Genomic DNA, 56,211 nt, shown 5'->3' with positions numbered 1-56,211 from the left:
CGTTCGGCGCATCCGCAAGGATCGCCTGATAGTCGAAGACGGAACGCTGTTTGATGAACATGCTTGGTCCTTTCAAAATGGGAAACAGGGCCGACACCCTAGGAGGGTTGGTCCGCCCGATGCTAAAAATGGGATAACAGGTGCAGAAAGCAGCAGAATCGACGATATTGAAATCGATGGTGGCCAAGTTAGCCCACCGTAGAGACAAACGGCGATTAAGCTGGATGGAGAACGAATCGACGTCAGTCAGGGAGGTTGTTGATGACGGCGAAACTGATGAGCCGTGATGAGATGCTCAGGATGTTGCGTGTTCACGACGGCGAGGTGCCAAGCCAATGCTCGATGCTCGAAGGACTCGAGTCGGCCCGGAGCACGCTTTCGTCCATGCCCACGCTTGAGGAACTGTCCCGCAGGGAGCAGAGCAGGCTTGGCGCCACCCGGCACTGAGCCCTGGTCGTCGGGTCCGTCGACGGGGTTGCTGGCGAACCCATTGCACCGTTCATTCGACGGTTATTCGACGATCATCATTTCAGCCATCATTTCAGCGCTGTGATAAGCGCCTGCATGGCCTGATTGCCTGGAAGCTCAGCCACGTCCGTGACCTGATCCACGACGCCGTTCACGCCGAACCGCGCGATGGAGTCGTCACCGGTGTAATCGACGGATCGGAATCCGTGACGTCTCCACGCGAGACGTTGCACGTCGGAGGAGGTGAGTAGATCAAGCAGTCTCTCCCCCTTCTCATCCAGCGCCATGAGCGTATGCGTGCTCCAGACGGTGGGCGTGGGATAGGCGATGACGATATCGTCCTTGACCTGCTTGAACGCATCCGGCTTGTTGACCGCAAGATCGAGTATCTGGCTTTCGTATCCCACGGTCATGGGTTTGGAACCGACCCCGAGAGTGAGGAACTGACTGAACGAATCCTCGCTGGAGGTCTCCATCCACCCCGATTTCTCGAAGATGGCCTTCACGCGTGGGCCGTCGCGTGTGACCGATTCGGTGGTGGCGGGTGCGCCGCCGTTCATGACGGTGGCGATGAGGGCCGCGTATTCGTTGCCGGAGTTCGATTGGACGGGATCGGTCGAGTCGATGCGGAACTGTCCGTAGCCGGCGGCGTACCCCACGTCCGTCCATGATCTGTTCGCCTCCATGGCCGTGACCGCCTTGGCCATGTCGATGCGATACACGCCGTCCTTCACGCTCATGAGCCCCGTGGACACCAGACCGTCGGCGACGGCCTTATGCGTGTAGATGACGATCGGCGAGTTGAACACGATATCGCTGCGCACGGCCTTCACTCCCTGCGCTTTGCCGTATTCGACGGCGATGCGGGAGGAGGGGAACAGGTAGTCGAGGTCCTTTTGATCGGCGTCCATCATCGCAAGACTTCCGGCTTTGCGATACGAGACGTCGAGCCCCTGCGCGGCGGCGATCCTGCCGAACTCGGGATCGTCGAACAGACCGATCTTCTCTCCTCCGAGATATCCGTCGACCGTGACGGTTCTGGTCGGTTGGGAGGTCGTGGAGGCGGGACGGGAGGCGTTCCATACGACCAGCCCGAACACGATGGCGACCGCCGCCAGCAGGGCGATCAGTCCGATGAGTTTTGCCGGGATTCGTTTCGTCTCCATGTGGCTTCCCTCCCCTATCCGTACGGGTTCATGCGATGATTCCAACGATACGCGAGATGCGGCGAGTCGATGTATCCGGTCGCGTATCGTGAAGCGCATGGATCGCGTGCGTATAATCTTCGATTTTCCCGATAGGGCCTCCGCGCGCGCATGGCTGTTCCGTCTGCGCGAGTTGGGATTGGAATCGCCGAAGGCGACCGTGGAGGACGAACAGCAGCTCAACGTCAAGCGCAATGGGCCCAAGCTTGCCCGCTGGCTGCTCACCCACGAGGGATGGCATCTCGTCGCGGACGCCGCGAACCGTTCGGCGGCGCGCAAGGCCGCATACAAGATCAATAACGGCATTCGCCGCGGATTCGAGACGGGGGCCTTCGAGGCCAGAGCGAGGCTGGATGAAAGCGGTTCATGGATCGTTGAGGCGCGCGTCCGCCCCCGTGCCGATGCGATCGGCGAATCGGGGGCGGACATGGATCCGTTGTTCTGATTCGTTCGTCACTCAGGGCTCTTCAATGCGCCGACCATGTCGATGCTGTCAAGGGAGCGGTTCGTGGCGAGTTCGACCAGCACGGTGAACAGCAACGCCAGCAGTGCGGCAACGGCATAGCAGTACCATGCCACGTTCGGCACGATGTTCATGCCCGGCAGGTCGAGCTGGCTCAGGAGGAATCCGAGCAGGCCGCGGCCGCATGGTAGACCGATCGCAATGCCGAAGCAGGCGAGCAGCAGCATCTCCTTGTTCACGTACCCGTGCACTTCTCGCTTGCGGAAGCCCAGCACCTTGATGGTGGCGAGCTCGCGCTCGCGCTCGGAGATGTTCGTGGAAGCGAGCGTGTAGAGCACCACCACCGCGAGGATTGCCGCCATGACCACGATGAACCCGATCATCACGAAGAAGATCATGAAGCTCTTGGTGAAGTCGCGCGTCTGCTTGGCGGTGCTCACCACTGTCAGGTACTCGTCCTGTCCGGCCAGGTCGTCGGCGAACGCGATCTGCGTGTCGTCGTCGCCCTTCACCTTGATGAGGTCGGCGTTGAGCGCGAGGTCCGTATCGTTGTTCACGTCGAACGCGGCACGGTAGGCGGCTTCGGACATGACCACGATGTTGCCGGTGTAGTACTGGGCCACGCCGGTGACCTTCACTTGGGCGGTATCCATCATCGCATCAGCGAGCTCAACCGTGGCGCCGGTGTCCAAACCGAAGGTCTTCGCGGCGTTTGCGGTGACGACCGCCGTGGCCTCGCTCCCCTCATCCAGCACGATGGTCCGGCCGTCCGTCGTATGCAGATCGAGGTAGCCATCGAGCGACTCGCCGTCCGGGATGACCATGAGCTGCACGGTCAGCTTGCTATCCTCGGCTGCTCCGCCATTACCGGAACCGCTGTTACCGGCGTCACCGTTACCGCCAACGGCATCGCCCGCGGACAGCGTCGCGCTTTCCAGATGAATCGGGACCGACGATTCCACCGCATCGTCTTCGTCCAGCGCCTTCTGCGCCTTGTCGTGGTCGGCGGCCTTGGTCACGGCCATTACGTCGTAGGTGGCGATCTCGCCGAACTGGCGGGGCATCATTGTCATCGCGGAGGAGGCCATGCCGAAACCGGCGGTCATGAGCGAGGTGCATCCGAGCACGCCGATGATGACCATGAGTGCACGGGACTTGTAGCGGAACAGGTTGCGCGCGGTCACCTTGCCGAGGAAACTCAAATGGTTCCAGACGAATCCGATGCGCTGCAGCACGATGGTCTTGCCGGCCTTCGGCGCCTTCGGGCGCAGCAGTTCGGCCGGCTGGAGCCGCAGCGAACCTGCGCACACGGCCATCGCACTGCCGGTGATGAGCACGAGGAACAGCAGAATGCCGCCGATGCCGATACGCCAGTCGATGATGAGTGGATAGGTCGGGATCACATAGAGGATGTGCAGCATGCGCTTGGTGAACACGAACGGCAGTCCGGCCAGGCCGATGAGGTCACCGACCACACCGCCCGCGAGCACCGCAGCGGATGAGTAGATGAGGTACTTGAGCATCGTCTCGCCGCGCGTGTAGCCGAGCGCCTTGTAGGTGCCGATGAGCTGGCGGTCCTCCTCCACCATGCGCGCCACCGCGGTCAGACTCACGAGGATCGCGATGACGAGGAACAGGATCGGGAATAGCTTGCCGAGACGCGAGATCATCTCGCTTTCGGTCTTGACGTCCTCGTAGCTGGTCAGAGCGCTGCGGTCGTGGATGATCCAGTTGGCGTCCGGCAGCGCGTCGAGCTCCGATTCCAACTGGGATTCGGCATCGGCGATCTTCTGCTCGGCGGTGGCCTTCATCGGGCTGCCATCAGGAAGGGCCTCGATGGTTCGCTTCTGTTCGTCCAATTTGCTTTCAACCGGTTCGCGCACGGCGTCTTTGATGGCATCTGTGCGGGCCTGTTCACGGGATGATTGGATCTTCTCGATGCTGTCCTGCGTCCGTTTGACCAGCGTCAGGTAATCGCCGTCATACGTGTTGAGGTTGGCGGCGCCGTCCACGCTGATGAGCGCGGACGTATACGGCGCATCCGTCGCGGCCGCGGCCTCGGACGAAACGAACAGCGGGTAGACGGTTTTGGCGCCGGAGATCAACGCCATCGGACCGGATGGGTTGACGATGTCGTTCGGATCGATGACGGTACCGACGATGGTGTAGTCGCCGGTCGCGAACGTGCCGGAATCGGATTCGCTCGACGCGTCGGACGAATCAGCAGACGACGAATCAGCAGACGATGCCCCGGAAATCAGCTGCGCCACGGACGTGGATTCGTCCAGCGTGAACGTGAGTGTATTCCCCAGCGCCTTGCCGCTGTCGGCCAGATACTGCTCGGTGACGGCGATCTCATGTGCGGCCTTGGGCAGACGGCCATCAGTCAGGTACGGCTGATCAAGGCCCTGGTCGTTCAGCTCGGTCACCGTGGCGGACGACTGCTTGCCGTTGATCTTGGTGTACGCGCTGGCCGACCGCTGGCCGGCGACCGAGCCCACGCCGTCCACGTCGGACAGGGCCTTGATGTCGTCATCGTCGAAGCCAAACGTGGAGACGATGCTCAGATCGTGCATGTCGGTTTTGTCAAAGAAACCGTCGAGACCGCCGCGCAAATCGTTGCTGATGGACGAAAGTGCGCCCATCATCATCACGCCGACCGCGACGATCACCGCAATCGCCGCGAATCGCTTGCCGTTGGAGGCGACGGCCCGCCAGGCGTCCTTGTAAAGCGCGGTGTGTTTCGCTCGCACGCGGCGCTTCGCGTGCTGTTGTGCATGTGCCATAGCGTTCACTCCTTTACCATTCGATGTCCGCGATGGGCGTCGGGTTGGCGTTCGTCATGATTTCGGTGACCTTGCCGGAGCGGAAGCGGATCAGGCGGTCGCCCATCGGCGCGAGGGCGGAATTGTGGGTCACTAACGCCACGGTGATGCCGCGGTCGCGGCAGGCGTCCTGCAGGAGCTGGAGGATCTGCTTGCCGGTGTTGTAGTCGAGTGCGCCGGTCGGTTCGTCGCACAAGAGGAGCTTCGGGTTCTTGGCGAGGGCGCGCGCGATGGCGACACGCTGCTGCTCGCCGCCGGAGAGCTGCGCCGGGAAGTTGTTCAGGCGCTCGCCGAGTCCGACTTTCTCCAAGGTCTCGCGGGCGTCGAGTGCGTCGGGGCAGATCTGCGAGGCGAGCTCCACGTTCTCAAGGGCCGTGAGATTGGGCACGAGGTTATAGAACTGGAACACGAATCCGACGCCGAAGCGGCGGTAATCGGTGAGTTCCGCCTCGCTGGCCTTGACGATGTCCTTGCCGTCGATGGTGACGGTGCCCGAAGTCGCACGGTCCATGCCGCCGAGGATGTTGAGCGTGGTGGACTTGCCGGCGCCGGATGCGCCGAGGATGATGGCGAGCTCGCCCTTCTCGATGTCGAAGGTCGCGTGGTTCAGTGCCAGCACTTCGGATTCGCCGCTGCCGTATTGGCGCACGACGTCATGGAATTGAAGGAATGACATGGTGGTTGCTTTCCTCTCGTTAATCACTCGACACTATGTCGTCGGATAACAAGATAATGAGATCACCAGCATTCATCAATCGACAATTCTGGTGGATTCATCGAGTGATTCTCGACAGGCGCGACGAGCGCCGTGAATCCGCCTCCACCAAGGAGCGGGACCATGGCCAAGAAGAATCCGGAACAGACCGGGCAGACCATTCGCAACATCAAGGAGGCGTTCTGGAAGCTCTATGAGGAGAAGCCCATCGAAAAGATCAGCGTCAAGCAGATCACCGATATGGCCGGCTATAACCGGGCCACGTTCTACCTGTACTTTTCGTCGGTGCGGGACGTGCGCGACCAGATCGAGGACGACCTGATCGCGCAGCGCGATGCGATGCTCACCGCATCGATGCGCGACGGCAAGCTTGCCATCACGCCCGAACTGACGGATGTGCCCATGACGCTGTTCCGCTATGGCAGGGTGCTGCTCGGCCCGCATGGAGACCCGAAGTTCGTGGAACGAGCGGAAAATAGCGTATGGCCGTACATCCAGCCGATCCTGTTCCCGGACACCCCGAACGTCGAAGACATCAAAGACCCGCAGGAACGCCGTCGGCTGGAACTGCTCAAACATTTCTATCTTTCGGGCATTCTCGGCATCTTCCGTGCGGCGCTCAACAATCCCGATCTCATCGCCCCCACCGAGGTCGGCCGGTTCATGTCCGAAGAGCTCCTCCCCCGCATCGTGCCGCGGGACGCGGACGCCCGCGAAAACCAAGCAGCCAAGCCCAACGAGCATGCCGCCCCGATAGGTGTGGACGGCGCCGGACGCGACTCAGGTTCGCGCGGATACGCCGCGCCGGGTCAAATACAGCACGTACCAGGCGACGGGCAGGGTGAGCAGGCCTCCGGCGATGAACACCCATGAGATCGGGATCACGTCGGCGAGCGGGGCGAAGACCAGCATGCCCAACGGCATGCCGAACGTGGCGAGCGTGGTATCGAGACCGAAGACGCGGCCGGTCATCGACTCGTCGGATTCGGACTGCATGATCGTGCGCATCGGACCGACGCAGATGGCCGACGACATGCCGTTGAGCACGTTGATGACGAGATAGGCGAGCAGGCTGGGAGCGGTGCCGAGCCCGATGACGGTGACGCCCACCATGGCGATGCCGAACACGACCATGCGCATCTGTGAGCGGCCGTCACGCAACACCTTCGCGCCAATCGTGGACATGAGCGCGCCACCGAGCAGCATGCCCGCGCTCCAGCCGAGCTCATTGGCGGCGAGCTTGTCGGACGCGGTGACGAGGTTCACGAATCCCAGATGCAGGTCGATGCCCTCGTATTCGCGGGTCATGAGCAGCAGCGTCAGATTCATCGGGGCGACGGCCACGAAGCAAGTGAGCGCGTCGCCTACGATCACGCCCTTGAGACGCGGGTTGCCCATCGTGTAGGCGAAGCCGGACTTCAGATCCGCGAACGTGCGTTTGAGCACGGCGAGTGGCAGCGGTCCGTCCGGCAACGGCTCCCCTGCCGCGTCGGCCACGTCGGCATCTACCTTTGATCCGTCCGCCGGACGTTTCGCCGGCACGCGGATCATCGCGACGAAGCCGACGCCAATGACCGCGGTCGTCACATCGACCAGCAGGATCGACCACAACGGCACCATGTTGATGAGCACGGCGGCGATCGCCGGCGCGACGATCATGTTCGCCGAATTGATGACGCCGTAGATCGAATTGACGCGCAGCAACTTGCCCGTAGGCGTCACATCGGGGATGAACGATTGGACCGCGGGCATCTGGATGCCGCCGCCCGCCGAGCGGATGAACAGGACCGCGAAAATCACCGAGAGGTTCGCCCATCCCAGCGCGAAGCTCACGGACAGGAACACGGTGACGGCCGCGATGACAAGGTCGGGCAGCATGATGAGGATCTTGCGGTTGTACCGGTCGGCCATGGGGCCGCCGAACATGGAGACGATGGCCTGCGGCACCACGCCGAACAAGGTGGCGAGCAGCATGGACGCGCCCGTGCGCGATTCGAGGACGATCCACCACCACAGGGCGTATTGGACGATGCTGGAGCCGAGCAGGGAGAACGCCTGACCGGCGAGCAGGAGCGCGACGCGGCGCATCCAGCCGTCCTCGAGCCGGTCATGTGCGATTGCCGTCGTTTCGACGGCACGGTTGTTCTGAGACATGGATGTGTTCTGTATCTTTCTTCATTGGACGCATACGCGGAAAACGCGGCATATCGCGCCGTTTGCCGTGATGACGATGCTTGCTGACGATTGCTGACGATGATCGGGCGGCCATTACGCGAATTTGGGTATGGCTCCGCCTTGGTCCGAACAGTCTCGGTTCGGAGACCTCAGTACTCGTACCTGCCCGGCAGACCGCCGGTCTGCGGGCACATGGCCATCAGTAGGGAACACATGACTGTAAACCGTAATGAGCGTCGCCGACAACGTGCCGCACGGACGCATACGTCATCCTGTTCGCCTACGACGTAGCGCCGTGCGTGCCAGTCCCATCATTTGCGACACTGATGGTTGACCATCAAATCGCCGAAGACAAGGAGCATGATATGAAGAAGACGCTGGTTCTGGTGTTCCACCCGGATCTGGGCGGACAGTCCCACGTGAACAAGGCGCTGGCCGAGGCCGCCGGCGAGCTAGAGAACGTGACCGTGCGCGACGAGTACGCGCTCTACCCGGACGGCAACATCGATGTGAAGGCCGAGCAGCAGGCCGTCGAGGCCGCCGACCGCGTCGTGTTCCAGTTCCCGCTCTACTGGTTCTCCTCCCCCGCGCTCCTCAAGGAATGGGAGGACAAGGTGCTCGAGCACGGCTGGGCGTACGGCTCCGAAGGCCACGCGCTCGAAGGCAAGGAATTCGCCGTCGCCGTGTCCACCGGATCGCCGGAGTCGAAGTACCAGCCGGACGGCGACAACCGCTTCACCATCGATCAGGTGCTCGTGCCGTTCGAGGGCACCGCCAACCACATCAACGCCACGTGGGTCAAGCCGTTCGTCACCTTCGCGTCCTTCGGCATCAGCGACGAGGCGCTGGCCAAGCAGGCCGAGGCGTACAAGGCGTTCCTGACCAAGTGAGCTGATCGAGAGACGCCGGTTCCCGGGACTCGACGATGTGATCCCGGGAGCCGGCTCAGCGCTTGCGGCAGAAGAGGACGGCCATGATGAAGCCGACGGCCGTCAGCGCGATCATGGCCCAGAACGCCACGCTCACGCCGGCGGGATTGTTGCCGCAGGCGACCATGATGGCCACGAACACGGCAGAGCCGAGCGCGCCGGCGATCGTCCTGAGCGATGTCAACAGGGCGCTCGCGTCGCTGGCATGCGCGCGATCCACGGAGGCGAGACCCCATGTGGCGGCCGGCATCATCACCATCGACACGGCGATCGAACGCACGGCGAACACGATGGTGAGCCACCAGATCGGCGTCGCGGAGGTGAGGAAGCCGAACGGAACCATCGTCACAGCGAGCAACGCCATCCCGCCGACCGCGAGCGGGCGGATGCCGAAGCGGTCGAACACGCGACCGGTGATCGGCGAGGACGCGGCCATCACCAAGGATCCCGGCAGCATCGACAAGGCCGAGACGGTCACGGATGCACCGTCCATCTGCTGCATGTAGATCGGCAAGATCGTGGAGCCGGCGATGAGCACAGCGTACAGGAACATGCTCAGCAGCACCGCCACGGTGAAGTCGCGCACAGCGAAGATGCGCAGCTCCAGCAGCGGATGATCGATGCGCAACTGCCGCACAGCGAACAGCGTAAGACAGGCCACTCCGAGCAGCAGTGCGACGCCGACCTCGAGGCTTGCGAACGGTCGCACGCCGAGGTTGCTGGAGCCGAGCTGAAGTCCGGCGAATCCGAATGCGGACAGGATGAACGAAAGCATGTCGAGGTGCGCGTCACGCGTGGTCTTGAGCACGTTGCGCATCAGCGGCAGCGCGATGACCAACACCACGACCGAGATCACGCCGGAGACCCAGAAGATCGACTGCCATCCCCAGTTGTCGACCATGATGCCGGCCAAGGTCGGGGCGATCACCGGGGCGGCGGATACGGCGAGACCGTAGAAGCCCATGGCCGTGCCGACGCCGGATTCGGCGTACAGGGCAAGGATGATGACCTGCGTCATCGACAGGGATATGCCCGAGCCGAGCGCCTGGATGATCCGGGCCACCATGAGCAGCGGGAAGCTCGTCGAGACGGCGGCGAGCAGCAGGCCGCCGGCGAACATGGCGATGCCCACGAGGAACAGGGGTTTGGTGGGGAATCGTTTCATCATGAACGCGGTGGCGGGGATGATCACGCCCATGGCGAGCGAGAAGCCGCTGGTGAGCCAGTTGCCGAGCACCGCGGAGATGTCGAGGCTGGTCATGATGGCGGGCAGTGCGGTGGTGAGCGCGGTCTGCGCGAATGCACCGGAGATGCATGCGGCGAGGAGCACCGCGAAGATCGCGGTGCGCTGACGGTCGGTGATGGTTGTCGCGGATGTCGATGAAACCGGTGTGGTTTCGTGGGCCGGGTTGATGGGCGTGGTGTCTGTGCGACGATTGTCGGTCATGATCGGGTGTGGGGTCTTCCGTATGGTTGTCGTGGGTTGTCGGTTATTCGCCTGATGCTTTCGATGACATGGTAGTGCCGGCCGGGTTGACGATGGCCTGTTCGGGCCAGCGTTTGCGCAGCGGCATCCATAGTCCGATGAGGATGGCCAGCATACCGAGCCCGATGCCGAACAGCCCGGAGGATTGGGCGGCGTTCGTGGTGTGCTGGGATTCAAGCAGCACGTCCTGGGTGACGACGAGCGAGAGCATCGCGTCGATGAACGTCACGAACTTCACGGATGAGTCGATCGGGTCGTGCGTGCGTCTGGCCACCATGACGCCACGTATGGCGATGCCGATCTTGGTGAAGGAGATCGTCGCCACGCTGATCGCAATGATCTCGTCGTATTGCCTTGGCGAGCCGACGAAGAACATGGTCAGCGAGAACGCGGCATAGGACAGGCCGATGAAGCACATGAGCGCTCCGGTGCGATGGTATACGCCCATCTCGCGGGCCAGGCGGCTCATGCGGTCGGTGATTTGATTGCATGAGGGCTTCTCCCTATGTTCCGAATCGCAGTTCAAGCGTATTCGGGACGCGGGGAGAAGCCCTCATGCCCATCTGTCACATGCCCATCCGTCAGCGATCCTCGTCTCCGGTCATGTCCTCCTTCAGGGCCTGCAGTAAGGCCGCATCGCGGCGCTCGATGATGCGTTTGCCGGTCTCGCCCTGCCATGAGAAGAAGCCTCGGCCGGTTTTCGCACCGAGGTCGCCGGCCTTGACCTTCTCGGTGAGCAGCGGGCTGGGCCCGGTGCCGTTGTCCATGTCGTCGAACAGATAGGTGCTGATGTTGTAGAACACGTCGAGCCCACCCAGATCGATGCTCGCGACCGGACCGACCAGATTCCAGCGACGGCCCAAACTGTACTTCATCACATCGTCGACGGTGGCGGCGTCGGCGATGCCCTCCTGGATGATGTGGAACTCCTCGCGCAGCACTGCCATCTGCAGTCGGTTGCCGATGAACCCCAGCGCTTCCCTGTTGAGTTGCGCCGGCTTCTTGCCGATGCGCTTCATGAGTTCGACCGTGGTGCCGAGCACTTGCGGGTCGGTACGCTCCCCCGGCACGACCTCGACGAGCGGCATCAGGTGGGCGGGGTTCCAGAAGTGCGCGACCACGAACCGTTCCGGTTTCGCGAGCACGGAAGCGATGGCGGTCGGGCTTAATCCGGACGTATTCGTGGCGAAGATCGCGTCCGCGGGCGCGAACCGTTCGATCTCCTGCCACGCCTCATGCTTGACGTCGAGGTTCTCGGCGATCGCCTCGATGACGAAATCGGCGCCGGCGACGCCCCGCTCGTAGCCGATGACCGGCATGATGCGCGCAAGCACGTCGTCCACGCTCTCGTCGTCCCACAGCAGATCCGCATTCGCAAGCGTTGTGGCGTCCGCGCGAATGTTCGTCATCGCGCGGTTCAAGGACGATTCGCTGCGTCCGATCAACCGCGTCGGATAACCGGCAAGTGCGAACTGCAATGCGATGGCGTGGCCCATTGTGCCCGTGCCTATGCTGGCGATGGTCGTGATGTCCTCAAGATTCACGGCCGTGCCGCCGTTGGCCGGTGCCGTATCAGCCGCCGTCGGTTCCGTGCTTTCCGTCGCTTTCGTATTCGTCTGCGAATCCATGGCCATGTCAAATCTCCTTTGCTTCGCGCATGTCGGTCACACGTATGTCAAGCTTAGTCTGTTTCACCGTCCGTACGCTTTATGCGAGGGCGTTATGGGATCGCGATTCATGCCTGTAGACCGTCAGTGCCTGCTGTGCGACGCGGGATCGCGGGCGAAGAACGACGGGCGCGTCGTTCGCGGCACCGGTTTTCCTCGGCGTAACCGGCCCGTGACATGGGGTGAGGTTTGCGCATCTACCGTACGGGCCATGAGCGAAAACAAGGATGCGGCCTCGGTGTCGCTGCCCGTCCTCTCCCCGACCAGCGTCGCCGGGGACAACACGGAAGGCGATCTCTACGACGACGTCATCATCGGGGGCGGCTATTCGGCCGCCGAGGAGGCGGTGTATCTGACGCAGTTCGCCGACCATGTCACCGTGCTGGTGCGCGGACACGGGTTCACCTGCGCCGCGCAGGTGGCCGAGAAGTGCATGCGCCATCCGAAGATCGACGTCCGATTCGACACCGTGTTGGAAGCGGTCGGATCATATCCCGACGGGGAATCCGCCGACGACGGCTCCGTGGGCGACGGCGGCCTGCGCTGGGCAAGGCTGCGCGACCGGACGACCGGTGAAACCACCGAATACCATGCCCGTCGTGGCATGACGTTCGGCGTGTTCGTGTTTGCCGGGTTCGTTCCCAACACCACGCTGGTCCGTGACTTCGTCGACCTTGACGAGCGCGGGTATATCAGGGCCGAAGCGAAGCGGCGCACCAACGTCCCGGGCGTCTACGCGGCCGGCGACGTGTGCGCCAAGGACCTGCGCTAGGTCGTCACCGCGGTGGCGGACGGCGCCGTGGCCGCGCTCGACATGCAGTACCTCGCCTCCGACATGCAGGACAAAACAGGCCAGATCCCGCCCGCGCCCGTGCCACGGTATTAGATTCCAGCAGAAGTATCCACGCTTTCGGGCTCTCCCCTTCCACTGCAGCTGCGCCCATATCTTCATCTGTGTTCAATGAAGACAGGATTCGATCTTCATCAAGCACAGATGAAGATGTGATATCATCTTCATCGCAAGCAGAAGAAGATGGAGAGATATATGTCACTGTCGTCACTCATCGCCGAATATCTCGATTTCCAGATTCCGGACTACATCATGCGAGACAGCGCGATCATCGAGGTTCCTAAGCCGGCTCGCAACAATGTGATCCACACCATCACCGGAGTACGTCGATGTGGGAAGACCTACGCCATGTACCAGCTTATGGATAGGCTTCTTGCCGCCGGAATCCCACGCACGAGACTATTCCATTTCTCATTCGACGACGAACGCATCATGCCATTCACCGACCACACCCTCGCCGACCTGCTTGACGCCTATTACCGCATGGTGCCCGAAGCATTGAACGGCTGCTACCTCCTCTTCGACGAAATTCAGGAAGCGCCATACTGGACGAATTTCATCCGTCGCGTGGCCGAACAGCATAATGTCACCATCGTGCTCACCGGCTCCTCATCGAAACTGCTGTCTTCGGATATTCCCACGAACCTGCGCGGCCGGTCCCTGTCAAGGGAGATGTGGCCCCTGAGCTTCAAAGAGTATTGCCTGTTCCACGATATTCCGACGACCCGGATCGCCGGGGAGTATTCCGCGAACACACGTCGCCCGCTGCAATCCGCGTTCGTTGAATATCTCAACGTGGGAGGATTCCCCGCCGTGCAGCGCATGGGTACGCTTGACCGCATGCGCATGCTTCAGGGCTATGCGGATGAGATCGTCATCAAGGACGTCCTGGAACGATTCGGCACCACCTCGATGCGAGTCGCCACACGTTTTTCCCGCAACGCCATGCGATCCACAGGACTCAAATTCTCCATCAACGCCCAGATCAAAGCTCTGCGCGGCATGCAGGTTCCGGTCTCCGGACCCAAGCTGTATGACCTGATGGACGATTTCGAGGATGCACACCTGCTATTCAAAGTGGGCGACTTCACCCTCTCCATTCGCGACAACCCCAAATCCTCGTACAAGGTCTACTCCGTCGACCCCGGTCTCTCATTGGCCGTGGCGCCCGCCAATCATCTCGACCTCGGGCAACGGCTGGAAACGGCGGTGTTCATAGAACTCAAACGACGATACGGCGACAACCGAAGCAACGCGATCGCCTCATATTCAGCCAAAAACTGCCCGGAAGTGGACTTCGTCGTCGGAGACGAGGCGACCGGAGAGCCATATCAACTGATCCAGGTCGCAGTACGGACCGGCATTGACAGCACAAACGTCGCCGACTTCGCGGACCCGTCGTTGAGCGACAAATTCCACAGCGAGATAGGCAACCTCACGGCAGCTATGTCCAATACGGGTCTGCGGCACGGAACGCTTATCTCATTGGATGAGGAGGGAAGCGTCACCACGTCTGCGGGAACCATCGATGTGGTTCCCGCATGGCGTTGGTTCCTGCAATAGACGATGCCTCACAAAGCTATGCGAGCCTGCGGTATTCCTCCTCGTCGACGGGCTCGAGCCATTCGTTGGAGGCGCCGTCACGCTTCGGCATGACGGCGATGTGCGCGAACGCCTCGGTGGGAGCGGCGCCGTGCCAGTGCTTGGTCTCAGGCGGGATGTAGGCCACGTCGCCGGGCTTCATCTCGACCGGGTCGTGTCCTTCGATCTGGTAGTAGCCACGGCCGCCCACGGCGAGCAGGATCTGGCACACGCCATGATGCACATGCCAATGGTTCGTGCAGCCGGCCTCGAACGTCACGTTCGCAACGTTCACCTGATCGTCGCCGGCGAGCGCAGCCAGGTAGCTTTGTCCTTCGAAGTACTGCGCGTAGGCGTCGTTCGGTTCCCCGATCGGGAATGCGCTTGGATTGTCCATGATCGTCCTTTCCTTGTGCCGGCCGGCGTCGCGGTCGGTCGTGCATCGTGTCAGGTATGGCACATATGTCATGTCCGGATGCACGGTTCTGTACGCTACGGACCTCGAGCGCTTGAAGTCAATGCCGGAGGCGTCGGCGTCGCGGGGCTATGCGCGGGGCTACCGGAGATAGGGTTTGCAGGCCTGTTCGCAGTATTCCCGACGCGCCTCTCCCCTTCGGGTGTGATCCATGGTGTTGTCGTTTCTTCGCTGTGATGTAACATGTGTGACATCATTGACGCTAATGGACGCATGCGTGCCGCCATCGGACATGACGGAAGACGGGAGAATGTGACATGGGGGTCTGTGACGTGGACGCCGACAGCCGGCGCATCGCCACCCTGCACCGCAACAACGAGGAGTCGAACGCGTTCGTGCGCAAGTGCATCGAGGGGGCGCTCATCCAGCTCATGGAGACCAAGCCGTTCGCCGCGATCACCGTGACGGACATCGCGAGGCGCGCGGGGGTCTCCCGCAACGCCTACTACCGCAACTACGCGTCGAAGGAGGCGATCCTCGCCGAATATCTGGACGGGCTCATCGAGACGGTGAACCGGACGCTGACCGCATACGACCCGATCACCCAGACGCGTAAGGCGTGGCTGGCGCTGCTCGCCGAGGTGCGCGCCATCGCCCCGCAGTACCGTCTGCTGCTGAAAGCGGGATATGGCGGGCGGATCACGGATGCGATGCAATGGCACATGAACCGCGGGCCTTCCGCCGTGGAGACCGGACCACGCTACGCCGCGCGGTTCTGGTCGGGCGCGATCTGCGCGGTGCTCGAGCAGTGGGTCGCCTCCGGCATGGACGCGCCCGAGGAGGAACTGGCGGACGTGATGACCGCGCTCATGCACCGCGGCGTCGCCACGGCGGCAGAATACGGCACCGACTGTGCGGCGGTGGACGCAACCGACCGGGCATGAATGAGATGAACGTGAGCGAGACGGACGCAGCGGCTTGTCCCGGCCGTGAATACTCTGAACCGGAGGCGATGAAACCCGCCTGAAACATCCGTTTCGAACCGCAGCCCCCGCTGATGGTCCCTACACACGATTCCTCTATATGGGACTGGTGTGTCTTCAGCGACCTCCAGCGGTTCCGGAAAGGGTTCCCTATGAGCCAGTCATCACAGCCGACCCCCGAAACGGGTGGCACACGTCTGCCGGACATCCATGCCGACATTCTTCTCATTGTCTTCTGCGGCGGCACCATCGGCACCGCATTGCGCTACGCGTTCGCGCAGATTCCCGCCATCGGTGCAAACGGCAGCTGGCATATCGGCACGCTCGCCGCGAACCTCCTCGCATGCTTCTGCTACGCCGGGCTCACCACGTTCCTCGCCGGCTCGCCGCTCATCCCCGCGCGACGCAAGGAGGTCGCAAGCCGCGGCCTCGGCATGGGCATGTGCGGCGGATTGTCGACGATGTCCACGCTCGCACTGGAATGCTTCACCGCGATACACGGCGGCGACGCGGCGGGCGTCATCGCGCCGGTGCTCGCCGCCGCAGCGGGATTCCTGCTGATCGCCTGACATGTCGACGTCCCCGCGCCGGCATTCACGCCGGAACGGGCATCCAATCCCCCGCTTTGCGATGGTCGACAGCGACATGCGGCGGTCGCGACGCCTCACAGGAACAGACGGACGACCGCCACGACGGACAGCACGTAGACGAGCATGCTGAACATGGACTGGCTTACGCGCCGGGCCACCCAACGCCCGCAGAGCACCGCGACGACCACCAGCGGGATCGTCCACGCCATCGCCGTGAAGTTCGTCCACGTGATCATGCCCAGACCGATGGAGAACGGCAGCTTGACCAGATTGATGATGAGATAGAACCATGCGGTAGTGCCCAGGAACCGTATGACGCTCAGGTTCTCGGACAGGAAGTAGATGGACGTGATCGGTCCGCCCGCGTTGGCCACCATCGTGGTGAACCCGGCGAGCGCGCCGCACACCACGCGTTTGGCGAGGGAGAGCGCCGTCTTCCCGTTTCCGGCATGGTCGTCGGAGTCCGATGCCGCCGCCTGCCCCCGGCCGGCATGCGCCGTCCGGCCCGTTTTCGTCATCCGTTTGCGTGCGAGCGACAGGAAGTACATCGACACGAACACCGCGAGGATCACGCCGATCGTCAGGCGCGTAACGGTGTTGTCCGCCACGAACAGGAACCCGGCCCCCGCCGCGATGCCTATGGCGACGAACGGGAACAGGCGGATGAGCGAACGACGTGACACGTTGCCGCGGTATGCCCAGATGGCGCTCCAGTCGGCCACGATCGCCATGATGAGCGTGATGCCGGTGGCTTCCTTGGCGGGCATGACGGCGGTGAGCGTGGCCACGGCGAGGATGCCCGCGCCGGGAGCCAGCGACTTGTCCAATCCGTACAGCACCGCGGCCAAAGCCACCGCGGCCATCACGCCCACCGTCATCATCGTCATCTCCTTCTTCGTGTTCGCGTCGCATTCGTGCCGCATGGGTTTCCCGCACATACAGCGCATATATGGAACGTGACGTGTGGGTGCCCATACGGGCGAGCACGGTGATTCATCCTACGCCCGAAAGCCGGCCCACGCCCCGCATGTTTGGGAATCAACCGAATATCGGGACCGGGACCGGTCTTTTCATGCCGTTTCGCCGGAGTCACACCTCGGTCATCTCGGGCGGACGGCGCGTGGAGAAACGGAACATGAGCGCGGCGAGGACGATGCCGGCCACGGCCAACCCGGCGATGACCCACATGCTCGACGCGAACCCTTCAAGGTACGAGTCGGGCTGCGAGGCGCCGGAGCGCGCGGCGGAGGCGGCGAACTCGGTGATCAGGGCGCTGGCCACGGCGGTGCCGATCGCGCCGGCCAGCTGCTGGACGGTGTTCATCACGGCCGAACCGTCCGCGTTGAGCCGCGCGGGCAGCTGGTTCAGGGCATGGGTCTGGTCGGGCACGAGCACGAAGCCGGAGGATGCCATGAACAGCGCGTATGCGACGGCCACCACCCACACGTTCGCGTGTCCCACGATGAGCGCGATGTCCATCAAGGTGACGCCGATGAAGCCGCACAGGATGAACTTCGGCGGGAAGTGGCTCTTCAACGCGCCGCCGATCATCGGGGCCGCGATGGCGCCGACGATCGCGCCCGGCAGCAGGATCAGTGCCGCGACGAGCGAGCCATGGCCGAAGCCGCGCTGCAATAGGATCGGCAGCAGGAAGTTCAACCCCAGCACGCCGCCCGAGGCCATGAGCAGGATGAGCATGCCGAGCGAGAACCCCGCGTAGGCGAACACGCGCACCTCGATGAGCGGATGCTCCATGCGAAGCTGCACGGCCACGAACACGGCGAGCACCGCCACGGCCGCGACGAGCGTGGCCCAGAACCGCCAGTCGCCGTTCCATTCGGCGAAGAAGCTCACCGCCACGATGAGGCCGGCGAGACCCAACGCCACCAGCATGAGCGACGGCATGCTGATCGAGGCATGCTCCTTGTCGCCGGGGTGGCGGATCTCAGGCACCGAAACCATGCCGAGCGCAAACGAGAGCACGAGGAACGGCAGCATCGTGTAGAAGATCCAATGCCAGTCGAGATACTCCATGACCACGCCGCCGAACACCGGCCCCACGGCGGGGGCGGCGCAGGTGACGAGGCTGACGATGCCGAGCATCGCTCCTCGCTGTTCGAGCGGCGCCTTCTCCAGGATGATGTTGGTGATGAGCGGCAGCGAGATGCCGGTGCCAAGCGCCATGACCAGACGCGCGGCCAGCAGCATCGGGAAGCTCGAAGCGAGCGCGCCGATCAGCGTGCCGAGCGTGAAGATCGCGATGGCCGCGACGAACAGGGCGCGGGTGGCGAAACGGCGCACCATGAACGGCGAGCTCGGAATCGCGATGGACAGCAGCAGCAGGTAGCCGGTGGTGAGCCATTGCACGACGGACGCGCCGATCGAGAACTCCTCCATGAGCGTGGAGTAGGCGATGTTGAGCGAGGTTTCGGACAGGATGCCGAGGAAGGTGAGGATGGAGAGCGCGATGACGGCGACGGTGAGCTTCGCGCCGACGGGGCGTTTGGCGTCGGCCGCCGTCCGGGGCGATCGTGGTGTCTGCGTGTGCGGCGTCTGCGTGTGCGACGTGGTTCGTTCGTTCATGATTCGTTGTCGTCCTTTCCGTCCGTCATTCGTCGGCTGTCTGTCTTCTGATCGTTTTCGGCTGCCTGCCAGCCGTCGTCCCGCATGAGCCGCAGCGTACGGCTCATCACGCGCGCCACGGTCTCGCATTCCTCTTGGGTGATGCCGGCGAGCAGTTCGCCCAGATGCTCGTGATAGTCGGCCACATACGCCTTGCGGATGGCGAGTCCATGTTCGGTGAGCGTGAGCGTGACCGCGCGGCGGTCGGTGTCGTCCGCGTGTTTGACGAGCAGTCCTCGACCGGTCATTTCGCCGATGAGTTTGGCGACGCTTGGCGTGGTGACGCCGAGGAACGCGCTCACGTCGCCCACGCGTGCCGTGGCCGTGTCCTGTCCGTGTGGCGCGTTGATGTGCCAGACCGCGTCGATGACGTGTACGTAGCGCGGTTTCATGCCTTTGGGTAGTTCGGGCATGAGCTCGGTGACGCTTTTTGCCTTCCAGCAGGCGTCCAGCAGCAGCCGCACGTATGCGGCCGACAGCCTTTCGGACGTCGGCCGCGTGTTCGGATCGTCCATCAGCAGCCTCCGTATAGTTACCAAAGATAATGACCATTGGTAACTATATGGAGACACCGGACAACCCGACGCCCCATATGGCGGGGGCTCCCCGGCGCTAGTCGAACACCACGGTCCAGTCGGGGTCGCGTCGGGCGGCGAAGCACATGGCGATCTGATCGGCGGTGTTCTTCGCCTCGGCGAGTTCGGGCAGTTCGTCCTCGGCGAAGTACCCGGATTGGAGGGTCTCGATGTTGGGTTCGAAGTGTCCGCCCACGGCCGTGCACAGCACGAAGATCTTGCACACGCCGTACGCGTAGGGCGGGACGTTGTGCCTGTTGCGGTCCTGTATGGCGATGATCCGGTCGGCGGTCACGTCGAGCCCGGACTCCTCCTTGGCCTCCTTGACCGTGTTCTCGCGCACCGACTGGTCGACGTCCACCCATCCGCCCGGCAGCGACCATGTGCCGTCGCTCTCCTGAACCAATAGGATGCGATCGTCCTTGAAGATGGCGGCGCGGGTGTCGAGCTTGGGCGTCTGGTAGCCGGTCTCGTTGCAGAACAGGTCCTTGACCTTCTCCAACGGCAGGTCGGATTGCGCGGCGAGCATCTCGGCGGCGATGCCTCGGATGCGCCGGTAGCGCTCCCTGTCGTAGACGCTTTCGCCGTAGGTCAGCCCCGCCTGCGCGAGGCTCTGCAGTTCCACGGCCCAGTCCAGCATCGGCCCGTACGGGTGGTTGGGCTTGGCGTGTGGGGCATCGCCATGTGCCGTATCGCCGCCCACCGCATGATTCATGGCCCTTCCTTTCCGACGTGCAACTCCGACCGCCGCCGCGCCTGACCTATGATGTCCACCTATGCTGCCCTCCCACTGTACCGCTATTTGACGGCCGTGAAGAAGAAGCGCGGGAACGGGAAGATGATGCTGCCGTCGGACTGGACTGGGTATGCGTCGCACACGCGGTCGAACACCTGCCGTTCGAATTCCGCCCGTTCGGCGTCGTCGGCGAGCGCCTGGAGGTAGGGGCGCAGTCCGGTGCCGCGGTACCAGTCCATGATGGCCTCGTGCGAGGGCAGGGTGTGCATGTAGGTGGTCTTCCACATGCGGAACCGTGAGGCGTGCGCGTGCAGGAGCTCCCAGTAGTCGGGCGGCGTGAGGTTGAAGAACTCGCGCTGCTGGGGCAGCCGGTCGGCATATCGGGGCGAATGGACGAGTTCGGCGATGATGCGGTGGATGGGCTCCTCGTAGTTCATGGGCGTCTGCACGGCGAGCGTGCCGCCTTCGCGCAGCAGGCCGAGCAGGTTCGGGATGAGGTGCGGGTGGTCGGGCACCCATTGGATGCACGCGTTGGAGAAGACGATGTCGAAGTCGTGCGGCAGGGCGTCGAGCCGGTCGGCCCGCGAGACGTCGCTCAGGGCGAATTCGATGTCGGGGTGGGCGGCGCGTGCGGCGTCGATCATGTCCGGCGAGCTGTCGACGCCGAGGATGCGCGCGTGCGGGTAGCGTTCGCGCAGCACGGCGGTGCTGTTGCCCGGCCCGCAGCCGATGTCGAGCACGCGCATGATGGCGTCGGCGGCGGGCAGTTGGGCGGCGAGGTCGCGCGACGGCTGCGTGCGTTCCGTGTTGAAGCGCAGGTACTGTTCGGAATCCCATGTGACCATGCGGTTCACGCTAGTGGCGTCATACCGTCGGTCATCGATTCGTGTTCGTATGGCGATACGCCGCCCTGAGACACCCCAATGGTTCCCCGTGACCATGCCCCGCACCTTTTGCGGTCCATGGCGTGCGGAGCGTGGCATGCCCTCCCCGCCTGCGGCGTATGGCTAAACTACCATGGGAACAGTCGCGTTTCGTGACGATGAAGAAGACGATGAGTGGCCCCGAGATAGATACGTGTGAGCGGCCAGAACCGGCAGGGCTGTCGCGTCCGTTGCGTCTCCCATCCGCCTTATCCACTCGTCTCGGGGGACTCAACGTGAAAACCTCGGGGAGTCACGTTGAGTCCCCCGGATCCGCGGGACTCAACGCGGTTGCGGGCGTTTTCGTCGTTGTGTCCCGCGACGTGGACACCGACCCTTTGTCCGGCAGTTGGTTGCAGATTGGAAAATCATTGGAATTCCGCCGTTTTAGGGATGGTGCCGTCGGCGGTCTCCGACCCGGTGCCGCTGTGGGCGGGAATATCGCGGGACTCAGCGCGGAAATCGCGGGGAATTGCGTTGAGTCCCCCAGATTCACGGGACTCAACGCCGGAATCGTCCTTGGCCGCGTTGAGTCCCCCACGGACCGCAGTCCGGCTTCCTCAGTCGATGACGGGATCGGACGGCTTGCGTGCGGGTTTCGCGTTGAGGTACCAGTAGGCCAGTGCGACGAACAGGGAGCCGCCGAGGATGTTGCCCAGCGTGGCTGCGGACAGGTTGTACGCGATGGCTCCCACGTTCAATGCGCCCGCGCCGGCGGTACCGGCGCCGAACCCCATGAGCTTGGCCGCCAGTCCCATGGGCAGGAAGAACATGTTGGCCACGCAGTGTTCGAAGCCCATGGCCACGAAGCCCGCGATGGGCAACAGGATGCCCAGCACCTTGTCGGCCACGGACCGTGCGGCGAATCCGATGCGCACCGCCAGGCACACGAGCACGTTGCACAGGATGCCGCGGACGAACAGCGTGCCCCATCCGGGCGTGACTTTCGATGCGGCGGTCGCCACCGCGAGATCGCCCACCGCGCCGTCGGCGAGCCCCATCGTGCCGGCCAGGGCGACCAGCGACACCAGCAGCAGGGCGCCGGCCAGATTGCCGAACCAGACGATGATCCAGTTGCGCAGCATCTGCCTGAGCGTGACCTTGCGTGCGGCGAGGTCGGAGACCATCAGCGAGTTGCCGGTGAACAGCTCCGCCCCGCAGCACAATACGAGTACGAGCCCCATGCAGAAGGCGAGTCCGCCCACGAACCGCTTCGGCCCCCATGTCATCGACGGGTCGGCGGTGACGATCAGGAAGAACAACGCCCCGAAGCCGATGAACGCGCCCGCGAACATGGCCGAGACGAAGGCGCGCCGTCCGGTCAGCCGTGTCTTGGCGACGCCGGCGTCCTCCACCGCCTTCTCGGTCTCCACCGGGGTGAGCGCGTTGATGTTGAGTCGGGGCGCCGGCGGCGCCGCACGCCCCGGCCGCCCCGTACCCATCGCGTCCGTTCCCATCCGCACGTCCTTCCTCAGTTCCATGACTTGGGCCGATGCACAGCCCGCAGTCCAACTCTTTCTATCCGCATTCATTGTATCGATGCTTATCCGAATTTATCCCCTCGTATAGATGGAAACGCTGCCGTGCCAAGCTTTATATGCCCGTATCGAATACCGTGGATCGCGATTCTTTCCGAATGCTCGTCCCCGGTCCTCAGCGTTCGCGCCAGCACAGCAGTTCGAAGACGAGGATGAGGGCGAGCAGTGCGGCCGAGGCGAGGAACACGGCCCTCAAGGCGAGGGTCAGCGTGGGCAGGAACGTGGCGACGACGCCGAACACGGCCACGCCGACCGCGCCGCCGACCTGACGGAACGTGTTGAACATCGCCGAGGCGATGCCTGCCTGCGCCGCCTCCACGCTGGCGAGGACCACGCCCGCGGCGGCCGGCGTGGTGATCGCGGCGCCGAAGCCGACGACGCTCAATCCCGTGGCGATCACCCATACGGGGATCGGCGCGGGATACAGGAACTCGAACAGGAAACCGGCGATCATGATCGACAGGCCGAGCGTGATCGAGAACCTCGAGCCGCGCGCGGTGATGATGCGCCCGCCGAGGATGTTGCCGAAGACCGTGACGAACGCGCTCGGCACGAACACGAGCCCCGCGGCGAGGGCGCCCATCCCCCGCTCGTTCTGCAGGAACATCGTCGAGATGAACACCATGCCGTACCAGTTGAAGATCATGACGAACCCGATCATCAGCGCCACCTGCATGCCGCGCACGCGGAACAGGCCCAGCGGCATCATCGGGGCACGCACCCGCGCCTGCGAGCGCACGAACGCCGCGAGCGTGAACGCGCCACCGGCCGTCAACCCCCATGCGAGGGGCGAGCCGACGCCGAGCGAGCCGATCTCGATGACGCCCGCGATGAACAGGACGAATCCCGTCAGCGCCAGCGTCTGTCCCGTCCAGTCGAACGGCTTGGGCCGTCGCGGCGATGGCGCGACGCGCAGCGTCAACAGCAGCACCAGCAGGCAGAACGGCACGTTGATCGCGAACACGAGGCTCCAGTGGATCGGCGTGAGCAGTCCGCCGAGCAGCGGTCCCACGGCCGAGGCGCTCGCGCCTCCCGCGCCCCACAGGGCCAACGCCCACGCGCGACGACGCGGATCCGGGTTCGCCTCGTTGATCAGGGACATCGATGCGGGCAGGATGAGCGCGGAGGCGACGCCGAGCAGGCAGCGCCCGGCGACGAGTGCCGTCATCGACCATGCGAACGAGCTGAACAGCGACGCCGCGGCGAACAGCGTCGCGCCGGCGGTGAACATGCGTTTGGCGCCCCAACGGTCGGCGAGGTTGCCGCACAGCAGCAGCAACGCGGCGAACAGGAGGCTGTAGCCGTCGACCACCCACTGCTGGACGGCCATGTCGCCGCCGAGGTCGCGGGCGATGGTCGGCAGCGCCACGTTGACGATGAGCACGTCCATGCCGACGAGGAACGAGGCGATCGATGCGGCCGCCGTGGCGGACGCCGCCGGATGGCGTGCGTGATGGTCGTGGCGGCCGATGGCTGGACGGCCCTGGGCCATGGGGTCCGTGTCCGTCACCCTGCCGTCCTCGGTGTCCTTGATGTCGCGCGTTGCGGTCGATGAGCGCATGCCGTCCCTCCCCTGTCTCTCGTCTCCTGTGCGATCATCCCCTCGGTGGATGCCTGACATTGTCCCGCCGTAATCCGTTCGAACGATCGCATGGGACAGTGTAGGCTTGATAACAGGTGAAAATCAGCGGATATCGGACGATTCTGGTTCATGGTGCGTGAACCATCGGTTCATACGCTACGATCGGTGCTCGTTCGTAGCCGATCGGGAGAGCCACGGACGGGCGGAATGGTGCGAGGAAGGGTGGGATCATGTACGACCGGAGACTGGACGCGCTCATCGCCGCAGCTGAGACCGGCAGTTTCACGGCGGCATCCCGGCGCCTGCACATCTCGACGCCGGCGTTAGTCAAACAGGTCAACACGTTCGAAAGAACGTACGGGATCACGGTGTTCGACCGCTCCCGCAGCGGCGTGACGCCGACCGCGGCGGGAGCGGAGTTCATCGAAGACGCCCGTTCGATCGTCCGTCAGTCGAACGAGATCATCGCGAGAATGCGGCGTCGCGCGCATACGGGCACGCCGCCGGTCAGACTCGGCATCTCCGCGCTGCGTCCGGCCCGGCGCATCCTCGACCTGTGGCAGCGCGAAGCCGACCCGCGCATCCGAGTGGAGCTCGTATCGATGCCGGACGACGACGTGCCGATCGACGACATCATCGCCCGGCTGGGCGAGGACATCGACGCGGTGGCCACCGCGTTCGCGCCAGAGCATTGGACGGATGTCTGCGGCACGCTGCCGATCTCCTACGAGCCGCTATGCATGGCCGTGCCCCGCGACCATCCGCTGTCACGCCGGCCGCGGCTCAGACTCGACGATCTCGCCGGCCGTGACGGCGTGCGCACCCGCATCCGTATCCTACGCCGATGCGGCGGCACCGACGACATCGCCCGTGACCTGCTGGAGCGACTGGACGGCGTCGAACTGGTCGACATCGACCATTACGACCTGAACCTGTTCAACGAATGCGCCGAAACGGGCGACCTGCTCATTTCCAAACCCATGTGGGCGGGCGTGCATCCGCAGCTCGTCAACGTGCCCGTCGACTGGCCGCGGCCTGTCGGCATGCGCTACGGGCTGCTCTACCCCGCCGACCCAGAACCGCAGGTGAAGGCGTTCGTCGAACGCATCGGCGCGCTCGCAGGGGTCGCAGGCGATCCGTGACCCGACCCGTCGGGCATCGGGTCTTATGCCTCCCTCGCCGGTGATGATCGCGTTCATGCGGTCGACGTCACCACGCAGATCCTCGAGCGGACCGTCGATGGGCTGGCCGTGCGCACGGCGGAAGTCGATCAGGTCGATGCGCGTGGCGATGACGGCGAGCGGGGTCTTGAGCTCGTGGCTCGCACAGGATGGCGGGCAGCAGGAGCCTGCCGGGGTCGGTCATGTCGTTCGTCGTCATGCGCGTCCGTCCTTTCGCTGTTCGTGCCGGCTCGGGCGTCGGCATGTCCGCCGGCGTGAGCGGCCTGATGCGCATGGGCATCGGGCGTTCGCTCATGTGGTCGGCGTGCCGCGCCCTGCTGCAGCTGTGCGCGATGGGGTTCGTCGTCGGCTATGTGATCCGCGCGGACAACGTGCTCCTCGTGTTCGCCACGATCGGCGTGATGCTCGTCGCCGCCGTGCAGATCACGCTCTCGCGCGCCAAGGGCGTGCCGAAGGGGCTGGCGGGCCCTGTGCTGCTGAGCCTGACCATCACGATGCTGCTCATGATCGCGCTGGTCACCGAACTCGTGGTGCGCCCCCACCCGTGGTATGCGCCGCAGCTGGTCGTCCCCCTGACCGGCATGCTCCTGGGCAACACGGTCTCCGCGCTCGCGGTGGGACTGAGCCGATTCTACGAGAGCATGGACGAACGACGCGACGAGATCGACACGATGCTCGCGCTCGGCGCGACCGCATGGGAGGCGGCGCGGCCCTCGATCGTCTCGTCGATCCGACTGGGCCTGCTGCCGACGATGGCGACGCTCGCCTCCTGCGGGATCGTCACGATCCCCGGCATGATGGCCGGTCAGGTCATCGCCGGCGGCGACCCGCTGGAGGCCGCGAAATACCAGTTCGTCGTGTTTGCCGCGATCGCCTCGCTCACGCTCGTCGCCGACGGGTTGATCATGGCGATGGTCTACCGCACCTGCTTCACCGCACTCGATCAGTTCCGGTCGGCCGACATGCGCGGCGCGAGATGACCGGTGTCGGCCGTCTCGCGCCTCTCCCGTCGACTCGGCCCCGTTCTCGTCCGTTCGCCCCGGCGCCTGTTCACCCGGTGTTTGCGATCCGCCATGGGTCTAGGGCGACTGCGGGCGCTACCATGGGAGGCATGGAGAATGAATCCATGTATGGTAGCGAAGAAAACAACAACGACAACAACGAATCGAACGATGCGAGGATGACGGCGCCGGGCGCCGAGGAGCCGCGGACGATGGATGGGGTCGGCGCGGCCGTGGACCGCTCGTGGCTGAACGAGGCGAAGACGAGCATCGACCAGTGGGCGTACATCATGCTCAGGGACGCCGACGATCACGACATCGACTGGGAGTGGGTCCGCTCGCTCGACCTGGAGCACGGCATCGGCGTGGCATCGCCGGCCGACTACGAGACGGGTGCCGCCTCGAGCGTGCACGACCTGCTCAAGGCTGATCTCGAGATCCGCGACCGGCTCGAGGCGATCATCGCGAAGATGAGCATGACGTTCATGCGCGACTTCGACCGTCACATCACCACCTACGAGCTGCCGCGCGCGCTCGCCTACGCGGATCGCAGGCTCAACGACCAGATCCAGCTGCTGCGTGACCGCGGCATCGCCGAGGGTCTGTGGACCGTCGCCGACGAGGACCGCCAGCGCGTCACCGTGCCGGTGCTCACCGCGGCCAGGGAGGACGTGGACGTCGACGACATCCAGGACCGCACCGCCGAGATCGTCAACGCGCGCGCCGAACGGCGCAAGGCCGACCGCGCCAAGCGCGAGGAGGCCCGACGCCATCGCGAGCAGGCGCTGTTCGAGGCCGACGAGGTGACCTACGGCTCCGTCGAGGCGGGACCGGACGAATCCGCGCCCGCCGACTCCAGCTCCGACCAGGGCAGCCCCGACTATCTGATCGAAGGCCAGCCCGTCATCAACGACGACAACCCCGCGGTCCCCACGATCGAACAGGTCAACCGCGACGAGACCGCCGTACCCGAGGAGCGCTTCGAGAAGTCGCGCCATACGGCCGCCGAGCATGTGGCCGAGCACGCCGCCGCCCGTCCCAAGGACTACTGGCGCGAGGTGTTCCTGCCCGGACGCGACGTCGACAAGGTCATGGGCATCGATCTGGAGACCAACGGCACCGAACCCGCGCGCACGTACATCATCGACGTCGGATTCGAATACATGAACATGCGCTCGCCCCGCCCCGCGGATGCGCCCACCGGATACCGCTACGACAAGGACTACTACGAGGACGGGGACGCCTACGACCAGCACCACTGGTCGTTCGGCGTCACCCCCGAGGCCGCGCGGCACGGCAACCCGTTCATCATCCAGCTGACCGGCATCGACATCAAGGAGCGCGTCGGAGACTCCTATCCCCTGTTCGACGAGGATCCCGAGGCGCAGGCCGAACTGCTGAAGAGACTCACCTCGCAGCCGTTCGTCGCCCACATGGCCACGTTCGAGCACAGCTTCTTCATGCTCAACGTCAAGGGGTACGCCGAGGCATACCGCAACGGGCACGTCACCATCATCGACACGCTGCCGATGAGCCGCCTGTGGGATGAGGGATCCATCCCCAGCGAGGACCATCCCGACGGCGACAATCGTCTCGACGCGTATGCGAAGCGGCAGGGGGCGCTGCATGAGGACGACTCCGAGCGTCACCTCGGTCTCGAGGACAGCCACATCATGCTACTCGCCATGAAGCATCACCTCACCCAGCTCAAGGCCGAGGCGCGCGGACCGTGGGGTCCGGGCGGCAAGGCCGGCGTCGGCGGCAAGCGCATCGTCAACTACCACCGTCGCCACTGGCGTCGCTGAGCATCACCTGAAAGACGCGAGGTCCCTCGCGCGGCTTTATGTCCGCGCGAGGGACCTCGCATATTTACGGATCCGCGAGGATGCTGCTCGGCTATTCGGCGTCGAGACCGAGCATCGAACGCAGCCAGGAGAGTTCGGCCTCGACCTGTGCGTCATGCACGTTGATCAGTCCCCTGCGATACGGGTCGTCGATGTGGTCGATCGTCATCGGATGTCCGGCGTCGCAGTAGAAGAAATGCGTGTCGCCGCGCGACAGCAGATCGTAGCGGCGGCGCAGCACCGCCTCGCGATCGGACTCGTCGGGGACGACGGACAGGAAGGTGAGCACCACGCGCCACCGGTTGAAATCCGTGATGGTGAACCCGTCCGCATCCTTGAGAGCCTCGACGAGCCGCTTTCGGCCCTCCGACTCCAACGTGAACAGGTGACGCTGACGGCCGTCGCGCACATCGGTGCGCTCCGAGATGAGCCCGTCCCTGACCAGACGCGCGGTGGCCGGGTAGATGGCGCCGTCGCTGAACCGGCGCATGTCGCCCTGCAGCTGCTCCATCTTCTTGCGCAGCTCGTAGCCGCACATCGTCCGCTCGGACAGGAATCCGAGGATCATCATCTCAATCAGACTCATAGGTTTTAGCTTACCTGCATGGCAGGGGTCACGTCCGGTCCCTCAGCACGTTGCCGAGAATGTGGCGCATGAACGGGATCGTGGTGGCGAACGTGAGCACGTCGGCCACGGACTGCGCCGCCTCGACGCCTGTCACGCCGATCAGATGCGGCAGGACGAGCACGATCGGCGCGAGGTACAGGCCGGTCCGGCACACCGCGAGGAACGAGGCGATGCCCGTCTGCCCCAACGTCTGCGAGATCATGTTGCCCATCATGTTCACGCCGTTGAGCACGACCGTCACGCACTGGAAATGCAGCGCCGCGACTCCGACGGCGATCACCGCCGGATCGGAACGGAAGATCTCGACCAACTGCGGGGCGACGGCCCAGATGACGACCGCCAACGCCAGCAGCACGCCGGTGGACAGCTTCACGCAGAACCAGAACGCCTCGCGCACGCGGGCGAACCTCCCCGCCCCGTAGTTGTATCCGCACACCGGTTGGAACCCCTGGCCGAGTCCGATGATGACCGAGTTCGCTCCAAGCATGATGCGCATGACGATGGCCATGCCGGCGATCGCCGCATCGCCGAACGGGTTCGCGGCGATGTTCACGCAGGTGGTGGCGATCGATCCGGCGCTCTGGCGGACGAGCGACGGCAGACCTCCGCCGACGATCTCGCGCAGCAGCAGCGGGTCGGGACGACAGTTGCGCAGCGACAGTTTCAGCACGCCGAACCTCGCGCTCATGACGGTCAGGATCAGGAAGCTCACCGTCTGGCAGATGCCGGTGGCCAGTCCCGCGCCGAAGATGCCGAGGCCGAGCACGAAGATGAACAGCGGGGCGAGCAGGAAGTTGAGCAGCGCCCCGCAGACCAGTCCGATCATGCCGAACGCGGACTGACCCTGGTAGCGCAGCAGGCCGTTCAGCGCGAACGACCCGCACACGCACGGCGCCGCCACGAGGATCGGCGTCAGATAGGTCACGGCGTACGGCGCGATCGTGGCGGTGGATCCGAGCGCCACGACCAGCGGTCGCAGCGTCGACAGGCAGATGATCGCCACGAGCAGGCCGGAAAGGAACGCGCCCGCGAATCCGATGGCGAGCAGACGAGACGCCCTCTCGTTGTTGCGTTTGCCGAGCTCGCGGCTCATCGAATTGCCCGAGCCGTTGCCGAAGAAGAAGCCGATCGCCTGCAGGATGGTCATGATCGAGAACGCGATGCCGATCGCGCCGGACTGCGAGGTGCCCAGCTGCCCGATGAAGTACGTGTCGGTGAGGTTGTACGCGGTGGTCACCAGATTCGAGATCACCGCCGGAATGCACAGTCGCAGGATCAGCGGCCTGATCGGGCTTTGCGTCATCTGCCGGTATTTCGCGTCCGCCGACGCCCTTCTGATTCCCTGTTGCATCTTGACCACGGGATGGTACTGTACACCCTCTCGTGCCGACCGCATCGCGGCGAATGTCACTTGACGGGCGTACCGCCGCTCTGCAGCCGTTTCACCTGTTCGATGACGTCACGATGCTCCTCGATGAGCTCCGAGGCGTCCGTTTCGCGTCCCTCGGCGATCGCCCGCCAGTACAGGGTCTTGAGCGAGACGTACGCCTGCTGCATGCGGATCGCCTCGGCACGGGCGGCGAGACGCAGCGACTGCGCGTCGAGCAGCTCGATCTGTCTGGTCGCTCCCGCCGCGCCGTCCTGCGTGTTGCGCAGATACTCGCGCATCGATTCCAACGGCATGCCCGTCGCCGACAGGCATGCCACCGTCGTCAGTCGCTCCAGATCGGCGTCCGAATAGGCGCGGCGCCCGGACTGGTCGCGTGCGATCGGCGGGATGATGCCGATCTGCTCGTAGTAGCGCAACGTCGACTCAGGCAGTCCGGATGCCAGGGACGCCTCGTGAATGGTATGCCATGCGGTGACCGTCATGCTCATGCTCCTTATCTGTGTCTGGCATGTCCCACGCCATTACCATGCAATCTACGGGTATCAAGCGCTTGAGGTCAAAACGTCTCCTCACTTCAGGTACCGTCCGGTGACGCTCGCCGGGTTCGCGGCGACCTCGGCCGGCGTACCGACGGCGACGATCCTGCCTCCGGACTCGCCGCCTCCCGGTCCCATGTCGATGATCCAGTCGGCGTTGGCGATCATGTCGAGGTCATGTTCGATGACGACGACGGTCGCGCCCGCCGAGACGAGAGAGTCGAAGACGCCGAGCAGGACACGCACGTCAAGCGGATGCAGGCCGATGGTCGGCTCGTCGAAGACGAACACGGCGTCCGACTGGGCGCGCCCCATCTCACCGGAGAGCTTGAGCCGCTGCGCCTCCCCTCCGGACAGGGACGGGGTCGGCTCGCCCAGCGTGAGGTATCCGAGCCCCAGATCGTGCAGCGTCGTCAGACGCGCATGCACCCGACGCAGGTCCGTGGTCGCCTCCAGCGCCTCGTCCACGCTCATCGCCATGAATTCGGGCAGCGACAGCTCACGCCCGTCCCCCGTCACGCGTCGGATGCCGTACGCCTCGGGCGAGTAGCGCGAGCCATGGCAGTCGGGGCATGCGATGTCCACGTCGGGCAGGAACTGCACGTCGAGCGAGATCGACCCGGTGCCGTCGCAGGTCGGACAGCGCAGTCGTCCGGTGTTGTAGGAGAAGTCGCCGGCCTTCCAGCCGCCCGCCTTCGCCGCCTCGGAACGCGCGAACGCCCGTCGCAGATCATCATGGACGCCGGCGTATGTGGCGACCGTGGAGCGCACGTTCGCACCGATCGGCGTCGCGTCGATGAGATTCGCACGCATGATGCCGTCCGACTCGATCGCATGCACATGGTCGGGCATGGGCGCGGGCGAGTCCGACCCCGCGCCCTTCGCGGCGTTCGCCCGCAGAGCGGGGATCAGCGACTCCAGCACCATCGTCGTCTTGCCCGATCCGGACACGCCGGTCACGACGACGAGCCTGCCGCGCGGGACATCCACCGAAAGCGGTTTGACCGTGTGGATCGGCCCCGTCTGCATGTGGATGCGGCCGAGATCGAACATGCGATCGGCGTTGATCCCTGTGCGTACGCGCCCCGGGCCGTTCTCGAGGAGGAACGGTGCGATGCGGCTGCCCCGCGCGGCGGCGCGCGCGACGTCGTCGACCGACCCCTGTGCGATCACCCGGCCGCCGCCCGCACCCGCTGCCGGTCCCATCTCGATCAGATGGTCGCAGGCCTCGAGCACGCGCACGTCATGGTCGACGACGACCACGGTGTTGCCGTCCGCCACGAGATCGCGCATCACGCCGATCAGCCCGTCGACGTTGGCCGGATGCAATCCGATCGACGGCTCGTCGAGCACATACAGCACGCCGGTGGTGCGGTTGCGCACGGCGCGGGCCAGCTGCACGCGCTGGCGTTCGCCGGTGGACAGCGTGGAACCGGCGCGGTCGAGCGTGAGATACCCGAGCCCCAGCTCCATCAGCCGACGCGCCACGTCGAGGAACGATTCCGCGATGTTCGTGGCCATCGGACGCATCTCGGGAGCAAGCGAGGCAGGGACGTTCCGCACCCAGGAGACGGCGTCGTCGAGCGTCATCGCGCTCGCCTCGGCAAGATCGACGTCGCACACCCGCGGGGCGCGCGCGGCCTCGCTCAGACGGGTTCCCCCGCATGCCGTGCACGGCCTCTCCTCGAGGAACCGGGCGACGCGCTTGAGTCCCTTCTCGTCCTTGGCCTTGGCAAGCGCGTTCTCGACGGTGCGGACGGCGTTGTAGTAGGTGAAGTCGAGTTCGGCGAAGTCGTCGCTCTTCTTCGACCGGTAGAGGATGTGCTTCTTGACGGCCGGGCCGTCGAACACGATGTCGCGCTCCCCGGCGGTGAGCTCACGGAACGGCACGTCGGTGCGCACGCCCATCGCGCGGCACACGTCCTTCATGAGATCCCACATGAGCGAGCCCCACGGCAGGACCGCACCATCGTCGATGCTCTTCGACTCGTCCGGCACGAGGGCGGCACGGTTCACCTCGCGTACGACGCCGGTGCCGGAGCAGGCGGGGCACGCGCCGGCCGAGTTGAAGGCGAGGCCTTCGGCACCGGGACCATGGAACTCGCGGCCGCATCCCGAGCAGGTGATGGGCAGTTCGGCGGCCACGGCGAGCGTGGGCTCGTTGCGCGTGCCGCAGTGCGGGCACACGTGCGAGCCGACGCGGGAGAACAGCAGACGCAGGCTGTTGAGCAGTTCGCTCATCGTGCCGAACGTGGAGCGGACTCCCGGCACGGCGGGACGCTGATGCAGGGCCAACGCGGCTGGGACGTGCAGCACCTCGTCCACCTGCGCGCGCGACGCCTGGGTGAGCCGTCGGCGCGTGTACGTGGAGAGCGCCTCGAGATAGCGCCGCGACCCCTCGGCGTAGAGCACGCCCAAAGCGAGCGAGCTCTTGCCCGAGCCGGAGACGCCGGCCACGCCCGTCAGCGCGTGCAGCGGCACATCGACGTCCACATTCCTGAGGTTGTGCACGCGAGCGCCCCGCACCTCGATGGCCGTCGGGCCCGCGCCCCCGCGCCGCTCCATCCCGTCCCCTGATCCCATGGCTTCCCGTTCGTCATCCATGCGGCCAGTATATGCCCGATCAGAATCGGATCAGCGACTTGATGACCTCGCGACGGTCCATCGCCTCGTACGCCTCCTGGATATGGTCGAGATCATAGATGCCGGTGAACACGCGACCGGGGTCGATCCGGTGCTCCAGCACGGCGTCGAGCAGCCCGGCCTTGAGATCGTAGTGGCGCACCGGCGCGGGGCCACCCTTGATGCCGATGTTGCCGTAGAACGTGCCCTCGGCGCTGATCTCAACGTCATGGGGAAGGCCGACGCGGCCGATCACGCCGCCGCGGCGGATAAGCCCCAGCGCCGTGTCGAACGACTGCCTGGAGCCCACGCATTCGAGCACCGCGTCCGCACCGTAGCCTCCGGTCATCGACAGCACCCTGTCGACGGCGGCCTGGTCGCGCTCCGCCACGATGTCGGTCGCGCCGAACTCGCGGGCGAGCGCCGCACGGTCCTCGTGACGGCTCATCGCGATGATGCGACCGGCGCCGAGCATGCGGGCGGACAGTACGCCGCACAGGCCCACCGCGCCGTCGCCCATGACCACGGCGGTGTCGCCGGGCCTGACCTCGGCGGATACGGCCGCATGGTATCCGGTGGACATCACGTCGGCGATCGTGAGCAGTGAGGCGAGCGTTTCGTCGTCGTGGTCCTCGGGTGAGCCGGGCACCTTGACGACGGTGCCGTCGGCCTCGGGGACGCGCACGTACTCGGCCTGGCTGGCGCCGAAGTATCCGCCGTGCGGGCATACCGATTCGAAGCCGGCCCTGCACACCGGGCATGTGCCGCAGCTGTACGGGAACGGCAGCACGACGAAATCGCCCGGTCGGACCGACGTGACGGCGTCTGCGACCTCATCGACCACGCCGATCGCCTCATGGCCGATCTGACTGTTGTGCGGGTGGTCGCTCAGCCCTCGGAAATACCACAGGTCGGAGCCGCATACGCAGGCGCGCACGACGCGCACCACGGCGTCTCCGACCTGTTCGATCCGCGCCTTCGGCACCTCGCGTACGGTCATCTCCCCCGGCTGCACGAAGATCGCCGCCCTCATCGTCTCGCTCATCAGCACTCCTTAAATCGAACATTGGCTGTTACGGATTCCACGCTACGCCGTTGAAGCGCTCGAAGGGCAAATACGCGACACGCCGGATGCGGCGACGGCTCACTTCACCTGGGTGATGACGTCGCCTCTGACCATGAACCCCTTGCGCGCCATGTCGATCATCGGCTGGTCGAACTTGCTGTCGGTGTAGAACTCGTCGATCACCGCGTCCGGCCCCAGCACCTGGCGCAGCCGCTTGGGCTTGTTCGTGTTGAAGTTGAGATAGGTGACCTCGAACGTTTCGGGGTCGATGGTCGAGGCGATGAGCCGTTCGACGCCGAGTCTCCTGCACGCCTCCCCCACCGTCACGTCGAACGAGGCGGTGAGGATCACGTCGTCGGGGCGCGGATCGTACCATGGCTTGATCTTGCGCATGTTGCGGTCCCAGAACGCGTTGACCAGCGATCTGAGTCCGCCGGTCAGATCGTCGGCTCCGATGACCGAGGCGTCGGCGACCATCACATCCCCGTCGAGCCCGGCTTTGGCGACGGCGTCGAGCCGGCTGGTGCGCAGCTCGTCGATCCCCCTGGACATTGACAGGTCCCTGAGATATCTGCGCGCCACCTTGCCGACGCCGCGCTCCATCTGCTCGAGCGTGGCGCGACCGAGCTTGTACTTGATCGCGTAGCGCAGCACCGGGGCGATGTGACGGAACACCTTCATGTCGTATCTCGCGCTGAACAGATAGAGGTCGAACAGGCTCTCCCCGTCGTAGATCGTCCCGTCGAAGTCGAACACCCGCATGCCGTTCCCCTTTGCGCTTCCCGCTTTCACTCATCGCCCCACTATAGGGGAACGGACGGTTCGGGGAAAGCCGAGACACGGGAACGGCGCGGCTTTCCGGGATTCACGCCCTGCGCGGCATGTCCACGTCGGTGTCGATGGCGATGGTGACCGGGCCGTCGTTGACCAGTCCGACGCGCATGTGGGCGCCGAAACGCCCCTCCCTGACGACGAGACCTCCCGAACGAAGCGCCTCGTTGAACCGGATCCAGACGAGATCCGCATGCTCCGGCCCGCCCGCCGCGATGAAGCTGGGACGATTGCCCTTGTGCACGTCGGCGAACAGTGTGAACTGCGAGATCGACAGGATCTCGCCCCCGATGTCCTGGATGGAGCGGTTCATCCTGCCGTGCTCGTCCTCGAACACGCGCAGGTTGAGCACCTTGTGGGCGAGCCAGGCGATCTCGGCGTCGCCGTCCGCATCGGCCACGCCGACCAGGATCATGTATCCGGGGCCGATCTGCTGCGGTTCGAACGTGGGGTCGACCTCGCCCAACTCGTTGACGACGTCGACGCCTGCTTGTGACACTCTCTGGATGACGATGCGCATGAGTCACGATTATGCCACGTGATACCGCGCACCCCGGCACCTAGGTCCATGCACGACGATGGGGCGGCGGTTTTCCCGATAATGCTCGGGAAAACCGCCGCCCCATCGATCATGGAATGCGGATGATGCCCGCGGCCGATGCGGGACGATGCGACGTCACTTGATGATGACGTCCTCCGGCTTGATGTCGGAGGTGAAGCTCGGGGCGAGCTCGCTCTCGTACGCCTTCTCGAAGAAGCCGTCGGCGGTCAGGGTCTTGATCTCCTTGTTGGTCCAGTCGAGCAGACTCTTGTTGCCCTTCTTCACCGCCGGGGCGATGGTCGACTCGTCGCCGAGGGTCTTGACGCCCACGGTGAATCCCGGATTGTCCTTCGCCCACGCGTACAGGTACGTGTTGTCGTCGGCGAGCGCGGCCACGCGGCCGTCCTTGAACGCCTGGAACTGCTGGGTCTTGGAGTCGAACTTCTGGAGGTTCACATCAGGGTAGTTCTCGGTGAAGTACGTTTCGGCGGTGGTGCCCTTGGTCACGGCCAGGTCCTTGCCCTTGAGCTGGTCGGCGCTGGTGATCTTCGCGCTGTCCGGGGAGACGACGCCGATGGACACCTTCATGTACGGTTCGGCGAAGTCGACGACCTGCTTGCGTTCGTCCGTCACGGTGAAGTTGGCGAGGACGAGGTCGACCTTGTCGCTCTTGAGCGAGTCGACGCGGCCGTCGGCGTTGACCTGCACCCAGTCGACCTTGACGCCGAGGTCCTTGCCGATCTGGTTGCCGAGGGCGACGTCGTAGCCGGCGCGGGTGCCGTCGTTCTTCACGTAGCCGTAGGGCGGCAGGTCACCGAACGTGGCGATGCGGATGGTGCCGGCCTTCTTGATCTCGTCGACGGTCTGGCCCTGCTGCGATGACGACGATCCCGATCCGGAGGCGCCGGCTGCGGCCGGGTCCGGGCCGTTGCCGCATGCGGCGACGGAGATCAGCGTGACGGCGGCGAGTGCGCCGGCGGCGATGCGCTTGAGGTTGAACATGATGATTCCTCTTCTCTTTTCTGTGTTTCTGGTTGTTTTCTGATTGTTGTGGATGGGTACGTGTGGTGGGTGTGTCGTCATTCGTCGCCGACGGGCGACATGCTTTCGAGGAAGCTTCTGGCGCGGTCCGTCGCCGGGTGCGTGAAGAAGTCGTCTCCGGACTGGCGTTCGAGGATCACCCCGTTCTCGAGGAACATGACGGTGTCGGCGACGCGGCGGGCGAACTCCATCTCGTGGGTGACGACGATCATCGTCATGTGCCGTTTCGCGAGTCGGAGCATGAGCTCCAGGACCTCGCGGACCATCTCGGGGTCGAGCGATGCGGTGACCTCGTCGAAGAGCATGAGCTCCGGGTTCATCGCGAGGGCGCGTACGATGGCGATGCGCTGCTTCTGTCCGCCGGACAGCTCGCGCGGATAGGCGTTCTTGTATTCGGTGAGCTGCACGTCCTTAAGCAGACGGTCCATCTGCTCGTCGACCTCGGCCTTGGCGCGCTTCTGCACCTTGGTCGGGCCAAGTTCGATGTTTTTGGCGACGGTCAGGTTCGGGAACAGGTCGTAGCTTTGGAACACCATGCCGATCTCGGTGCGCAGCGCGCGCCACGCCCGTTCGTTGTTGTTCGGCACGACCTTGCCCTTGAAACGGATCTCGCCGCCCTGGATGGTCTCCAGGCCGTTGAGGCATCGGATCAGGGTGGACTTGCCGGAGCCCGAGGGGCCGAGCAGCACCAGCACCTGACCGCGGTGCACGTCGAAGCTCACATCCTTGAGGACCTCGTGGTCGCCGTAGGATTTGCGCAGATGGCGTACCGAGAGCAGCGGCTCCTCCCCCGCCTCGTTCGGCGTGACGCCGCCGGGCGCCGTGGTCGTTCGCGTGTTGTCAGCCATTGTTACGCTCCTTGGCTCGCTTCTCGAGTGCCCTGGCGATCATCGCCAGCGGCCAGCAGATGATGAAGTACAGGAAGAAGATGAATCCGTACACCCAGAACGCGGCGTCCGGATGGGTCATGCGGTTGGCCTCCATGATCTGCTGGCCAACGGTGACCACGTCGATGACGCTGATGAGCAGCAGCAGCGACGTGGTCATGATCACGCGCGCCGCAAGGTTGATAACGGCCGGGATCATGAGGTTGACCGACTGCGGGATGCGCACGTACCACAGCAGCTGCAGCCCGCTCATGCCCAGCGCCCGTCCCGCGTCGACCTGATGCTCGGACACGGAGATCAGGGCGCCTCGCACGATGTCGCTGATCTCGGCCGACACCCACAGGCCGAACGCGACGACCGCGACGGTCACGCCGTCCACCTGCACGCCGAGCTCCCTGGGCAGGATGTAGTAGGACAGGAACAGCAGCACCAGCGTCGGCACGATGCGGAAGAACTCCAGATACAGGCGCAGCACGGCGCGCAGCACCGGGTTCCTCAGGGTGCGCAGGGCGCCGAGGACGACGCCCAGCGGGATGCCGGCCAGCAGGGCCAGTCCGGCCACCGTCACGGATGTGCCGAGGCCCGACAGCAGACGGGTGAGATTGTCACCGACGAACAGCACGTCCATGCCGGAGGCGAACGTCACGTGCAGCGGATCAGTCATCGCCGAAAGTACCACGACGAACCCTCCTTTCCAGCAGCGTGAGCAGCACCGACAACGGGATCAGGATGATCGCGTAGGCGACTACCAGCATGAGCAGATACTCGTCGCTGCGGTAGTACATGCCGATCAGGTCGCGGGCCGTGTTGGTCAGCTCCGGCACCGCGATCACGGTGAACACGGAGGTCTCCTTGACCATGAAGATCACGTTCGCGGCGACCGCCGGCACGCTTCGGGTCAGCCCCTGCGGCAGGGTCACATGGCGGATCATCTGCAGCGGCGAGAGTCCCAGAGCGCGCGCCGACTCCTTCTGCACGCGCGGGATGCCGCTGAACCCGCCGGTGAACGCGCCGGACATGTACGCCGAGCCGAACACCGACATGCCGATCACGGCGCACGCCTCGGCGCTCCACCTCACGCCCACGGACGGCAGTCCGTAATACAGGAAGAACAGCTGGATCAGCAGCGGGGTGTTGCGGAACAGCTCCTCGAATACGGAGCTCGCCTGCGCGAGGACCGGCACCCGGTATTCACGCACCAGCGCGAGGACGAGTCCCAGCACCGCGGCCAGCGTCACGCTGATCGCGGACAGCCGCAGCGTGACGACGAACGCCTTCTCGAAGATCGGCAGCGCCGACAAGATGGCAGCCCAGCTCACAGGTCGTCCCTCCTTCCCGTTCCCGTTTCGATGTCTTCGATGTCGTTGACGCACACGGTTCGCGCGTCCTTCTCTCTCCTCGCCCGCACGTTGTGGCGCGGGGTCTTTGCGATTGCTTCGATGGCACCCAGCGTAGCGGCTTCCCGCATCGCCGTTTCGCCGTCCGTGCGCTCGCGCACGTCCGGGGCGGCGGGATGCGCAGGCATCGGATGCATGCACGGGACGTTCTGCGCGACATGCGCGGCACCGCATGATCCCAACGGTTGCAACGGTTTCACACCCTCGTGTGCGGCGTCTCCCAGAGTGGTGACGAGGTCTCTCCCCCGCCCGCGGCTATGAGCGGCGTTTATATCCCGCCATCGATTGTTCCGAATCGGCGCCGTCCGATACGTGGCCCATGACGCTGCCACGATCCCTGCCACGAACCGGACGGCGCTTGTCGCTTTCCGCCTTAGACTGGAAGGCATGTCTTTAACTATCGGAATCGTCGGACTGCCGAACGTCGGCAAGTCCACCATGTTCAACGCGCTCACCCGCAACAACGTCCTGGCGGAGAACTACCCGTTCGCCACCATCGAGCCGAACACCGGCATCGTGCCGCTGCCGGACGATCGTCTGCCGGTGCTCGCCAAGCTGGTGCACACCGAGAAGATCGTGCCCGCCACCGTCACGTTCGTCGACATCGCCGGCATCGTCAAGGGTGCCTCCGAAGGCGAGGGCCTGGGCAACAAGTTCCTCGCGAACATCCGCGAGGCCGACGCGATCTGCGAGGTCGTGCGCGCGTTCAAGGACGATGACATCGTGCACGTCAACGGCAAGGTCGATCCGGCCGACGACATCGACACGATCAACACCGAGCTGATCCTCGCCGACCTGCAGACCATCGAGAACGCGCTGCCCAAGCTGGAGAAGGACCTCAGGGGCAAGAAGATCGAGAAGGAGTACTTCGACGCCGTCAAGGAGGCGAAGACGATCCTCGAGAACGGCGAGACGCTCGACAAGGCCGCCCGTGAGGGCCGCTTCGACAAGGACTCCGTCTACGACCTGCACCTGATGACCGCCAAGCCGTTCATCTACGTGTTCAACGTGGACGACGACGAGCTGGCCAATGACGAACTCAAGACCAAGCTCTCCGCCTCCGTGGCCCCGGCGCCGGCCGTGTTCCTCAACGCCCAGTTCGAGGCCGATCTGACCGACCTTGACGAGGCGGACGCCCGCGAGATGCTCGAGGACGCGGGCCTCAAGGAGTCCGGCCTCGATCAGCTGGCCCGTGTCGGCTTCGACATCCTCGGTCTTCAGACGTTCCTGACCGCCGGCGTCAAGGAGGTGCGCGCCTGGCAGATTCACAAGGGCTGGACCGCACCGCAGGCCGCCGGCGTGATCCACACCGACTTCGAGAAGGGCTTCATCAAGGCCGACATCGTCTCCTACGACGACTTCGTGGCCGCGAACGGCTCGATGGCGCAGATCAAGGAGGAGGGCAAGCTCCGTCAGGAGGGCCGCGACTACGTGATGCAGGACGGCGACATCGTCGAGTTCAAGTTCAATGTGAGCAAGGGCTGATATCAAGCCAATCTCGATTATCGCAAACAAGCGATAAAAGAGGAGGACACGCCGGAGTATCGCACGGATTGCGATAGACTTCATCTCATAGTCTGACATGGAAGGACGGACCCGCTCCCCTAGGAAGGAAGGCGGGTCTCGTCATATCCAGATGCTGTGTGTTGGTATGCGGAGCCATTGGTTCCGCCAGCTCGGGAGCCCCAGAGCGGTGTGGGGCGGACACTACAGGGAGAACACACAGTCCGGTCGCGTGATGGCTAAATGCGGCATGGAATCGGTCTTCGAATCAGCACACGACTACTTCAGCCTTATTGACGTATATCATGACGACGTCTTCCACATCATCACCGCTGGGAAATATACTCAAGATAGGGCATGGCAATACTGCAGGCGGCTGGATAGGAGGCGAGCATGCCGGAACTGAGCCGGTTCTTCGGAATCATCGTTCGCATGATGTACCAGGATGAGAGCGAGCATCACAAGCCTCACGTCCATGTGTACTACGGTGACTTCAAAGCCTCCATCGGCATTGATGGCGAACTCTTGGCCGGTTCCCTTCCCGCCAAACAGTACAAGTTGGTGGTCGCGTGGCTTGTGCTGCACGAGGACGAGCTGTACAAGGCATGGAACGAGGCCGTATCCGGACGTCCGTTCGACCGTATCAAGCCGCTTTCGTAAGGAAGGAAGCCCATCATGTTTGAGATGAACGGCATCCTGTATGCGGATGAACCCTCTCGTGAGCTGGAAATTCGATCGGCACGTGTCCCCGACAATCACATCATGCTGGTGACCTTCTCCACCGGCGAGACGCGCCTGTGCGATTTCACCGAGATGTACGATGATGTGCCGGCCTTCGCACCGTTGCATGATGAGCGGACGTTCGAGGATTTCCGCATCGATCACGGCATCCTGACATGGTGCAACGGTGACATCGACATCTCGCCCACATACCTGTATGACCATTCGTACGAGTATTCCCCCTTTGGAGAACTGGTCTCTGCTTGAAGGCTGGCTATGCCATATCGCGATACGACTTGAGTTCAAGTTCAACGTGAGCAAGTAACGGCAATACCGTATAGAAACGGCGCGATTCCAACGGTTCCGAGGCTTCGGAGGATTGGAGTCGCGCCGTTTCTCGATTATCGGGGGCCGTCGGGGAAGCCTCATGGAACGGAATTCATATCATGGACGATGCCGTAGTCCGACCAATGCGATGCCCTAGTATGGGCGCTTCAATGGGAGGTCTGGGCCGTGACGTCCTGATTGGAAACGGAAAGGAGCGAGGCGTATGACCATCATCTATACCGAAGAGCGCAGGTTTACCAAGATGCAGGTGCAGCAGCTGTTCCGTTCGGTCGGTTGGGTATCCGGCGAATATCCCGACAAGCTCTACCGGGCGCTGATGGGGTCCTCGACCGTGATCTCGGCATGGGACGATGATCGGCTCGTCGGATTGGTACGCGCATTGGATGATGGCGCCATGCTCGCATACATGCATTACGTTCTGGTCGACCCCGATTATCAAGGTCATGGCATTGCTGGACACATGGTTGAGATGCTGCAGGAAAAGTATCACGATTACCTCTACATCGAGGTCATGCCCGAAGAAAGCAGAAACGCTTCGTTCTATCAGCGTTTCGGCTTCAAGGTGATGACTGACGGTGTGGCCATGCAGACCGTCAATCCGAACTGGTGAACACTACTATGGCGGCGTCGATTCTCCTATAAGGAGAGCGATTCTCTCCGAATGCGTGCACCAGCATGTGGTTCCGCTGATTCCGATGCGGTTGTTGCGTAAGCCGAGGTGGTATCCGGTACACTGATTCCCAACAGAAGCAATGTTGCGGGTGCAAAGGAGCGGCAGCATGGAGAAGACCTCTCGGAAGAAGCGCCGTGATCGTGTGAAGGCGATTATCGGATCAGCGGCCGCCGGATTGATCGTTGCCGGATTGCTGTTGTATTACATACCCTGGCCGCAGCGCATTCGCATCGATGGCGACGCATACCGAGTCGACGCGAATGCAGCTGGTGTCACCTCGTATACGATTTCATTCGATGCGACGCGATTGCGCTATGCATTTCGGGATGACCGGCTCACGGGCCATATCGCTATAGCCCGGAAAGACAGCGGGGACATTGTGGTTGATCAGGATATTGACAGAAAGCTATGGATCATACAGGATGTCACCCGTTCCTCCACCGAGGATGCAATTTCGATATTCAATGGTTTCTGGGTGGAATACCCCGCACCTGTATATGAAATGAGGATGACGCAGGTAAGTGGAGTGCTGTCCGCCGATGGATCATCACTGTTCATCGACATACACGGTGACCGGAACGATGATGTCGGCATGTATGTCGCTCCCGCCGCCGATGAACAATCCGCCAATCGACTGAAAGACGAATTCGGCAAAGTGGTCGACGTCGATGGCTGGATTGCCAATGACTGAAATCATCACCGGCGATATGCCGAGGACCCGCGAGGCCGCCGCATCGGAGAACCGCGACGATTGCGGTGCGCGGCATATGGCGTCAGGACAGGTCTACTCCCCTCGCAGCGCCTCGGTGGGAGTGAGTCTCGCGGCCCTCGACGCCGGGTAGATGCCGGCGAGCGCGCCGACGAGCACGGCCGCGACCCACGCGGCGGGCAGCGTCCCCCATTCCAGCACGGCCGGCTGTCCCGCCCATATCGCGAAGCCGAACGCCGAGCCGGCGCCGAGCGTCACGCCGGCGAGACCGCCGAACGCGGAGAGCATGGACGCCTCGGTGACGAATTGCATGCGGATCGCGCCCGGCGTCGCGCCGAGCGCGCGTCTCAGGCCGATCTCGCCGCGGCGCTCCATCACGGTGACGATCATCATGTTGGCGATGCTCATGCCGCCCACGACCAGCGCGATCGCGCCGATCATCAGCCCCAGCGTGTTAAGGGAGTCGTCGGTGGTGTTTCGCGCCTCGGACAGGTCTGCCGACGCGTTGACGGACACGTTGGCGCCGGTCAGGTTCGCCGCGTGGGCGAGCATGCGGCGCAGCGTCTCCGCGTTGCCCGGTCTGGTGCGCACGTAGATCGCGCTGATCCGGCCGATCGCCTCGGCCTGATCCGGGTGACTGGCCTTCGCCTGCGCCGAGCCGACGATAACCGACGAATCGAGGTTCTGCGCCTGCGGCACCGGGGCGAGGATGCCGACGACCCCGTACCATGCGTCGTCGATGAGGACGCGGTCGCCGACCTCGGTGACGCCGAGCCGGTAGGCGGCCTCGGAGCCGAGCACCGCCACGGGCAGATGCTGGTTGTTCTCGTCGATGCCATGCCCCTGCGCGACCCTCGCCCCGACGGCGTCCAGGGCGCCCGGCCGCATGACCGTCAGCGCCAGGGCGTTGCCGTTGGACTTGGGCACGAACTCGTTCTTGAAGATCCTCGCGCTCTCCGGCGCCGTGTCGAACACGCCCACCCGTTCCACCTGCGGCTGGCGTGCGATGGTCTCGGGCGCGTACTCGGGCAGGGGCACGGGCTGCTGTGCGGCGTCACGCCCCTCAGACACGACCTGCAGGTTCGCGCCGAGCGCGTCTAGACGGGCGAGCAAAGCCGCCTGGTTCGACGCGGCGATGCCCGAGAGCGCCACGTATGCGGCCACGCCGAGCGCGATGCCCAACGCGGCGAGCACCGTGCGGGACATGCGTCCGGTGGCTCCGATCCATGCCGTGTGCATGAGGTCCGCGAATCGTGCGGCCAGCGGACGTCCCGACGGGCGTGCCGTTCGTGTGATGTCGGTCATGCGCTCCTCCCCTCGGTCTCGTCGGCGTCCGTGTCATCGTGCCGTGTGTTACGCGGCAGTTCGGTCACGACGCCGTCCTGGATGTGCAGCCGTCTCGGGAATCGGGCGGCGATGGACGGGTCGTGGGTGACGACCACGAGGCTTGCCCCGTCGTCCGCCGCGCCCAGCAGCAGGTCGATGATCGCGTGCCCGGTGGCGGTGTCGAGCGCGCCGGTCGGTTCGTCGGCGAAGATCACGTCCGGGTTTTTGGCGAGCGCGCGGGCGATGGCCACGCGCTGCTGTTCGCCGCCGGAGAGCTGCGGCGGCCGGTGTCGCAGGCGTTCGCCCAGTCCGACCCGCTGCAGGGCGTTGACGGCGCGTGCTCGCCGGTCGCGTCGCGGGAGGGGCGTGTATTGCAGTCCGGTCGTCACGTTCTCGAGCGCGCAGACGGTGGGGATCAGGTGGAACTGCTGGAACACGAAGCCGATGCGTGTCGCGCGCAGGGCGCTGCGGCGCCGCTCCCCCATGGCCGCGACGTCCTCGCCGCCGTAGCGCAGAGTTCCCGTGGTGGGCATGTCGAGCGTACCCAGGAGGGACAGGAGCGTCGATTTGCCCGAGCCGGACGGTCCGACGATCGCGATCCGTTCGCCGTGTTCGATCGCGAGCGATGTGGGGTGCAGGATCTCCAGCGGGCCGGCGTCCCGTCCCGGATAGCTTTTCGTGGCCCGGTCGAGTTCGAGCAGGGCGGTCATGAGACGACCACCTTGTCGCCGGCCTTGAGTCCGTCGGCGCGGGTCAGCTGCACCTGCGCGTTCGCGACGAGGCCGAGTTCGACGGGGATGCGTTCGAGCCGCTGCCCGCGCACCACATCGACCGCGTATGTGCTGCCGGCGGAGGCGATGATCGCGGTGACGGGCACGATCAGCGTCTCCGCGGCGTTCGCGTTCGCCGCGTTCGGGATGACGAGCTGCACGGAGGTCGCGCCGAAGCTCGCCACCTGCGTCTGGTCGGGGAAGTCGACGCGCGCCGACGGCGAGGTGACCTGCCCGTCCTTGCCGGTGGACTGACCGCCCTGGTCGACGGCGGCGAGCGCGGTGTCGATGGTCGTGTTGTTCGGCAGGATGACCTGCACCTTGTCGCCCGCTTTGAACGTGGCGGCCTGTGTGGCGGTGAGTGTGGCCTCGACGTGCAGCGCGACGCCGGTGTATGTGCCGGGGCTCACGTTGGTTTCGCCGAGTCTGGCGGTGACGGTTTTGATGCGTATGGGGGCGGTCGCGGCGAGCGCCACGGATCCGGGTTCGAAGACGCCGGTCACCCGGTCGCCTGTGAGTCCGAGGGTTTTGGTCTGCCATTGGCGTATGGCTTCGCGGGTGCGCCAGTCGAAGTGCGCGTTGGGGGCGGCCTTGAAGTAGCCGAGTTCCTGCAGGTTCGTTTCGAGTTGGGTGACGTCGGGCCCGTCGGGCACGTCCACCTGGAGGGTGCGCCAGAACGGACGCGCGCCGTGGAACAGCGGCACGGTCACGCCGTCCATCTCGTACACCTGTTGGCCGGTGGCGATTTCGGCGCCGGGCGTGGGCAGCTGGGTGATGGTGCCGGTCGCCGTTTGGAATTCGGATGGTTCGTCGTATTGGAGGGTGCCGCCGAGCCGGGTTTCGGCGTTGAGGATTCCTGTGGTGACCGGCTGGGTACGCAGCGTGCTCACGTCGACGGTCGTGCCGGACGAGGCGTGCGCGCCCGTCGACGTTGCCGTTCCCGTACGGCCGGGGCCGGTCATGTCGGCGATCAGCGTCCACGGTTTGGTGAACGCACACGCGGCGATGAGTCCCGCGACCGCGACGCATACGGCGATCATGGTGATGATCCTGCGCGTCCTGCCGATCCGTCTTGCTTCCGTCCGTGTCATCGTGTGTCCTTCTGCGTGTGCGTGGTCGTTCGTGTGGTCGTCGTCCCGGCCGTCATTGCGTGGTCGTCGTGCTGTCGCCGCCGTTCGCCTCGTCCATCACCTTCATGTAGTCGTAGCCGAACTCTTCGGGCGTGCCGTCGAATCCGAAGGTGATGCGCGTGTCCCCGACCGGGCATTCCCTGAAGAAGCGTCTGAGCTCGTCGGCCTTCACGGTCCGTGGGATGAGGATCGTGGTCGGCTCGTCGCCGCTCGGGTCCGCGACCCAGCCGAAGCCCTTGTCGCGCGCCTTCCTCGCGAAGTCGAGCGCTGCGCGCTTGTCCTCCTCGCTGTACGTGGGCTGCCCCGAGGCGAGGTCCTGCGCGGGTTGGGAGAAGTTCGGGTGCTTCGCCTCGCAGTCCGCGTAGTCGGCCCGCTTCGACTCGTACGGTGTGCCGGCGAGCGCGGTGGAGTCCTTGAAGGCGACCCATACGGTGCCGTTGTCGAGCGAGGTGAACATGGCGTTGGCGTAGAGCTGTTGGGTGGCGCTGTCGGTGCCGATGCTCATGCCGGTGTCGTCGGTGGTGACGGGGTTGCCGGTGCGGTCGATCATGCGCAGCTCGGCCATGTTCCTGACGGTGGGGGCCTTGGCTTTGCCGGATGCGTCGGGTGCACCGGGGCCGACGTCGGTTCGCGCATCGAGGCCTTTGGAGGTGAGGCAGGCGACGAATCTGCGGGCGGTCTCGTCGACGGGGAGGTTGCTGGCGGTGTCGGTGGCGTTGGCGTCGTCTCCGGCGCCGGGGGTCGCGGTGCCGGATGCCGGGCCGGCGCAGGCGGCGAGCGCGAGGAGGAAGGCGGCGGATATGGCTGCCGCAGTGGTTGCGGTGAGGGGGCGGTTGCGGGTCATCACGAGTCTCCTTGGGTGGTGTCCGTTGGGACGTGTGGTCGGGTGGCGTCGCGTCCCATTCAACCGGGTGCTTCGTCGCGTGTCGGTGTGGGTCGGGTTTACCTTCGGCTTACCTGCGTCGGATGGCTTGCGTGCCGTCCTACTGCTGTCCGTCGGTGGTGTCGCAGCCGGGGCCGGGGTTGAATTCGCAGTACACGTCGTTGAGGTTCTCGCTCCACGTTATGCCGAAGGGCACGCCGTTGTAGGTGGGCCAGTCGTCGCCCTTGTAGGTGCGCAGGAACCGTCTGAACTCCTCCTTGGAGGTGGTCTCGGGGATGATCACGCTGGCGTGCGTTCCCGTGTTGGTGGGGTCGGGGTCGGGATACCAGTCGAATCCGGCGGCGCGCGCCTTGCGGGCGAAGTTGAGTTCGGCCAGCGCCACTTCGGGGTCGGCGTGCTGGCTTCCCGAGAACGGCGGCTGCGCGAAGTCGGGGTTGGCCTGTTCGCAGGCGGCGTAGTCCTGTTGCTTGGCGGCATAGGGGGTGCCGGCGAGTTCGGCCGATGTCGTGAAGCCGATCCATAGACCGTCGTCGTCGGTAGCGCGCAGTCGGACGTTGGGATACAGGCTGTCCGTGCCGTTCTCGTCCGTGGTGTCCGCGCCGGCCATGTTGCCGGATTGGTCGAGTCTCCGGACGACGACGGTGGACTTGGGTATGTCCTTCGCGGGCATGCTCGAGGTGGCGATCGAGTACGATTCGACGGTTTTCGCGTCGATGCCCTTGTCGGTCAGGCATGCGACGAACCGTTTGGCGGTGTCCTCCAGACGGGCGTTCTCGGCTTTCGCGGCGTCGCTGATGCCGGCGCTTGCGCCTGCACCGGTCGCGCCCGTGGCGCCGGTGCCGGCCGCGTCGGCGTCCGGCTTCGTCGAGCATGCCGCCGCCCCAAGCAGGCATGCGACGGCGAGCGCCGATGCGATGATCCTACGTGTTACGCCCGCGTGGAATGTGTGTGTGACCGTGCCCATGGTGGTGCTCCTTCGCTCCATCCGGCCGTCATGCGTGGCCGTATTCCCATAGTAGTCCTTTTGCGACCTCGCGCATGATCGCCGGATAGCGGCTCGTCGACGGTGCCGTATCGGTGGGAACCTTCCTTACCCTCGCCTTACCGTCGCCGCGGGAGGATAATGGCGATACGGAAAGGACGGACCGCAGGACGCCGTCGGAAGCACGGGGACAAGGAGCGTGGGGACGCATGCGGATACTGATCGTCGAGGACGACCGTGAGCTGGCGGCCGCGTTGGATGACGCGCTGCGCTACGAGGGGTATGCGACCGACGTGGCCATGACGGGCGTCGAGGCGCTCAAGGCGCTGGCCGACACGGACATCGACATCGTCCTGCTCGACCGCGACCTGCCCGTCCTGTCCGGAGACGCGGTGATGGCGACGATCGCCGCGAACCGCATCCCCGTCGCCGTGATCATGCTCACCGCCGCGACCGACGTCAGCGACAGGGTCAGCGGGCTCGACCTGGGCGCCGACGACTACCTGACCAAGCCGTTCGCCTATCCGGAGCTCCTCGCGCGCATCCGCGCCCTGCAGCGCCGCACCGGCAAGGGCATTGCCACGGCCGCCGTGTTCACCCGCGGCGACCTGACGCTTGACACCACGCGCCGGCTCGTGTTCCGCGACCACGGGCGCACGCTCGTCAAACTCACCCCCAAGGAGTACGGCGTGCTCCTGGAGCTCATGCGCGCCGACGGCGGCTACGTGAGCGTGGACGAACTCCACAGAAGCGTATGGGACGCCGGCCCGGACGTCGAGGCCGCCGACGTGGTCAAGACCACCATGTACTCGCTGCGACGCAAACTGGAGGACCGCGACCTGATCGTCTCCGCGCGCGGGGAAGGATACCGGCTCGCATGACCCGCAACCACGACCACGGTCACGACCAGCCGCCAGCCAAGGCGCGGACCAGCATCCGAAACCGCGTCTCCCGCATCCTGCGCCGGATCGCCGGCAGGCTCACCCCGCGCACGTTCCGCGCCAGACTCACCATCGCGATCAGCGTCGTGTTCCTCATCGCCCTCGGTTCGGCGGCCATCGTGCAGACCGTCATCATCAACGGCATGTTCTCCTACGCGATGACCATCTCCTACGAGAACGGGCAGAGCGGCGGGCAGAGCACGCAATCGGACGTCGGCACCGGCGGGACATCGACGGACGACGACTTCCTGTCCGCGCAAGGCTGGAGCGCAGGATCCCTCCCCGGTACGCGGCAACAGCCGGACGCGGACGACCCGCTCCTTCTCGGCTCCTCCAACGGCAAGGGAGAGGGGGCGGTCACCGGAAGGACCAACGGCGAACCCTATCATCTCGACTGGGGCGGCGACGGATCGTTCACCATCACCACACCGTACGGAATCTCCATATGGAACCGGGACGCCATAACCAACGGACTGCGCATCAGCGCCGCCGTCATCTTCGTGTTCTTCGGCGTCACCAGCATCCTCGTCATCTGGACCGTCACCTCACGCATGTCCCGCAGGCTCAAATCCATCAGCGAACAGGCGGCCGCACTCGACCCGAACGACCTCGGCACGCGCATCGACACGGACGGTGCGGGACACGGACGAGGCGAAGACGAGATCACCAGTCTCGGCGACTCCATCAACGGCATGCTCGACCGCATTCAGGCCGCCTCCGAAGCGGAGCGGCGGTTCGTGTCCAACGCGTCGCACGAACTGCGCACCCCCATCGCCGCCGTAGAAACGAACCTCGACGCGCCCCTGGCGCAGGGACGCTTCCCCGAGGACGTCGAACCGTCCGTCCGCCGGGCGCTCGCCGCCAACCGGCGTGGCGCCGAACTCGTCGACGCGCTGCTCACCCTCTCGCGCATCCAAAGCGGCGCATACGGCAAACTCACCGCAACGGGAACGGAGAACGGGACGCACGACGCAACGGGCGCACGCGTCACTGGCCTCACTGCGTGCGTGGATGACGCGCTCGCCGACATGGAACACGACATCGACGCACGGCACATCGGCGTGACCGTCGACGCCGCAGACGACGTTACGGTCAAAGCCGATCCCGCGCTGATGTGCCTCGCCGTCGGCAACCTCATCCGCAACGCCGTCGTGCACAACACGGATGACGGTTCGATCACGGTGTCGATCGATGCGGCGGACTCCGGCGAGGTCTCGCTCACCGTCGCGAACACCACCGACGAGCAGCTGCCTGACGACCTGGACGAACTCGTCCAGCCGTTCCACCGTGGCGTGAACTCGCGTATCAGCGCCGTCTCCGGCGTGGGGCTCGGCCTGTCCATCGCCGATGCCGCATGCACCGCGATGAATGCGAAGCTGCGCCTGTCGAAGGAGGCGGCGGCGAAGGATGGCACCTTCATCGCCACGATATCCGGCCTATCCGCGATTTCGTCTTGAGCAGTTAGAGGTTGTTAGGAGAAGCCGCCGGGCGATCGTCGTATCGGCGAACCGCAGCGAGCAGTCGTCCGATTTGGGGTTGCCCAGCGGTTCGATGGTGCCGAACCAGACGAGGGAATCGTCGAACACGACGAATTCGCTGCAGGATTCGACGGCGTGCACCGTGCATCCCAGCGCTCGGAGCCTGTCCATGTTGCGTTCGGTACGCTTGCGCGAAGCCGGTGTTGCCGTGGGCGCGAGGCGCACGGTGACGTCGATGGTCACTCCCCTGCCGACCGCTTTGAGAATCGCGTCGTCGACTTGTTTGATGGCGCGTTCCGATAGGTATCCGGCTTGGACGGTCATCGTGCGACTGCAATGTTCGATGTCGTCACGGAACGTCTTGAGGAATCCCGCAACGGTGATGACAGGCGTGACCTTGCCGATATCCATCGGATTCCCATGTTCTGAATCGCCTAGTGTCGATTTGCGTTCCATCAGCGCCTTTGTCTTTGCTTGTCGCATCGCGTCGGTCCGGACTTCTTCGGACAGTAGCGGTTCGTACCCCTGCGCCATGTATGCCTTCAGCCGTTTGCGATACATGCTGGCGGCCATGGGCACGGTTACGTCGATGTAGTCGTAGACTCGCACCTCACGTTTGCCGTCGTTGTCTCGGTGCAGGCGGCCCACATATTGGGTGACGGCCGCTTCCACTGACACCGGAGCGGCGAGCAGCAGCGTGTCCAGTCGTTTCTGGTCGAATCCCTCACCGATATAACTGCCCGTCGCCACGACCGCAAGACGTTCATCCACAGGGATACCCGCAAGCCGTTCGAGATTGGTCTGCCGCGTCTTCCTGGAATCGGCCCCGTACAGGAGAATCACGTGCTCGCATCCGCGTTTGCTCAACCCGTCGGCGAGCGCCTTCGCATGTTCGATGCGTTTGGTGAGCAGGAGCGGTGTGCGATGTTCTTCGATGACGTGCATGGCGTCGTCGAGGATCATCGCGTTGCGTTGCGCGTTCGCGCATGCTGCTTCGAGATAGTCGTGGTATCCGTATGGTTCGGTGAGATCGAGGTTGACGGGTGTGAAGCGTGGGACGAATCGGCGTGTGAATTGTTGTGCTGCCATCTGGGTACTGACGTCGACGATGTGGCGGACCGGTCCGCATTGCATGATGGTGATGGGTTGCATGCCGTCGTCGCGTTTCAGTGTGCCGGTGAGTCCGTAGACGTGTTTGGCGGTGGTTTCGCGTGCGATGGCTTCGGTGTCTATGGATGCTACATGGTGGCATTCGTCGAAGATCACCATGCCGTAGTTCCTGACAATGTCTCTGACTCGCTTGTCTCCGGGCGCGTCGCCTTTTTCAAAGAGTGATTGCGCGAGTGCGATGTCGATGATGCCGTTGGGTTCGTTGCGTCCGGCTCCAATCTGTCCGATGATGCCGCGTTGTTTCCGGCTGATTCGTCCGGTTTTGGTCAATCGTGGAGGCAGTGTGGCTGTGATGTCGAGGAATTGTCCGAGTCGTTCCTTCCATTGGCTGAGCAGAGCGGATGACCGCACAATGATCAGCGTGCTGGTTCGGCGTTCGGCGATGAGGTCCGCCGCGATTACTGTCTTGCCGAATCCTGTCGGTGCAATGAGTATGCCGTCGTCATGGTCGAGCATGGCTTTCGCCGCGATGGCCTGTTGTTGGTTCAGTTGTCCGGTGAATGTCGCTTGGATGGGTTTGCCTGTATTCCGCTCGTCCTTGTAGGTTACGGTGGTTCCGGTTGCGCCGAGCAACGTGTTCAGCGATTCCCTGCATCCGCGTGGCAGGAGGATTTCATCCGTGGTTTCTTCGCTACGGTGGATGATGCGCGGCTTGTTGTAGACGGGCTGGCGCATGGCTTGTGCCCGGTAGAAATCCGGGTTGGCGAATGCGGCCAGTCGTCGTATCGCGTTGAGTGCGTGTGCCGTCATGCCGGCTTTCGGTATGACCAGCATGTTGCGTTCGATGATGGTGATGGTCTGTGGAACATCTGGTGGGGTGAGTGTTCCGCTGCGGATTGTGGAATGGTTCTTGTCCGGCTGATCGGATGACCGTTTGCCGTTGGTGGCTGAAGTTGTGGAATCCTCCTGACGAACGAGTCTGCCCAACGGTCCGCCGTTGTTTTGGGCTTGGGCGGCGATGGCATGCACCTGTTCTGGCGTGATGCGGCTGATCGTGGACAGATACGCCCATTGGTCGGGATATGCGTCGAATTGCTCGTCCACGAACACGCTGTTCCCCTTGTCGCGCGCCATGCGCTGCAGGGGCAGGGCGATCAGGTTGCCGAATCCGCCTGTGGGCAGGGTGTCCTGATTGGGGAACATACGGTCATATGAGCGGAATCTGATGTGCGTCAGATCGGAGGCTTCGGTCAGCAGCGTTTCTCCCATGCGGCGGGCTTCGGCGGCTTCGATGGGTTCGGTGAAGAACAGCCATAGGTGTCCGCCATCACCGGATCGAGATCGTTCCATGGACGGACTCAGACCGTGTTGTTCGCAGACGCGACGTGTCGCCGTGATCTCGTCCCGCCACCCGTCGTCGTCGAAGTCGATGGCGAGAAACCAGACTGTCGATTCCTTGGACATCGGATACAGGCCCACGACGTTGGTCATTCTCTCATCTCGTTTGGTGAAGTGATCGAGGAGCACCTGATCGGTCAACGGCTTGCATCGGCGTTGGTCCGGCGGCGTGGGAACACGTTTGCCGTTGGCCAACGCAGTCCACTCGTTCCATGCGGCCGGAGCATAGCCGACCTTGCCGGTCTTCCTGCTCATGAACCCGTGCGCGTACACATCGTCGCGGCCGCGGAACAGGGAGCGGAATAATCGTATTTTCAGCTCTGGCTTGCTGCGGGCGGTGACGGTGGGCTGTGGCGCGCACGCGTCGGCCCGTATGTCTCGCGAGATGGATCCGAAGCATGCGGATTCCGGGTGCTTCGGCTTGTCTTGATTCCGATGCGCGTATTCATGTGCGCCTATGTCCCATTCGGATCGGGGCACGTATACGAGTGCTTCGGCCTCCGAGCCGCCATGAGAGCCGGACGCTCGATGCGTCCCGACCGCAACGCCGTCTTCGCCGACAAGATGGCACAGCACTATCGGAGATGCTTCGCCTCCAACGTGCTCGACGACATCGTTCATCGCGTAAAGCCGGCCGGACAGTATGGCATGTGATCCCGTCATATTAGACGTGCTCCTTCGACGACGTTTCCTCTCGCCAACCCTACGTTGCCATGTCGGCGCTGCACTGGAACGGAACAGGCATGCTCGTGCCCAGCATGTCCGAGGAAGAGCTTTTTCAATGCATGACTACCATGTTGACATGGTGCGCTCAATTGTGTCCAATCGGACCGCGGCGGTTCGTGCATTAGAAGCAGGCCCAGTCGTGACCAGCCAATGACCTTCGAGAGGGGAAAACCGATATGCAGGTGAATACGTGGGACGACATGCATCGCGCGGCGATGCGGGTGCTGAGTCCTCGTGCCGTTTCGAACATGGTGGAGGCCGGAGGCGTCGCCGCGGCCGTGGAGTCCCTCTCCGGGCGGATCTACGTGGGTGTCTGCGTGGATACCGCATGCGCGCTCGGTGTGTGCGCGGAGAGGAACGCACTGTTCAACATGATCACGAACGGTGAGGATGCGTTTCGTCGCGTGATCGCCGTGGACCGTGACGGCAAGGCCGTCGCCCCCTGCGGCGCCTGCCGTGAGCTCATGGCCCAACTGATGCCTGAGAGCTATGGGCAGGTGGAGATCATGATGGATTACGAGCGGGCTCGGATCGTCACGTTGGGTGACCTGACGCCGCAATGGTGGATTTGAGTGGCTACGATCTCGGTCCGGGGCCGTAGCCACTCAAATCATTTACGCCAAGGAGGCGCCCATCTGCCTGATGCGGTCGAGATGGCGTGCGGCGGCCTCACGCTTGGCTGGATCGTCATCGCCCATCGACAGGCCGTCGACGTAGACGAGCTTGGCATCCTTCACGTCGCAGTACTTCATGAGGGTCTGGCGGCGGATCTGGTTGTCCAACGCCTCGCCGATGCCGTCGGACTCGTACCAGGATTCCGTGCCGCCGGTCAGAAGGATCACGCGCACCGTCTTGCCGGCGAGCGCGCCGGGCGTGCCGTCCGCGTGGTAGGCGAAGCCGCGGCAGATGACGCGGTCGAACAGACCCTTGACCATGGCTGGCATGGTGTACCAGTAGACGGGGAACACGAGGGCGATCACGTCGGCTGCGGCGAGTTTGTCCTGGATGGCGGCCACGTCGGCGGGGACAGGACCCTTGCCGAGGTAGTGGGCGCGGTCGGCGGACGAGTAGACGGGGCTGAAATCCGTGTCGTACAGGTCCAGGATCTCGGCCTTGCCGCCTTGTTCGGCGTAGCCCTGCGCGAAGGCCCTGCCGACGGCGTTGGTCAGGCTGATGTGTTCGGGGTTGGAGGTGATGACGAGTGCGGTGTTGCTCATGCCTTCAATCCTTGCCGTCGATCTGGACGATGAGGGGTGCGGGAGGTCGGTTTCGTTCACCTGTCGGTCGCGGGTCCAAACGCGTATTCGTCGATAATCTGATAGGTGTAAGGGTGGCAAGGCCATATCCAGTGGTTCTGAACACAGGGAGGAACGACATGACCGGTACGACGAAGACGAACGAATCGACGAAGGCGCTGATCGTGGTGGACGTGCAGCCGACGTTCTGCGAGGGCGGCGAGCTCGGCGTGGAGGGCGGCAACGCGGTCGCCGAACGGATCGCCGCATACGTGCGGCGGCATCGCGGCGACTACGCGTTCATCGCCACCACGCAGGACTGGCACATCGAGCCGGGAGCGCACTGGTCCGAACATCCCGACTTCGTGGACACGTGGCCGGTGCATGGCAGGGCGGGCAGCCCGAACGCGCGTCTGCATCCCGCGATCGAGGGGCTCGATATCGCGCATCACTTCAAGAAGGGACAGTATTCTGCCGCCTACTCCGGTTTCGAAGGCATCGAGGACAACACTGATCACATCCAAAGCCGCGCCGAGGTCGAGGCCGCGCAGGAGGCTGGTCATACGCTCGCCAATGCGCTCAAGGACGCAGGCGTCACGCGGGTTGACGTGGTCGGCATCGCCGAATCGCACTGCGTCAAGGAGACCGCGCTCGACGCGCTCCGCCTCGGATACTCCGTCACCGTGTTCGAGGACCTGACCGTTCCGGTCAGCGAGGAGCTGGGCGTAGCCGCACGCGGGGAGATGGCTGGGGCCGGCGTCACGCTCGCCGAATCACAGGCCGAGACGCGATAGCGGCGGAGTCCGGACGTTCCCGGATGACGACGTCATGCCTTCCGGGAATATTCCGCCATAAGCAAGATGAATACCGGCATCGGCATAGCACATGTGTCGAAACGCCATAATGTTGAAGGCAGGGACGGCAGAGGAACCGTCCGGCACCCGCCGGGGACGACGGGCGAGCGAAGACACGAACCGAAAGGACGA

55 protein-coding genes and 1 pseudogene (1 of these 56 cut by a window edge) are annotated in these 56,211 nt (G+C 64.3%); 21 read left to right on the top strand and 35 right to left on the bottom strand.

The window, feature by feature from the left end; genetic code table 11:
* Positions 1-61: the 5' end (the start) of a hypothetical protein gene (locus EMB92_RS01315; RefSeq protein ID WP_140444967.1), read on the bottom strand. Its footprint begins 200 nt before the window's first position; 61 of the gene's 261 nt are visible here — the first part of the coding sequence; its start codon is at positions 59-61; its stop codon lies beyond the left edge, outside the window.
* Positions 62-261: 200 nt separating this feature from the next.
* Between EMB92_RS01315 and EMB92_RS01310 the strand changes: the two genes are divergently transcribed.
* The gene (locus tag EMB92_RS01310) at positions 262-447 is read left to right on the top strand and encodes a hypothetical protein (RefSeq protein ID WP_150393528.1); all 186 of its coding nucleotides are present in this window, start codon (positions 262-264) and stop codon (positions 445-447) included.
* Between the two features lie 89 nt (positions 448-536).
* Here EMB92_RS01310 and EMB92_RS01305 read toward each other — a convergent pair whose 3' ends face one another.
* On the bottom strand, positions 537-1,634 hold the full coding sequence (locus EMB92_RS01305) for a substrate-binding domain-containing protein (RefSeq protein ID WP_190973514.1): 1,098 nt from the start codon (positions 1,632-1,634) through the stop codon (positions 537-539).
* Positions 1,635-1,731: 97 nt separating this feature from the next.
* Between EMB92_RS01305 and EMB92_RS01300 the strand changes: the two genes are divergently transcribed.
* Positions 1,732-2,118 (top strand): hypothetical protein, encoded by a 387-nt coding sequence (locus tag EMB92_RS01300; protein ID WP_052119221.1) that lies wholly within the window; start codon positions 1,732-1,734, stop codon positions 2,116-2,118.
* 8 nt (positions 2,119-2,126) lie between these two features.
* On the opposite strand, the gene EMB92_RS01295 is transcribed toward EMB92_RS01300, so the two are convergent.
* Positions 2,127-4,922 (bottom strand): ABC transporter permease, encoded by a 2,796-nt coding sequence (locus EMB92_RS01295; protein ID WP_150393526.1) that lies wholly within the window; start codon positions 4,920-4,922, stop codon positions 2,127-2,129.
* Positions 4,923-4,935: 13 nt separating this feature from the next.
* Positions 4,936-5,637, bottom strand: coding sequence for an ABC transporter ATP-binding protein (locus EMB92_RS01290; protein WP_150393525.1), 702 nt, complete (start codon positions 5,635-5,637; stop codon positions 4,936-4,938).
* 162 nt (positions 5,638-5,799) lie between these two features.
* Here EMB92_RS01290 and EMB92_RS11585 point away from each other — a divergent pair, with 162 nt between their 5' ends.
* A complete protein-coding gene (locus EMB92_RS11585; RefSeq protein WP_223847502.1) occupies positions 5,800-6,549 on the top strand; it encodes a TetR/AcrR family transcriptional regulator in 750 nt (249 codons plus the stop codon).
* On the opposite strand, the gene EMB92_RS01280 is transcribed toward EMB92_RS11585, so the two are convergent.
* Entirely contained in the window at positions 6,457-7,764 is a 1,308-nt protein-coding gene (locus tag EMB92_RS01280) for an MFS transporter (protein WP_223847568.1), read from the bottom strand. The genes EMB92_RS11585 and EMB92_RS01280 overlap by 93 nt on opposite strands.
* Before the next feature lie 413 nt (positions 7,765-8,177).
* Here EMB92_RS01280 and EMB92_RS01275 point away from each other — a divergent pair, with 413 nt between their 5' ends.
* Positions 8,178-8,741, top strand: coding sequence for an NAD(P)H-dependent oxidoreductase (locus tag EMB92_RS01275; protein WP_223847501.1), 564 nt, complete (start codon positions 8,178-8,180; stop codon positions 8,739-8,741).
* Between the two features lie 55 nt (positions 8,742-8,796).
* Here EMB92_RS01275 and EMB92_RS01270 read toward each other — a convergent pair whose 3' ends face one another.
* From EMB92_RS01270 to EMB92_RS01260, 3 genes are all read right to left on the bottom strand, one after another.
* Complete coding sequence (locus EMB92_RS01270; protein WP_150393523.1) at positions 8,797-10,227, bottom strand: DHA2 family efflux MFS transporter permease subunit; 1,431 nt, start codon at positions 10,225-10,227, stop codon at positions 8,797-8,799.
* A gap of 43 nt (positions 10,228-10,270) precedes the next feature.
* Positions 10,271-10,735 (bottom strand): hypothetical protein, encoded by a 465-nt coding sequence (locus EMB92_RS11580; protein WP_223847500.1) that lies wholly within the window; start codon positions 10,733-10,735, stop codon positions 10,271-10,273.
* A 112-nt stretch (positions 10,736-10,847) separates the two neighbouring features.
* Positions 10,848-11,762: a 3-hydroxyacyl-CoA dehydrogenase family protein gene (locus EMB92_RS01260; protein ID WP_449727604.1), complete on the bottom strand. Its 915-nt coding sequence runs from the start codon at positions 11,760-11,762 to the stop codon at positions 10,848-10,850.
* A 382-nt stretch (positions 11,763-12,144) separates the two neighbouring features.
* Here EMB92_RS01260 and EMB92_RS11875 point away from each other — a divergent pair, with 382 nt between their 5' ends.
* Positions 12,145-12,705 (top strand): FAD-dependent oxidoreductase, encoded by a 561-nt coding sequence (locus EMB92_RS11875; RefSeq protein ID WP_395951545.1) that lies wholly within the window; start codon positions 12,145-12,147, stop codon positions 12,703-12,705.
* 273 nt (positions 12,706-12,978) lie between these two features.
* Positions 12,979-14,346 carry an ATP-binding protein gene (locus EMB92_RS01250; RefSeq protein WP_190973512.1) on the top strand — a complete coding sequence of 456 codons (1,368 nt, stop codon included), beginning with the start codon at positions 12,979-12,981 and terminating at the stop codon, positions 14,344-14,346.
* Positions 14,347-14,362: 16 nt separating this feature from the next.
* Here the strand turns inward: EMB92_RS01250 and EMB92_RS01245 are convergent, their stop codons facing one another.
* On the bottom strand, positions 14,363-14,761 hold the full coding sequence (locus EMB92_RS01245; RefSeq protein ID WP_150393520.1) for a cupin domain-containing protein: 399 nt from the start codon (positions 14,759-14,761) through the stop codon (positions 14,363-14,365).
* A gap of 335 nt (positions 14,762-15,096) precedes the next feature.
* On the opposite strand from EMB92_RS01245, the gene EMB92_RS01240 reads away from it, so the two are divergent.
* Complete coding sequence (locus EMB92_RS01240; RefSeq protein WP_150393519.1) at positions 15,097-15,723, top strand: TetR/AcrR family transcriptional regulator; 627 nt, start codon at positions 15,097-15,099, stop codon at positions 15,721-15,723.
* Between the two features lie 191 nt (positions 15,724-15,914).
* Positions 15,915-16,328, top strand: a pseudogene (locus EMB92_RS01235) (fluoride efflux transporter FluC); the annotation flags it as partial.
* 98 nt (positions 16,329-16,426) lie between these two features.
* Here the strand turns inward: EMB92_RS01235 and EMB92_RS01230 are convergent.
* From EMB92_RS01230 to EMB92_RS01200, 7 genes are all read right to left on the bottom strand, one after another.
* A complete protein-coding gene (locus EMB92_RS01230; RefSeq protein WP_190973511.1) occupies positions 16,427-17,275 on the bottom strand; it encodes a sulfite exporter TauE/SafE family protein in 849 nt (282 codons plus the stop codon).
* Positions 17,276-17,441: 166 nt separating this feature from the next.
* Positions 17,442-18,935: a DHA2 family efflux MFS transporter permease subunit gene (locus tag EMB92_RS01225; protein ID WP_150393516.1), complete on the bottom strand. Its 1,494-nt coding sequence runs from the start codon at positions 18,933-18,935 to the stop codon at positions 17,442-17,444.
* Positions 18,932-19,489 (bottom strand): MarR family winged helix-turn-helix transcriptional regulator, encoded by a 558-nt coding sequence (locus tag EMB92_RS01220; protein ID WP_223847498.1) that lies wholly within the window; start codon positions 19,487-19,489, stop codon positions 18,932-18,934. The genes EMB92_RS01225 and EMB92_RS01220 overlap by 4 nt, the downstream gene beginning before the upstream one ends.
* A 97-nt stretch (positions 19,490-19,586) precedes the next feature.
* Positions 19,587-20,264 (bottom strand): NUDIX hydrolase N-terminal domain-containing protein, encoded by a 678-nt coding sequence (locus tag EMB92_RS01215; protein WP_223847497.1) that lies wholly within the window; start codon positions 20,262-20,264, stop codon positions 19,587-19,589.
* Positions 20,265-20,347: 83 nt separating this feature from the next.
* Positions 20,348-21,130 (bottom strand): methyltransferase domain-containing protein, encoded by a 783-nt coding sequence (locus EMB92_RS01210; RefSeq protein ID WP_150393515.1) that lies wholly within the window; start codon positions 21,128-21,130, stop codon positions 20,348-20,350.
* 638 nt (positions 21,131-21,768) lie between these two features.
* Positions 21,769-22,689 carry a formate/nitrite transporter family protein gene (locus EMB92_RS01205; protein ID WP_223847496.1) on the bottom strand — a complete coding sequence of 307 codons (921 nt, stop codon included), beginning with the start codon at positions 22,687-22,689 and terminating at the stop codon, positions 21,769-21,771.
* A 172-nt stretch (positions 22,690-22,861) separates the two neighbouring features.
* Positions 22,862-24,307 carry an MFS transporter gene (locus tag EMB92_RS01200; RefSeq protein ID WP_223847495.1) on the bottom strand — a complete coding sequence of 482 codons (1,446 nt, stop codon included), beginning with the start codon at positions 24,305-24,307 and terminating at the stop codon, positions 22,862-22,864.
* 251 nt (positions 24,308-24,558) lie between these two features.
* Here EMB92_RS01200 and EMB92_RS01195 point away from each other — a divergent pair, with 251 nt between their 5' ends.
* The 3 genes from EMB92_RS01195 (at position 24,559) to EMB92_RS11440 (ending at position 28,315) form a co-directional block, all read left to right on the top strand.
* Positions 24,559-25,470, top strand: coding sequence for a LysR family transcriptional regulator (locus EMB92_RS01195; RefSeq protein ID WP_150393514.1), 912 nt, complete (start codon positions 24,559-24,561; stop codon positions 25,468-25,470).
* Between the two features lie 236 nt (positions 25,471-25,706).
* Positions 25,707-26,489: an ABC transporter permease gene (locus EMB92_RS01190; RefSeq protein ID WP_223847494.1), complete on the top strand. Its 783-nt coding sequence runs from the start codon at positions 25,707-25,709 to the stop codon at positions 26,487-26,489.
* Positions 26,490-26,620: 131 nt separating this feature from the next.
* Positions 26,621-28,315 (top strand): PolC-type DNA polymerase III domain-containing protein, encoded by a 1,695-nt coding sequence (locus EMB92_RS11440; protein WP_190973510.1) that lies wholly within the window; start codon positions 26,621-26,623, stop codon positions 28,313-28,315.
* Positions 28,316-28,406: 91 nt separating this feature from the next.
* Here EMB92_RS11440 and EMB92_RS01180 read toward each other — a convergent pair whose 3' ends face one another.
* The 12 genes from EMB92_RS01180 to EMB92_RS01125 form a co-directional block, all read right to left on the bottom strand.
* Entirely contained in the window at positions 28,407-28,940 is a 534-nt protein-coding gene (locus tag EMB92_RS01180) for a PadR family transcriptional regulator (protein ID WP_150393513.1), read from the bottom strand.
* Positions 28,941-28,968: 28 nt separating this feature from the next.
* The gene (locus EMB92_RS01175; RefSeq protein WP_150393898.1) at positions 28,969-30,333 is read right to left on the bottom strand and encodes an MATE family efflux transporter; all 1,365 of its coding nucleotides are present in this window, start codon (positions 30,331-30,333) and stop codon (positions 28,969-28,971) included.
* Positions 30,334-30,389: 56 nt separating this feature from the next.
* Complete coding sequence (locus EMB92_RS01170; protein ID WP_150393512.1) at positions 30,390-30,860, bottom strand: MerR family transcriptional regulator; 471 nt, start codon at positions 30,858-30,860, stop codon at positions 30,390-30,392.
* A gap of 81 nt (positions 30,861-30,941) precedes the next feature.
* A complete protein-coding gene (locus tag EMB92_RS01165; protein WP_150393897.1) occupies positions 30,942-33,473 on the bottom strand; it encodes an excinuclease ABC subunit UvrA in 2,532 nt (843 codons plus the stop codon).
* A 58-nt stretch (positions 33,474-33,531) separates the two neighbouring features.
* On the bottom strand, positions 33,532-34,575 hold the full coding sequence (locus EMB92_RS01160; protein ID WP_150393511.1) for a zinc-dependent alcohol dehydrogenase family protein: 1,044 nt from the start codon (positions 34,573-34,575) through the stop codon (positions 33,532-33,534).
* A 99-nt stretch (positions 34,576-34,674) separates the two neighbouring features.
* The gene (locus tag EMB92_RS01155) at positions 34,675-35,358 is read right to left on the bottom strand and encodes an HAD family hydrolase (protein ID WP_150393510.1); all 684 of its coding nucleotides are present in this window, start codon (positions 35,356-35,358) and stop codon (positions 34,675-34,677) included.
* Positions 35,359-35,461: 103 nt separating this feature from the next.
* Positions 35,462-35,947, bottom strand: a complete 486-nt coding sequence (gene dtd, locus EMB92_RS01150; protein ID WP_150393509.1) for a D-aminoacyl-tRNA deacylase — start codon at positions 35,945-35,947, stop codon at positions 35,462-35,464.
* Between the two features lie 156 nt (positions 35,948-36,103).
* Positions 36,104-36,970, bottom strand: a complete 867-nt coding sequence (locus EMB92_RS01145; RefSeq protein WP_043164026.1) for a transporter substrate-binding domain-containing protein — start codon at positions 36,968-36,970, stop codon at positions 36,104-36,106.
* A gap of 77 nt (positions 36,971-37,047) precedes the next feature.
* Positions 37,048-37,857, bottom strand: a complete 810-nt coding sequence (locus EMB92_RS01140; protein ID WP_317908851.1) for an amino acid ABC transporter ATP-binding protein — start codon at positions 37,855-37,857, stop codon at positions 37,048-37,050.
* The gene (locus EMB92_RS01135) at positions 37,850-38,575 is read right to left on the bottom strand and encodes an amino acid ABC transporter permease (RefSeq protein WP_150393508.1); all 726 of its coding nucleotides are present in this window, start codon (positions 38,573-38,575) and stop codon (positions 37,850-37,852) included. Before EMB92_RS01135 ends, EMB92_RS01140 begins: the two co-directional genes overlap by 8 nt.
* Positions 38,553-39,215: an amino acid ABC transporter permease gene (locus EMB92_RS01130; RefSeq protein ID WP_043164030.1), complete on the bottom strand. Its 663-nt coding sequence runs from the start codon at positions 39,213-39,215 to the stop codon at positions 38,553-38,555. The genes EMB92_RS01135 and EMB92_RS01130 overlap by 23 nt, the downstream gene beginning before the upstream one ends.
* Positions 39,212-39,421, bottom strand: coding sequence for a hypothetical protein (locus EMB92_RS01125; protein ID WP_150393507.1), 210 nt, complete (start codon positions 39,419-39,421; stop codon positions 39,212-39,214). The genes EMB92_RS01130 and EMB92_RS01125 overlap by 4 nt, the downstream gene beginning before the upstream one ends.
* Positions 39,422-39,680: 259 nt before the next feature.
* Between EMB92_RS01125 and ychF the strand changes: the two genes are divergently transcribed.
* From ychF to EMB92_RS01100, 5 genes are all read left to right on the top strand, one after another.
* Positions 39,681-40,778 carry a redox-regulated ATPase YchF gene (gene ychF, locus EMB92_RS01120; protein WP_150393506.1) on the top strand — a complete coding sequence of 366 codons (1,098 nt, stop codon included), beginning with the start codon at positions 39,681-39,683 and terminating at the stop codon, positions 40,776-40,778.
* Between the two features lie 411 nt (positions 40,779-41,189).
* Positions 41,190-41,456, top strand: a complete 267-nt coding sequence (locus EMB92_RS01115; RefSeq protein ID WP_150393505.1) for a DUF4160 domain-containing protein — start codon at positions 41,190-41,192, stop codon at positions 41,454-41,456.
* Positions 41,457-41,480: 24 nt separating this feature from the next.
* Positions 41,481-41,783 carry a DUF2442 domain-containing protein gene (locus EMB92_RS01110; protein WP_223847493.1) on the top strand — a complete coding sequence of 101 codons (303 nt, stop codon included), beginning with the start codon at positions 41,481-41,483 and terminating at the stop codon, positions 41,781-41,783.
* 283 nt (positions 41,784-42,066) lie between these two features.
* Positions 42,067-42,474, top strand: coding sequence for a GNAT family N-acetyltransferase (locus tag EMB92_RS01105; protein ID WP_150393503.1), 408 nt, complete (start codon positions 42,067-42,069; stop codon positions 42,472-42,474).
* Positions 42,475-42,643: 169 nt separating this feature from the next.
* Complete coding sequence (locus EMB92_RS01100) at positions 42,644-43,228, top strand: hypothetical protein (protein ID WP_150393502.1); 585 nt, start codon at positions 42,644-42,646, stop codon at positions 43,226-43,228.
* Positions 43,229-43,321: 93 nt separating this feature from the next.
* On the opposite strand, the gene EMB92_RS01095 is transcribed toward EMB92_RS01100, so the two are convergent.
* From EMB92_RS01095 to EMB92_RS01075, 5 genes are all read right to left on the bottom strand, one after another.
* A complete protein-coding gene (locus tag EMB92_RS01095; protein WP_150393501.1) occupies positions 43,322-44,551 on the bottom strand; it encodes an ABC transporter permease in 1,230 nt (409 codons plus the stop codon).
* Positions 44,548-45,282 carry an ABC transporter ATP-binding protein gene (locus tag EMB92_RS01090; protein WP_150393500.1) on the bottom strand — a complete coding sequence of 245 codons (735 nt, stop codon included), beginning with the start codon at positions 45,280-45,282 and terminating at the stop codon, positions 44,548-44,550. The genes EMB92_RS01095 and EMB92_RS01090 overlap by 4 nt, the downstream gene beginning before the upstream one ends.
* Positions 45,279-46,433 carry a peptidoglycan-binding domain-containing protein gene (locus EMB92_RS01085; protein WP_150393499.1) on the bottom strand — a complete coding sequence of 385 codons (1,155 nt, stop codon included), beginning with the start codon at positions 46,431-46,433 and terminating at the stop codon, positions 45,279-45,281. Before EMB92_RS01085 ends, EMB92_RS01090 begins: the two co-directional genes overlap by 4 nt.
* Before the next feature lie 52 nt (positions 46,434-46,485).
* Positions 46,486-47,316, bottom strand: a complete 831-nt coding sequence (locus EMB92_RS01080; RefSeq protein WP_150393498.1) for a hypothetical protein — start codon at positions 47,314-47,316, stop codon at positions 46,486-46,488.
* Positions 47,317-47,455: 139 nt separating this feature from the next.
* The gene (locus EMB92_RS01075) at positions 47,456-48,319 is read right to left on the bottom strand and encodes a hypothetical protein (RefSeq protein WP_150393497.1); all 864 of its coding nucleotides are present in this window, start codon (positions 48,317-48,319) and stop codon (positions 47,456-47,458) included.
* Positions 48,320-48,546: 227 nt separating this feature from the next.
* Here EMB92_RS01075 and EMB92_RS01070 point away from each other — a divergent pair, with 227 nt between their 5' ends.
* Complete coding sequence (locus tag EMB92_RS01070) at positions 48,547-49,218, top strand: response regulator transcription factor (RefSeq protein WP_150393496.1); 672 nt, start codon at positions 48,547-48,549, stop codon at positions 49,216-49,218.
* The gene (locus EMB92_RS01065; protein ID WP_150393495.1) at positions 49,215-50,735 is read left to right on the top strand and encodes a sensor histidine kinase; all 1,521 of its coding nucleotides are present in this window, start codon (positions 49,215-49,217) and stop codon (positions 50,733-50,735) included. Before EMB92_RS01070 ends, EMB92_RS01065 begins: the two co-directional genes overlap by 4 nt.
* Here the strand turns inward: EMB92_RS01065 and EMB92_RS01060 are convergent.
* Positions 50,715-53,744 carry a TOTE conflict system archaeo-eukaryotic primase domain-containing protein gene (locus EMB92_RS01060; RefSeq protein WP_395951531.1) on the bottom strand — a complete coding sequence of 1,010 codons (3,030 nt, stop codon included), beginning with the start codon at positions 53,742-53,744 and terminating at the stop codon, positions 50,715-50,717. The two genes, EMB92_RS01065 and EMB92_RS01060, sit on opposite strands and share 21 nt — an antisense overlap.
* 30 nt (positions 53,745-53,774) lie before the next feature.
* Between EMB92_RS01060 and EMB92_RS11435 the strand changes: the two genes are divergently transcribed.
* Both EMB92_RS11435 and EMB92_RS01055 read left to right on the top strand, forming a co-directional pair.
* Positions 53,775-53,918, top strand: coding sequence for a hypothetical protein (locus EMB92_RS11435; protein ID WP_190973508.1), 144 nt, complete (start codon positions 53,775-53,777; stop codon positions 53,916-53,918).
* Between the two features lie 248 nt (positions 53,919-54,166).
* On the top strand, positions 54,167-54,562 hold the full coding sequence (locus EMB92_RS01055) for a cytidine deaminase family protein (protein ID WP_150393493.1): 396 nt from the start codon (positions 54,167-54,169) through the stop codon (positions 54,560-54,562).
* Between the two features lie 42 nt (positions 54,563-54,604).
* On the opposite strand, the gene EMB92_RS01050 is transcribed toward EMB92_RS01055, so the two are convergent.
* The gene (locus tag EMB92_RS01050; protein WP_150393492.1) at positions 54,605-55,207 is read right to left on the bottom strand and encodes an NAD(P)H-dependent oxidoreductase; all 603 of its coding nucleotides are present in this window, start codon (positions 55,205-55,207) and stop codon (positions 54,605-54,607) included.
* 158 nt (positions 55,208-55,365) lie between these two features.
* On the opposite strand from EMB92_RS01050, the gene EMB92_RS01045 reads away from it, so the two are divergent.
* The gene (locus EMB92_RS01045) at positions 55,366-56,019 is read left to right on the top strand and encodes an isochorismatase family protein (protein ID WP_150393491.1); all 654 of its coding nucleotides are present in this window, start codon (positions 55,366-55,368) and stop codon (positions 56,017-56,019) included.
* Positions 56,020-56,211 lie beyond the last annotated feature (192 nt).

It is taken from the genome of Bifidobacterium callitrichos (assembly GCF_008698085.1).
Lineage (GTDB): Bacteria > Actinomycetota > Actinomycetes > Actinomycetales > Bifidobacteriaceae > Bifidobacterium > Bifidobacterium callitrichos.
This window is presented reverse-complemented; position numbering and strand designations above follow the sequence as displayed.

Excerpts from the sequence above, each read along its gene's own strand:
- EMB92_RS01145 (WP_043164026.1), bottom strand. The coding sequence starts at position 36,970 with ATGTTCAACCTCAAGCGCATCGCCGCCGGCGCACTCGCCGCCGTCACG.
- EMB92_RS01280 (WP_223847568.1), bottom strand. The coding sequence starts at position 7,764 with ATGCGCCGCGTCGCGCTCCTGCTCGCCGGTCAGGCGTTCTCCCTGCTC.
- EMB92_RS01305 (WP_190973514.1), bottom strand. The coding sequence starts at position 1,634 with ATGGAGACGAAACGAATCCCGGCAAAACTCATCGGACTGATCGCCCTG.
- EMB92_RS01155 (WP_150393510.1), bottom strand. The coding sequence starts at position 35,358 with ATGCGGGTGTTCGACTTCGACGGGACGATCTACGACGGGGAGAGCCTG.
- EMB92_RS01165 (WP_150393897.1), bottom strand. The coding sequence starts at position 33,473 with ATGGAGCGGCGCGGGGGCGCGGGCCCGACGGCCATCGAGGTGCGGGGC.
- EMB92_RS01310 (WP_150393528.1), top strand. The coding sequence starts at position 262 with ATGACGGCGAAACTGATGAGCCGTGATGAGATGCTCAGGATGTTGCGT.
- EMB92_RS01195 (WP_150393514.1), top strand. The coding sequence starts at position 24,559 with ATGTACGACCGGAGACTGGACGCGCTCATCGCCGCAGCTGAGACCGGC.
- EMB92_RS11875 (WP_395951545.1), top strand. The coding sequence starts at position 12,145 with ATGAGCGAAAACAAGGATGCGGCCTCGGTGTCGCTGCCCGTCCTCTCC.
- EMB92_RS01300 (WP_052119221.1), top strand. The coding sequence starts at position 1,732 with ATGGATCGCGTGCGTATAATCTTCGATTTTCCCGATAGGGCCTCCGCG.
- EMB92_RS01190 (WP_223847494.1), top strand. The coding sequence starts at position 25,707 with ATGCGCGTCCGTCCTTTCGCTGTTCGTGCCGGCTCGGGCGTCGGCATG.
- EMB92_RS01220 (WP_223847498.1), bottom strand. The coding sequence starts at position 19,489 with ATGGACGATCCGAACACGCGGCCGACGTCCGAAAGGCTGTCGGCCGCA.
- EMB92_RS01125 (WP_150393507.1), bottom strand. The coding sequence starts at position 39,421 with ATGCCTGCGCATCCCGCCGCCCCGGACGTGCGCGAGCGCACGGACGGC.
- EMB92_RS01085 (WP_150393499.1), bottom strand. The coding sequence starts at position 46,433 with ATGACACGGACGGAAGCAAGACGGATCGGCAGGACGCGCAGGATCATC.
- EMB92_RS01090 (WP_150393500.1), bottom strand. The coding sequence starts at position 45,282 with ATGACCGCCCTGCTCGAACTCGACCGGGCCACGAAAAGCTATCCGGGA.
- EMB92_RS11435 (WP_190973508.1), top strand. The coding sequence starts at position 53,775 with ATGAGAGCCGGACGCTCGATGCGTCCCGACCGCAACGCCGTCTTCGCC.
- EMB92_RS01230 (WP_190973511.1), bottom strand. The coding sequence starts at position 17,275 with ATGCGGCACGAATGCGACGCGAACACGAAGAAGGAGATGACGATGATG.
- ychF (WP_150393506.1), top strand. The coding sequence starts at position 39,681 with ATGTCTTTAACTATCGGAATCGTCGGACTGCCGAACGTCGGCAAGTCC.
- EMB92_RS01275 (WP_223847501.1), top strand. The coding sequence starts at position 8,178 with ATGGTTGACCATCAAATCGCCGAAGACAAGGAGCATGATATGAAGAAG.
- EMB92_RS01140 (WP_317908851.1), bottom strand. The coding sequence starts at position 37,857 with ATGGCTGACAACACGCGAACGACCACGGCGCCCGGCGGCGTCACGCCG.
- EMB92_RS11440 (WP_190973510.1), top strand. The coding sequence starts at position 26,621 with ATGGAGAATGAATCCATGTATGGTAGCGAAGAAAACAACAACGACAAC.
- EMB92_RS01295 (WP_150393526.1), bottom strand. The coding sequence starts at position 4,922 with ATGGCACATGCACAACAGCACGCGAAGCGCCGCGTGCGAGCGAAACAC.
- EMB92_RS01065 (WP_150393495.1), top strand. The coding sequence starts at position 49,215 with ATGACCCGCAACCACGACCACGGTCACGACCAGCCGCCAGCCAAGGCG.
- EMB92_RS01115 (WP_150393505.1), top strand. The coding sequence starts at position 41,190 with ATGCCGGAACTGAGCCGGTTCTTCGGAATCATCGTTCGCATGATGTAC.
- EMB92_RS01260 (WP_449727604.1), bottom strand. The coding sequence starts at position 11,762 with ATGGGCCACGCCATCGCATTGCAGTTCGCACTTGCCGGTTATCCGACG.
- EMB92_RS01215 (WP_223847497.1), bottom strand. The coding sequence starts at position 20,264 with ATGAATCATGCGGTGGGCGGCGATACGGCACATGGCGATGCCCCACAC.
- EMB92_RS01095 (WP_150393501.1), bottom strand. The coding sequence starts at position 44,551 with ATGACCGACATCACACGAACGGCACGCCCGTCGGGACGTCCGCTGGCC.
- EMB92_RS01210 (WP_150393515.1), bottom strand. The coding sequence starts at position 21,130 with ATGGTCACATGGGATTCCGAACAGTACCTGCGCTTCAACACGGAACGC.
- EMB92_RS01070 (WP_150393496.1), top strand. The coding sequence starts at position 48,547 with ATGCGGATACTGATCGTCGAGGACGACCGTGAGCTGGCGGCCGCGTTG.
- EMB92_RS01175 (WP_150393898.1), bottom strand. The coding sequence starts at position 30,333 with ATGCAACAGGGAATCAGAAGGGCGTCGGCGGACGCGAAATACCGGCAG.
- EMB92_RS01200 (WP_223847495.1), bottom strand. The coding sequence starts at position 24,307 with ATGCGCTCATCGACCGCAACGCGCGACATCAAGGACACCGAGGACGGC.
- EMB92_RS01240 (WP_150393519.1), top strand. The coding sequence starts at position 15,097 with ATGGGGGTCTGTGACGTGGACGCCGACAGCCGGCGCATCGCCACCCTG.
- EMB92_RS01100 (WP_150393502.1), top strand. The coding sequence starts at position 42,644 with ATGGAGAAGACCTCTCGGAAGAAGCGCCGTGATCGTGTGAAGGCGATT.
- EMB92_RS01225 (WP_150393516.1), bottom strand. The coding sequence starts at position 18,935 with ATGAACGAACGAACCACGTCGCACACGCAGACGCCGCACACGCAGACA.
- EMB92_RS01170 (WP_150393512.1), bottom strand. The coding sequence starts at position 30,860 with ATGAGCATGACGGTCACCGCATGGCATACCATTCACGAGGCGTCCCTG.
- EMB92_RS01080 (WP_150393498.1), bottom strand. The coding sequence starts at position 47,316 with ATGACCCGCAACCGCCCCCTCACCGCAACCACTGCGGCAGCCATATCC.
- EMB92_RS01160 (WP_150393511.1), bottom strand. The coding sequence starts at position 34,575 with ATGAGCGAGACGATGAGGGCGGCGATCTTCGTGCAGCCGGGGGAGATG.
- EMB92_RS01055 (WP_150393493.1), top strand. The coding sequence starts at position 54,167 with ATGCAGGTGAATACGTGGGACGACATGCATCGCGCGGCGATGCGGGTG.
- EMB92_RS01050 (WP_150393492.1), bottom strand. The coding sequence starts at position 55,207 with ATGAGCAACACCGCACTCGTCATCACCTCCAACCCCGAACACATCAGC.
- EMB92_RS01045 (WP_150393491.1), top strand. The coding sequence starts at position 55,366 with ATGACCGGTACGACGAAGACGAACGAATCGACGAAGGCGCTGATCGTG.
- EMB92_RS11580 (WP_223847500.1), bottom strand. The coding sequence starts at position 10,735 with ATGAGCCGCCTGGCCCGCGAGATGGGCGTATACCATCGCACCGGAGCG.
- dtd (WP_150393509.1), bottom strand. The coding sequence starts at position 35,947 with ATGCGCATCGTCATCCAGAGAGTGTCACAAGCAGGCGTCGACGTCGTC.
- EMB92_RS01245 (WP_150393520.1), bottom strand. The coding sequence starts at position 14,761 with ATGGACAATCCAAGCGCATTCCCGATCGGGGAACCGAACGACGCCTAC.
- EMB92_RS01250 (WP_190973512.1), top strand. The coding sequence starts at position 12,979 with ATGTCACTGTCGTCACTCATCGCCGAATATCTCGATTTCCAGATTCCG.
- EMB92_RS11585 (WP_223847502.1), top strand. The coding sequence starts at position 5,800 with ATGGCCAAGAAGAATCCGGAACAGACCGGGCAGACCATTCGCAACATC.
- EMB92_RS01075 (WP_150393497.1), bottom strand. The coding sequence starts at position 48,319 with ATGGGCACGGTCACACACACATTCCACGCGGGCGTAACACGTAGGATC.
- EMB92_RS01270 (WP_150393523.1), bottom strand. The coding sequence starts at position 10,227 with ATGACCGACAATCGTCGCACAGACACCACGCCCATCAACCCGGCCCAC.
- EMB92_RS01105 (WP_150393503.1), top strand. The coding sequence starts at position 42,067 with ATGACCATCATCTATACCGAAGAGCGCAGGTTTACCAAGATGCAGGTG.
- EMB92_RS01110 (WP_223847493.1), top strand. The coding sequence starts at position 41,481 with ATGAACGGCATCCTGTATGCGGATGAACCCTCTCGTGAGCTGGAAATT.
- EMB92_RS01180 (WP_150393513.1), bottom strand. The coding sequence starts at position 28,940 with ATGAGTCTGATTGAGATGATGATCCTCGGATTCCTGTCCGAGCGGACG.
- EMB92_RS01290 (WP_150393525.1), bottom strand. The coding sequence starts at position 5,637 with ATGTCATTCCTTCAATTCCATGACGTCGTGCGCCAATACGGCAGCGGC.
- EMB92_RS01205 (WP_223847496.1), bottom strand. The coding sequence starts at position 22,689 with ATGGAACTGAGGAAGGACGTGCGGATGGGAACGGACGCGATGGGTACG.